Annotated in this window: 60 protein-coding genes (1 of these 60 only partly in view); 15 read left to right on the plus strand and 45 right to left on the minus strand. The window is 69.1% G+C overall.

Going from position 1 to position 54,039, the window contains the following annotated elements; translation table 11 throughout:
- Together EV683_RS14385 and corA are read left to right on the plus strand one after the other, a co-directional pair.
- Positions 1-262, plus strand: a 262-nt coding sequence (locus tag EV683_RS14385) for a hypothetical protein (RefSeq protein ID WP_207910403.1), incomplete at its 5' end; no start/stop codon positions are given.
- Positions 263-321: 59 nt separating this feature from the next.
- Positions 322-1,293: a magnesium/cobalt transporter CorA gene (gene corA, locus EV683_RS05170; RefSeq protein WP_131862077.1), complete on the plus strand. Its 972-nt coding sequence runs from the start codon at positions 322-324 to the stop codon at positions 1,291-1,293.
- Positions 1,294-1,390: 97 nt separating this feature from the next.
- Here corA and argJ read toward each other — a convergent pair whose 3' ends face one another.
- Positions 1,391-2,605, minus strand: a complete 1,215-nt coding sequence (gene argJ, locus EV683_RS05175; protein WP_131862078.1) for a bifunctional glutamate N-acetyltransferase/amino-acid acetyltransferase ArgJ — start codon at positions 2,603-2,605, stop codon at positions 1,391-1,393.
- Between the two features lie 51 nt (positions 2,606-2,656).
- Entirely contained in the window at positions 2,657-4,465 is a 1,809-nt protein-coding gene (gene recQ / locus EV683_RS05180) for a DNA helicase RecQ (RefSeq protein ID WP_131862079.1), read from the minus strand.
- A gap of 124 nt (positions 4,466-4,589) precedes the next feature.
- On the opposite strand from recQ, the gene EV683_RS05185 reads away from it, so the two are divergent.
- Together EV683_RS05185 and EV683_RS05190 are read left to right on the plus strand one after the other, a co-directional pair.
- Positions 4,590-5,045, plus strand: a complete 456-nt coding sequence (locus EV683_RS05185; protein WP_131862080.1) for a surface-adhesin E family protein — start codon at positions 4,590-4,592, stop codon at positions 5,043-5,045.
- A 32-nt stretch (positions 5,046-5,077) separates the two neighbouring features.
- Positions 5,078-5,851, plus strand: a complete 774-nt coding sequence (locus tag EV683_RS05190) for a ParA family protein (RefSeq protein ID WP_066609380.1) — start codon at positions 5,078-5,080, stop codon at positions 5,849-5,851.
- Between the two features lie 76 nt (positions 5,852-5,927).
- On the opposite strand, the gene EV683_RS05195 is transcribed toward EV683_RS05190, so the two are convergent.
- The 8 genes from EV683_RS05195 to dapC form a co-directional block, all read right to left on the minus strand.
- Positions 5,928-6,752 carry an MlaA family lipoprotein gene (locus tag EV683_RS05195; protein WP_243694719.1) on the minus strand — a complete coding sequence of 275 codons (825 nt, stop codon included), beginning with the start codon at positions 6,750-6,752 and terminating at the stop codon, positions 5,928-5,930.
- Positions 6,749-7,036, minus strand: a complete 288-nt coding sequence (locus tag EV683_RS05200; protein ID WP_131862081.1) for an STAS domain-containing protein — start codon at positions 7,034-7,036, stop codon at positions 6,749-6,751. The genes EV683_RS05195 and EV683_RS05200 overlap by 4 nt, the downstream gene beginning before the upstream one ends.
- Entirely contained in the window at positions 7,036-7,665 is a 630-nt protein-coding gene (locus EV683_RS05205; protein WP_066611254.1) for an MlaC/ttg2D family ABC transporter substrate-binding protein, read from the minus strand. Before EV683_RS05205 ends, EV683_RS05200 begins: the two co-directional genes overlap by 1 nt.
- 29 nt (positions 7,666-7,694) lie before the next feature.
- On the minus strand, positions 7,695-8,177 hold the full coding sequence (gene mlaD, locus EV683_RS05210; protein ID WP_066611251.1) for an outer membrane lipid asymmetry maintenance protein MlaD: 483 nt from the start codon (positions 8,175-8,177) through the stop codon (positions 7,695-7,697).
- A 10-nt stretch (positions 8,178-8,187) separates the two neighbouring features.
- The gene (mlaE, locus tag EV683_RS05215; RefSeq protein WP_066611249.1) at positions 8,188-8,973 is read right to left on the minus strand and encodes a lipid asymmetry maintenance ABC transporter permease subunit MlaE; all 786 of its coding nucleotides are present in this window, start codon (positions 8,971-8,973) and stop codon (positions 8,188-8,190) included.
- Positions 8,966-9,778, minus strand: a complete 813-nt coding sequence (locus tag EV683_RS05220; protein WP_066611247.1) for an ABC transporter ATP-binding protein — start codon at positions 9,776-9,778, stop codon at positions 8,966-8,968. Before EV683_RS05220 ends, mlaE begins: the two co-directional genes overlap by 8 nt.
- A 161-nt stretch (positions 9,779-9,939) precedes the next feature.
- Entirely contained in the window at positions 9,940-10,761 is an 822-nt protein-coding gene (dapD, locus tag EV683_RS05225; RefSeq protein ID WP_066611296.1) for a 2,3,4,5-tetrahydropyridine-2,6-dicarboxylate N-succinyltransferase, read from the minus strand.
- Between the two features lie 63 nt (positions 10,762-10,824).
- Entirely contained in the window at positions 10,825-12,009 is a 1,185-nt protein-coding gene (dapC, locus tag EV683_RS05230) for a succinyldiaminopimelate transaminase (protein WP_066611245.1), read from the minus strand.
- A gap of 164 nt (positions 12,010-12,173) precedes the next feature.
- Between dapC and EV683_RS05235 the strand changes: the two genes are divergently transcribed.
- Positions 12,174-13,226 carry a DMT family transporter gene (locus EV683_RS05235; RefSeq protein ID WP_243694720.1) on the plus strand — a complete coding sequence of 351 codons (1,053 nt, stop codon included), beginning with the start codon at positions 12,174-12,176 and terminating at the stop codon, positions 13,224-13,226.
- An 82-nt stretch (positions 13,227-13,308) separates the two neighbouring features.
- Here EV683_RS05235 and EV683_RS05240 read toward each other — a convergent pair whose 3' ends face one another.
- From EV683_RS05240 to EV683_RS05250, 3 genes are all read right to left on the minus strand, one after another.
- Positions 13,309-13,512, minus strand: a complete 204-nt coding sequence (locus EV683_RS05240; RefSeq protein ID WP_066611243.1) for a SlyX family protein — start codon at positions 13,510-13,512, stop codon at positions 13,309-13,311.
- Between the two features lie 51 nt (positions 13,513-13,563).
- Positions 13,564-14,877, minus strand: coding sequence for a Na+/H+ antiporter family protein (locus EV683_RS05245; protein ID WP_131862083.1), 1,314 nt, complete (start codon positions 14,875-14,877; stop codon positions 13,564-13,566).
- Between the two features lie 107 nt (positions 14,878-14,984).
- Positions 14,985-15,764 (minus strand): class I SAM-dependent methyltransferase, encoded by a 780-nt coding sequence (locus EV683_RS05250; protein WP_131862084.1) that lies wholly within the window; start codon positions 15,762-15,764, stop codon positions 14,985-14,987.
- A gap of 99 nt (positions 15,765-15,863) precedes the next feature.
- Here EV683_RS05250 and EV683_RS05255 point away from each other — a divergent pair, with 99 nt between their 5' ends.
- The gene (locus tag EV683_RS05255; protein WP_131862085.1) at positions 15,864-18,131 is read left to right on the plus strand and encodes a DNA internalization-related competence protein ComEC/Rec2; all 2,268 of its coding nucleotides are present in this window, start codon (positions 15,864-15,866) and stop codon (positions 18,129-18,131) included.
- Between the two features lie 81 nt (positions 18,132-18,212).
- Here the strand turns inward: EV683_RS05255 and EV683_RS05260 are convergent, their stop codons facing one another.
- The 3 genes from EV683_RS05260 to EV683_RS05270 are packed head-to-tail and all read right to left on the minus strand — an operon-like array spanning position 18,213 to position 23,983.
- The gene (locus EV683_RS05260) at positions 18,213-19,640 is read right to left on the minus strand and encodes an efflux transporter outer membrane subunit (RefSeq protein WP_131862086.1); all 1,428 of its coding nucleotides are present in this window, start codon (positions 19,638-19,640) and stop codon (positions 18,213-18,215) included.
- Positions 19,637-22,780: an efflux RND transporter permease subunit gene (locus tag EV683_RS05265; RefSeq protein ID WP_066611231.1), complete on the minus strand. Its 3,144-nt coding sequence runs from the start codon at positions 22,778-22,780 to the stop codon at positions 19,637-19,639. Before EV683_RS05265 ends, EV683_RS05260 begins: the two co-directional genes overlap by 4 nt.
- A gap of 21 nt (positions 22,781-22,801) precedes the next feature.
- Positions 22,802-23,983 carry an efflux RND transporter periplasmic adaptor subunit gene (locus EV683_RS05270; protein ID WP_243694721.1) on the minus strand — a complete coding sequence of 394 codons (1,182 nt, stop codon included), beginning with the start codon at positions 23,981-23,983 and terminating at the stop codon, positions 22,802-22,804.
- A 211-nt stretch (positions 23,984-24,194) separates the two neighbouring features.
- On the opposite strand from EV683_RS05270, the gene EV683_RS05275 reads away from it, so the two are divergent.
- From EV683_RS05275 to murA, 5 genes are read left to right on the plus strand one after another with little or no spacing between them, the layout of a single operon-like run.
- On the plus strand, positions 24,195-24,857 hold the full coding sequence (locus tag EV683_RS05275; RefSeq protein WP_131862088.1) for a TetR family transcriptional regulator: 663 nt from the start codon (positions 24,195-24,197) through the stop codon (positions 24,855-24,857).
- 36 nt (positions 24,858-24,893) lie between these two features.
- A complete protein-coding gene (locus EV683_RS05280; protein WP_131862089.1) occupies positions 24,894-25,799 on the plus strand; it encodes an ABC transporter ATP-binding protein in 906 nt (301 codons plus the stop codon).
- Positions 25,796-26,560, plus strand: a complete 765-nt coding sequence (locus tag EV683_RS05285; RefSeq protein WP_131862090.1) for an ABC transporter permease — start codon at positions 25,796-25,798, stop codon at positions 26,558-26,560. The genes EV683_RS05280 and EV683_RS05285 overlap by 4 nt, the downstream gene beginning before the upstream one ends.
- 38 nt (positions 26,561-26,598) lie before the next feature.
- The gene (locus EV683_RS05290; RefSeq protein ID WP_066611218.1) at positions 26,599-26,841 is read left to right on the plus strand and encodes a BolA family protein; all 243 of its coding nucleotides are present in this window, start codon (positions 26,599-26,601) and stop codon (positions 26,839-26,841) included.
- Between the two features lie 7 nt (positions 26,842-26,848).
- Entirely contained in the window at positions 26,849-28,099 is a 1,251-nt protein-coding gene (gene murA / locus EV683_RS05295) for a UDP-N-acetylglucosamine 1-carboxyvinyltransferase (RefSeq protein ID WP_066611216.1), read from the plus strand.
- A gap of 83 nt (positions 28,100-28,182) precedes the next feature.
- On the opposite strand, the gene EV683_RS05300 is transcribed toward murA, so the two are convergent.
- The gene (locus EV683_RS05300) at positions 28,183-29,682 is read right to left on the minus strand and encodes a sensor domain-containing diguanylate cyclase (RefSeq protein WP_165916790.1); all 1,500 of its coding nucleotides are present in this window, start codon (positions 29,680-29,682) and stop codon (positions 28,183-28,185) included.
- A 74-nt stretch (positions 29,683-29,756) separates the two neighbouring features.
- On the opposite strand from EV683_RS05300, the gene EV683_RS05305 reads away from it, so the two are divergent.
- A complete protein-coding gene (locus EV683_RS05305) occupies positions 29,757-30,545 on the plus strand; it encodes a TatD family hydrolase (RefSeq protein ID WP_066611212.1) in 789 nt (262 codons plus the stop codon).
- Between the two features lie 119 nt (positions 30,546-30,664).
- On the plus strand, positions 30,665-32,296 hold the full coding sequence (locus tag EV683_RS05310) for a methyl-accepting chemotaxis protein (RefSeq protein WP_131862091.1): 1,632 nt from the start codon (positions 30,665-30,667) through the stop codon (positions 32,294-32,296).
- A 67-nt stretch (positions 32,297-32,363) separates the two neighbouring features.
- Here EV683_RS05310 and EV683_RS05315 read toward each other — a convergent pair whose 3' ends face one another.
- From EV683_RS05315 to EV683_RS05410, 20 genes are all read right to left on the minus strand, one after another.
- Positions 32,364-32,732, minus strand: coding sequence for a DUF2069 domain-containing protein (locus EV683_RS05315; RefSeq protein ID WP_131862092.1), 369 nt, complete (start codon positions 32,730-32,732; stop codon positions 32,364-32,366).
- The gene (gene tatC / locus EV683_RS05320; protein ID WP_066611209.1) at positions 32,729-33,457 is read right to left on the minus strand and encodes a twin-arginine translocase subunit TatC; all 729 of its coding nucleotides are present in this window, start codon (positions 33,455-33,457) and stop codon (positions 32,729-32,731) included. Before tatC ends, EV683_RS05315 begins: the two co-directional genes overlap by 4 nt.
- Positions 33,454-33,927 carry a Sec-independent protein translocase protein TatB gene (gene tatB / locus EV683_RS14390; protein WP_207910404.1) on the minus strand — a complete coding sequence of 158 codons (474 nt, stop codon included), beginning with the start codon at positions 33,925-33,927 and terminating at the stop codon, positions 33,454-33,456. Before tatB ends, tatC begins: the two co-directional genes overlap by 4 nt.
- A 12-nt stretch (positions 33,928-33,939) precedes the next feature.
- A complete protein-coding gene (gene tatA, locus EV683_RS05330; RefSeq protein WP_066611204.1) occupies positions 33,940-34,131 on the minus strand; it encodes a Sec-independent protein translocase subunit TatA in 192 nt (63 codons plus the stop codon).
- Between the two features lie 98 nt (positions 34,132-34,229).
- Complete coding sequence (locus EV683_RS05335) at positions 34,230-34,553, minus strand: histidine triad nucleotide-binding protein (protein ID WP_066611202.1); 324 nt, start codon at positions 34,551-34,553, stop codon at positions 34,230-34,232.
- Positions 34,554-34,568: 15 nt separating this feature from the next.
- A complete protein-coding gene (locus EV683_RS05340; protein ID WP_131862093.1) occupies positions 34,569-34,895 on the minus strand; it encodes a phosphoribosyl-ATP diphosphatase in 327 nt (108 codons plus the stop codon).
- A 109-nt stretch (positions 34,896-35,004) separates the two neighbouring features.
- A complete protein-coding gene (hisI, locus tag EV683_RS05345; protein WP_131862094.1) occupies positions 35,005-35,409 on the minus strand; it encodes a phosphoribosyl-AMP cyclohydrolase in 405 nt (134 codons plus the stop codon).
- Positions 35,410-35,426: 17 nt separating this feature from the next.
- On the minus strand, positions 35,427-36,194 hold the full coding sequence (hisF, locus tag EV683_RS05350) for an imidazole glycerol phosphate synthase subunit HisF (protein ID WP_066611199.1): 768 nt from the start codon (positions 36,192-36,194) through the stop codon (positions 35,427-35,429).
- 72 nt (positions 36,195-36,266) lie between these two features.
- Positions 36,267-37,010: a 1-(5-phosphoribosyl)-5-[(5-phosphoribosylamino)methylideneamino]imidazole-4-carboxamide isomerase gene (hisA, locus tag EV683_RS05355; RefSeq protein WP_066611198.1), complete on the minus strand. Its 744-nt coding sequence runs from the start codon at positions 37,008-37,010 to the stop codon at positions 36,267-36,269.
- A gap of 21 nt (positions 37,011-37,031) precedes the next feature.
- Positions 37,032-37,673, minus strand: a complete 642-nt coding sequence (gene hisH, locus EV683_RS05360) for an imidazole glycerol phosphate synthase subunit HisH (RefSeq protein WP_131862095.1) — start codon at positions 37,671-37,673, stop codon at positions 37,032-37,034.
- On the minus strand, positions 37,670-38,263 hold the full coding sequence (gene hisB / locus EV683_RS05365) for an imidazoleglycerol-phosphate dehydratase HisB (protein WP_131862096.1): 594 nt from the start codon (positions 38,261-38,263) through the stop codon (positions 37,670-37,672). The genes hisH and hisB overlap by 4 nt, the downstream gene beginning before the upstream one ends.
- 4 nt (positions 38,264-38,267) lie before the next feature.
- On the minus strand, positions 38,268-39,335 hold the full coding sequence (hisC, locus tag EV683_RS05370; protein WP_131862097.1) for a histidinol-phosphate transaminase: 1,068 nt from the start codon (positions 39,333-39,335) through the stop codon (positions 38,268-38,270).
- A 134-nt stretch (positions 39,336-39,469) separates the two neighbouring features.
- Complete coding sequence (gene hisD / locus EV683_RS05375; protein WP_131862098.1) at positions 39,470-40,762, minus strand: histidinol dehydrogenase; 1,293 nt, start codon at positions 40,760-40,762, stop codon at positions 39,470-39,472.
- Between the two features lie 30 nt (positions 40,763-40,792).
- Entirely contained in the window at positions 40,793-41,434 is a 642-nt protein-coding gene (gene hisG, locus EV683_RS05380; protein ID WP_131862099.1) for an ATP phosphoribosyltransferase, read from the minus strand.
- A gap of 25 nt (positions 41,435-41,459) precedes the next feature.
- The gene (locus EV683_RS05385; protein WP_243694722.1) at positions 41,460-42,212 is read right to left on the minus strand and encodes a flagellar brake protein; all 753 of its coding nucleotides are present in this window, start codon (positions 42,210-42,212) and stop codon (positions 41,460-41,462) included.
- A gap of 62 nt (positions 42,213-42,274) precedes the next feature.
- A complete protein-coding gene (locus EV683_RS05390; protein ID WP_131862101.1) occupies positions 42,275-42,859 on the minus strand; it encodes an SCO family protein in 585 nt (194 codons plus the stop codon).
- Positions 42,859-43,764, minus strand: a complete 906-nt coding sequence (locus EV683_RS05395; RefSeq protein WP_066611186.1) for a heme o synthase — start codon at positions 43,762-43,764, stop codon at positions 42,859-42,861. The genes EV683_RS05390 and EV683_RS05395 overlap by 1 nt, the downstream gene beginning before the upstream one ends.
- Positions 43,761-44,762, minus strand: a complete 1,002-nt coding sequence (locus EV683_RS05400; RefSeq protein WP_131862102.1) for a COX15/CtaA family protein — start codon at positions 44,760-44,762, stop codon at positions 43,761-43,763. The genes EV683_RS05395 and EV683_RS05400 overlap by 4 nt, the downstream gene beginning before the upstream one ends.
- 27 nt (positions 44,763-44,789) lie before the next feature.
- Positions 44,790-45,290 carry a hypothetical protein gene (locus EV683_RS05405; RefSeq protein WP_131862103.1) on the minus strand — a complete coding sequence of 167 codons (501 nt, stop codon included), beginning with the start codon at positions 45,288-45,290 and terminating at the stop codon, positions 44,790-44,792.
- Entirely contained in the window at positions 45,277-45,909 is a 633-nt protein-coding gene (locus EV683_RS05410; protein ID WP_165916791.1) for an SURF1 family protein, read from the minus strand. The genes EV683_RS05405 and EV683_RS05410 overlap by 14 nt, the downstream gene beginning before the upstream one ends.
- 172 nt (positions 45,910-46,081) lie before the next feature.
- On the opposite strand from EV683_RS05410, the gene EV683_RS05415 reads away from it, so the two are divergent.
- Positions 46,082-46,279, plus strand: a complete 198-nt coding sequence (locus EV683_RS05415) for a DUF2909 family protein (RefSeq protein ID WP_066611180.1) — start codon at positions 46,082-46,084, stop codon at positions 46,277-46,279.
- Here the strand turns inward: EV683_RS05415 and EV683_RS05420 are convergent.
- The 5 genes from EV683_RS05420 to coxB are packed head-to-tail and all read right to left on the minus strand — an operon-like array spanning position 46,274 to position 50,698.
- Positions 46,274-47,128 carry a cytochrome c oxidase subunit 3 gene (locus tag EV683_RS05420; protein WP_066611178.1) on the minus strand — a complete coding sequence of 285 codons (855 nt, stop codon included), beginning with the start codon at positions 47,126-47,128 and terminating at the stop codon, positions 46,274-46,276. The two genes, EV683_RS05415 and EV683_RS05420, sit on opposite strands and share 6 nt — an antisense overlap.
- A gap of 51 nt (positions 47,129-47,179) precedes the next feature.
- Positions 47,180-47,362 (minus strand): DUF2970 domain-containing protein, encoded by a 183-nt coding sequence (locus EV683_RS05425; protein ID WP_066611175.1) that lies wholly within the window; start codon positions 47,360-47,362, stop codon positions 47,180-47,182.
- Between the two features lies 1 nt (position 47,363).
- Positions 47,364-47,903 carry a cytochrome c oxidase assembly protein gene (locus tag EV683_RS05430; RefSeq protein WP_066611173.1) on the minus strand — a complete coding sequence of 180 codons (540 nt, stop codon included), beginning with the start codon at positions 47,901-47,903 and terminating at the stop codon, positions 47,364-47,366.
- Between the two features lie 10 nt (positions 47,904-47,913).
- The gene (ctaD, locus tag EV683_RS05435) at positions 47,914-49,536 is read right to left on the minus strand and encodes a cytochrome c oxidase subunit I (protein WP_066611171.1); all 1,623 of its coding nucleotides are present in this window, start codon (positions 49,534-49,536) and stop codon (positions 47,914-47,916) included.
- A gap of 43 nt (positions 49,537-49,579) precedes the next feature.
- Positions 49,580-50,698 (minus strand): cytochrome c oxidase subunit II, encoded by a 1,119-nt coding sequence (gene coxB, locus EV683_RS05440; protein ID WP_131862105.1) that lies wholly within the window; start codon positions 50,696-50,698, stop codon positions 49,580-49,582.
- 175 nt (positions 50,699-50,873) lie between these two features.
- On the opposite strand from coxB, the gene EV683_RS05445 reads away from it, so the two are divergent.
- Positions 50,874-51,194 carry a hypothetical protein gene (locus EV683_RS05445; protein ID WP_131862106.1) on the plus strand — a complete coding sequence of 107 codons (321 nt, stop codon included), beginning with the start codon at positions 50,874-50,876 and terminating at the stop codon, positions 51,192-51,194.
- A gap of 104 nt (positions 51,195-51,298) precedes the next feature.
- On the opposite strand, the gene EV683_RS05450 is transcribed toward EV683_RS05445, so the two are convergent.
- The 3 genes from EV683_RS05450 to EV683_RS05460 all read right to left on the minus strand — a co-directional run.
- Entirely contained in the window at positions 51,299-51,871 is a 573-nt protein-coding gene (locus EV683_RS05450; RefSeq protein ID WP_131862107.1) for a xanthine phosphoribosyltransferase, read from the minus strand.
- Positions 51,872-52,226: 355 nt separating this feature from the next.
- Positions 52,227-52,853 (minus strand): dethiobiotin synthase, encoded by a 627-nt coding sequence (gene bioD, locus EV683_RS05455; protein ID WP_131862108.1) that lies wholly within the window; start codon positions 52,851-52,853, stop codon positions 52,227-52,229.
- Between the two features lie 377 nt (positions 52,854-53,230).
- Positions 53,231-54,039: the 3' portion of a 2-isopropylmalate synthase gene (locus EV683_RS05460; RefSeq protein WP_066611164.1), read on the minus strand. The gene runs 985 nt beyond the window's last position; 809 of the gene's 1,794 nt are visible here — the last part of the coding sequence; the start codon falls outside the window, past its right edge; it ends in the stop codon at positions 53,231-53,233.

Genomic DNA, 54,039 nt, shown 5'->3' on the forward strand with positions numbered 1-54,039 from the left:
GTCGCGTTGTTTCGTTTGCGCTGCAGCGAGGAGGCGAACTATACCCACCCCCTCCCGCGACGTCAACACCTTTGGCGCGAAAAATATTGAAATAATCACCACGATCAAAAACAACGCCAACAAGTCGCTGATTCAACAAGACTTATCCATATCAACTATTTTGTCGCCCCGCCTGCGCCACCCTCCTCCCCCAGGGTTGGCCGAGCCTGCGGCTCGGCCAACCTTGACGCCAACTCTGCTTTTGCCGGAAAACCCGTTCTAACAGACAACGCGCCCGTGGGCATTCAAACGCCGCTGGGGCGGGCAGAAGGAGGAAGCCGCATGCTGATCAATTGCGCCGCCTACCAGGACGGCAGGAAACTGGCGGATATTCCGCAAACCGCGATCCGCGACTACGTGCGACGGCCCGATTGTTTCGTCTGGGTGGCGCTGCGCGACCCGGAGGTCGTCGAGCTGGAGGCGATGCGCGAGGAATTCGGCCTGCACGAACTGGCGGTCGAGGATGCGCATAACGGCCATCAGCGTCCGAAGATGGAGGAGTACGGCGACATGCTGTTCGTCGTCGTCCATCTGCTCGAGATCGGCGCCGCCGGCCAGGTCCGGGTCGGCGAGGTCGACATTTTCGTCGGCGCCAACTACGTGCTGTCGGTACGCAACCGCTCGAACGTCGGCTTCCTGAACGTGCGCGACCGCTGCGAGCGCGAACCGCATCTATTGAAGTTCGGCTCGGGCTTCGTGCTGTACGCGCTGATGGACGCGGCGGTCGACCGCTACTTCCCGGTGATCAACGCGCTCGAGCAGGAGCTGGAGCAGATCGAGGACGGCATGTTCACCAAGGAGAACTCGGCGCGCGACAACATCGAGGCGCTGTACGCGCTCAAGCGCAAGCTGACCCTGGTGCAACACAGCACGACGCCGCTGCTGGAGACGGTGCACAAGCTGTTCGGCGGCCGCGTGCCGCAGGTGTGCGTCGGCATGCACGAGTACTACCGCGACATCTACGACCACCTGGAGCGGATCGTGAAGCAGGTTGAAGCGCTGCGCGACATGCTGAATACCGCGATCCAGGTGAATCTGTCGCTGATCTCGCTCGATGATTCGGCGATCACCAAGAAGTTCGCCGCCTACGGCGCGCTGTTCGCGATGCCGACCATGGTCGCCGGCATCTACGGGATGAACTTCGAGGCGATGCCGGAATTGCGCTGGACCTACGGCTACCCGCTGGCGCTGGCGGCGATGCTCGGGCTGGACGTGTTGCTGTGGCGACGCTTCAGGCGCGCCGGCTGGATCTAGCCCGGCCGCACAACGCAACAGGCCGGGCATGCGCCCGGCCTGTTGTGGTTTCGATCGACGGCTTGGCCGAGCCTCGGCCCAGCCTTTGCCGAACGGATCAGCTGCGGTAGTCGGCGTTGATGCGCACGTAGTCGTAGGAGAAGTCGCAGGTCCATACGGTGGCGGCCGCTTCGCCGCGGCCGAGCACGACGCGCACGGTGATCTCGGCCTCGTTCATCACGCGCTGGCCGTCTTCCTCTTTATATTCCGGGTTGCGGCCGCCGTCGCGGGCGACCAGCACGTCGCCCAGGTAGAGCTCGAGGCGGTCGACGTCGAGGTCGGTGACGCCGGCGTAGCCGATCGCCGCCAGGATGCGGCCGAGGTTGGGGTCGGACGCAAAGAAGGCGGTCTTGACCAGCGGCGACTTGGCGATCGCGTAGGCGACGGCCTTGCACTCGTCGCGCGACCGGCCACCCTCGACGGTGACGGTGATGAACTTGGTCGCGCCCTCGCCGTCGCGCGCCATCGCCTGCGCCAGCTCGACGGCCACCTCCAGCAACGCCGCCTTGACCGCCTGGTAGGCGTCGTTCGCTTCGCTGATCAGCGGCAGCTCGCTCTTGCCGGTCGAGATCAGCATGAAGCTGTCGTTGGTCGAGGTGTCGCCGTCGACGGTGACGCAGTTGAACGACTGGTCGGCGACTTCCTTCACCAGCTGCTGCAGCAGCGGGCGGGTGATCGCCGCGTCGGTGGCCAGGTAGCCGAGCATGGTCGCCATGTTCGGGTGGATCATGCCCGAGCCCTTGGCGATGCCGGTGACGGTGACGGTGTGGCCGTCGATCTCGATCCGGCGGCTCGCCGCCTTCGGCAGCGTGTCGGTGGTCATGATCGCCTCGGCGGCGTCGGCCCAGCCCGCCGCGCGGCGGGTCGGCAGCGCGGCGACGATCTTGTCGGCCGGCAGCGGCTCGAGGATCACGCCGGTCGAGAACGGCAGCACCTGTTCGACCTCGCAGCCGATCTCGTCGGCCACCGCCTGGCACACCGCCAGCGCGCGCGCGCGGCCGTCTTCGCCGGTGCCGGCGTTGGCGTTGCCGGTGTTGACCACCAGCGCGCGGATCTGCACGCCGGCGTCGAGGTGGCGCTTGGCGATCTGCACCGGCGCGGCGCAGAAGCGGTTCTGGGTGAACACGCCGGCGACGGTGTTGCCCTTGTCGAGGCGGATCACCAGCACGTCCTTGCGGTTCGGCTTCTTGACGCCGGCCTCGGCGACGGACAGCTCGACGCCGGCGACCGGGAACAGTTTGGCGGGGTCGAGGGCGGGAAGGTTGACGGCCATGACGGGACTCCTGTCGTTGTTATCTTTAAGCAGCGTTCGATGGTAGCAGAATCAGCCGGCCGCTTCGCGCGCCTCGGCCAACAGCGCCAGCAGGGCGTCGCCGTAGCGGGCGAGCTTGAGTTCGCCGAGGCCGTAGATGCGCGCCAGCGCCGGCAGAGAGTCCGGGCACTGTTCGACCAGCTCGCGCAAGGTGCGGTCGTTGAACACCGCGTAGGCCGGCACGTTGTGCGCGTCGGCGGTCTCCTTGCGCCACGCGCGCAGCGCCTGCCACAGCCGCTCCTCGCGCTCGGTGCGCAGCCAGCGCTCGGCCGCGTGCACGGTCTTGGCGCGCGCGTCGTCGACCGGCGGGCGCAGGAAGACCTTCTCCTCGCCCTTGAGCACCGGCCGGCAGGCGTCGGTCAGCAGCAGCCGCTGGCCGCGGCTCATGTCGACCTCCAAGAGCTTCTTGCCGACCAGCTGACGGATGAAGCCGCGCCAGGCGCGCTTGTTGTAGTCGCGGCCGACGCCGTAGGTCGGCAGCTTGTCGTGGCCGGTCTGGCGGATCAGCTCGGTGTCGGCGCCGGTCAGGATGTCGACCACGTGGCCGGCGGCGAAGCGCTGGCCGCTGCGGTAGACCGCCGACAACAGCTTCTGCACCGGCACGGTCGCGTCGAAGGTGATCGGCGGGCTGACGCAGTTGTCGCAATGGCCGCACGGTTCGCGGCTCTCGCCGAAGAAGGCGAGGATGTGCTGGCGGCGGCAGGCGGCGGTTTCGCAGAAGCCGAGCATCGCGTCGAGCTTGGCCAGCTCGACCTGCTTTTGCGCGGCGGACATTTCGCCGCCCTCGATCATCTGCGCCAGCTGCACCAGGTCGTTGAGGCCGTAGCACAGCCAGCTGGCCGCCGGCAGGCCGTCGCGGCCGGCGCGGCCCGACTCCTGGTAGAAGTTCTCCGGGCTTTTCGGCAGGTCGAGGTGGGCGACGAAGCGCACGTCCGGCTTGTCGATGCCCATGCCGAAGGCGACGGTGGCGACCATCACGATGCCGTCCTCGCGCAGAAAGCGGCGCTGGTGGGTGTCGCGAATCTCGTGCGACAGGCCGGCGTGGTAGGGCAAGGCGTTGATGCCCTGCTCGGCCAACCATTCGGCGGTGTCTTCGACCTTTTTGCGCGACAGGCAGTAGACGATGCCGGACGCGCCGGCGTATTCGCGACAGATGAAGTCGAGCAGCTGCTTCTTCGCGTTGTGCTTTTCCACCACCTGGTAGAACAGGTTCGGGCGGTCGAAACTGGACAGGAAGGTCTTGCCCGCGTCGAGCTTCAGGTAGTGCAGGATGTCGGCGCGCGTCTGCTGGTCGGCGGTCGCGGTCAGCGCGATGCGCGGCACCTCGGGAAAGCGCTCGGCCAACAGGCCGAGCTGCTGGTATTCGGGGCGGAAGTCGTGCCCCCAGTGGCTGACGCAGTGCGCCTCGTCGATCGCGAACAGCGCGATCCGCGGCAGGCCGTCGAGGAAGTCGAGCATGCGCGGCGTGACGAGGCGCTCGGGCGCGACGTACAGCAGTTTCAGCACGCCGGCCTTGGCGTCGAAAGCGATGCGGCGCGCCTCGTCCGGCGGCGTGGCCGAATTGAGGCAGGCGGCGGCGACGCCGAGCTCCTGCAAGGTGGCGACCTGGTCCTGCATCAGCGCGATCAAGGGCGAGACGACGATGGCGACGCCGTCGCGCAGCAGCGCCGGAATCTGGAAGCACAGGCTCTTGCCGCCGCCGGTCGGCATCAGCACCAGCGCGTGGCCGCCGTCGGCGACCTGGGCGACGATGTCGGCCTGCTGGCCGCGGAAGGCCGGGTAGCCGAAGACCTGATTCAGTAGGGTAAGGGCGTCTTGCATGGGAAGGCTTTACGGGCGAGGCCACGATTGTACGCCAAGCGCGCGCGCGCCGCCCTCCCCGCGCCGCCGGGTTCATCTGCGGCGCCAATCGTGCGACACTGGCGCCAGTTCAAGGAGACCGTCCATGCTGTACCGAATCCTGCTGTCGGCTGCCGCCGCCGCCCTCGTCGCCGGCTGCGCCAGCACCCCTGCGTCCAAGCCGGCCCCCGGCAAGCCGGAAGCCAACGCCAACTGGCACAACCTCGGCGTATCGCCGAACGGCAACATCCTCAACGAGCTCGACGAGCGCTCGATCCAGCGTCGCGGCGGCCTCGTCACCTTCCGCGACCGCAAGACCATCTTCAACCCGAAGAAGGAAAACTTCCTGTCGACGCCGCCGCACAAGTATTCGATCAACAGCTGGCAGATCGACTGCAACGCGCGCACCTTCCGCCTGCTGTCGGTCGCGCTGTTCGACGAAAACGGCCGCCAGACCGCCAGCTACACATATAATGACGCACAGATAAAAGCGATGCCGGTGGTGCAAAACTCGGCCAGCTTCCAGCAGATGCAGTTCGTCTGCGGCAACCCGGCGCTGTGACCGGACCCGCCCTCCCTCAGACAGGACGTGCGATGAAACGAGTGGTGTTCAATCAGAAAGGCGGGGTCGGCAAGTCGACCATCGCCGTCAACCTCGCGGCGGCGGCCGCCAAGACCGGCCGCCGCGTGCTGGTGGTCGACCTCGACCCGCAAGGCAACGCCAGCGGCTACCTGCTCGGCGCAAGCGACGGCGACGCGACCTCCGGCGTCGCCGGTTTCTTCGCCGACCAGCTGACCATCAGCCTGTACCAGAAGGCGCCGCGCGACTTCGTCGTCGCGACGCCGTTCGAGAACCTGTTCCTGATGCCGTCGCACGCCGAACTCGACGAGCTGATGGGCAAGCTCGAGGCGCGCTACAAGATGTTCAAGCTCAAGGAAGCGCTCGACGCGCTCGCGGCCGAGTTCGACGAGATCTGGATCGACACCCCGCCGTCGCTGAACTTCTACACCCGCTCGGCGCTGATCGCCGCCGACCGCTGCCTGATCCCGTTCGACTGCGACAGCTTCTCGCGCCAGGCGCTGTACAAGCTGCTCGACAACGCCGGCGAGATCCGCGCCGACCACAACCCGCGCCTCGCGATCGAGGGCATCGTCGTCAACCAGTTCCAGCCGCGCGCCAGCCTGCCGGCGCAACTGGTCGCCGAGCTCGAGGACGAGGGCCTGCCGGTGCTGCCGGTCCGGCTGTCGAGCTCGGTAAAGATCCGCGAATCGCACCAGCTCGCGCGTCCGATGGTGTTCCTCGACGCCCGCCACAAACTGGCCGAGGAGTACGCCGCGCTCTACCAGCACCTGCACGGCGCGGCCTGAGTCGGCGCGACGCGAAAAAACGGCTCGGCCAACCTTCAGGGTTGGCCGAGCCGTTTTCGCTTGGGCAGGACGACGTCTAGCGCGATGCGGCGGCGCCCGCGTCGGACACCGACACGACGCCGGCGCGACCCGGCGTCTGCGCGCCGTCGCTCGCGCCGGCCGGCGGCGTCGATTCCTCCATCAGCTGGTCGAGGTCGAGGTCGTCGTCGCGGCTGGCCGGCGGCGCGACGCCGATCTCGCGCGCCCTGAGCTGCAGGTAGCCGTCGCGCACGAAGGAGTACGGGTCGAGCGCCGCCTCGTCGACCGTTTCCTCGAGTCCGAGGTAGCGTTCGCGGGTGCTGACGCCGTTGAGCACGCCGGCGACGGTGGCGCGCGTTTCGGTGCCGAAGGCGTGGCGGTAGGGATCGGCGGCGAAATAGGCGGCGGCGCCGAGGCCGTCGCGCACCGTCGACGGGCCGAGGATGGGCAGCACCAGATAGCTGCTGTGCTTCCAGCCCCAGCTGGCGAAGGTGTCGCCGAGCGTGTTCTTGTTGCTGACGAGCCCGGCCGGCGTCGCGACGTCGAGCAAACCCGCCAGGCCGAAGGTCGTGTTGAGGCTGACGCGCATGATGTCGTTCAGCGCCTTCTGGACGTCGACGCGCAGCAGGTTGCTGATCGCGCTGTAGGCGTCGAGCCAGTTGTTGAAGAAGTTGCCGACGCCGGTGCGCACCGGCTGCGGCGCGATCGCGCGGTAACCCTCGGCCACCGGCTTGACCACCGCCCGGTCGGCGGTGTCGTTGAAGCGGTAGACCGCGCGGTTGAACGGCTCGAACGGATCGTGCGGGTTGGCCGGCGCGCTCGCGCAGCCGCCCAGCAGCAGGACGGCGAGCCCGGCGACGGCCAGCAGTCGGCGCGCGCTCACCGGGCGCTCCTTTCGAGCAGCGCCTCGACGCCGTAAAGGCGGGCCAGCGTCAGCATGCCCGACGGCACGCCGCTGAACGCCAGGTCGTGCCCGGCCTCGCGCGCCGCGCGGCGCGCCTCGAGCAGCAGCGCGAGCGCGGCCGAGTCGGCAGCGGTCACGCCGGCCAGGTCGACCTCGCCGCCGCGGCGCGCGGCGGCCGCCAGCGGCGCGGACAGGGCGGCGCACTGCCGCATCGTCAATTCGCCCCGAAGGCGCCAGCGCCCCTCGCCTGCTGCTTCCAGCATCACGCCCCCTTGGCCACCAGCGCGGCGTTCTTGTCCTGCAGCGACTTGATCAGCCCGTCGACGCCGCCCTTGCGGATCTCGTCGTTGAACTGGTTGCGGTAGGTGGTGATCAGGCTCAGGCCCTCGACCGACACGTTGTAGACCTTCCAGCCCTGCGGGCTCTTGTAGAAGGTGTAGTCGATCGCCACCGGCTTCTTGTCGCCGCTGTTGGGCAGGCTGACCTCGGACTTCACCGTGGTTTCGCGGCCGTCCGGGCTGACCACCGCGTTCGGCTTGACGTCAACCTGCGCGTTCTTGAAGCGGTTCATCGTGCTCGAATACGAGCGCACCAGCAGCGACTGGAACTGACGGGTCAGCTCGGCCTGCTGCTCGGCGTCGGCCTGGCGCCAGCCCTGGCCGATCGCGTAGGCGGTCATGCGCTTGAAGTCGAAGTTCGGCAGCACCAGCGCCTCGACCTGCGCGCGCACCTGGCGGGTATTCTTGCCGTCGTCCTTCTTGAGCAGGTCGAGCACCTGGCGCGAGGTTTCGCGCACCATCTCGACCGGGCTGTCGTTGGCGGCCAGCGCCGGGGCGGACAGGCCGGCCAGCAGGGCCAGCTTGAGGATCAGCGAATTCAGGGTCTTCAGCATATTGTCACCTTGGCGGATACGAATCGGGTTTACTGGGCGGCGGCGGGTTTGCCGTCGCCCTTTTCGGCGAAGCTCGTCATGAACTTGCCGATCAATTGTTCGAGCACCACCGCCGACGAGGTCAGCGTGATGCGGCCACCGGCGGCGAGATTGTCCGGGTCGCCGCCCTGGGTCAGGCCGATGTACTGCTCGCCCAGCAGGCCGGAGGTCAGGATCTCGGCGCTGACGTCGCGACTGAACTGGAATTGCTTGTCGATCTGCAGCGTGACCTTGGCGCGGTAGCTCTGCGCGTCCAGTTCGATCGCGGCGACGCGGCCGACGACGACGCCGGCCGACTTCACCGGCGCCTTCGCCTTCAGGCCGCCGATGTTGTCGAATTCGGCGACCAGCGGGTAGGTCTGCTCGGCCGAAGCCGGCACCAGGTTGGCGACCTTGAGCGACAGGAAGACGACGGCGGCGATGCCCAGCGCGACGAAAACGCCGACCCACAAGTCGATGGTAGTTCTTTTCATTCTCTCGTTCCTAGAACATGAAGGCGGTGAGCACGAAGTCGAGCGCGAGGATGACCAGCGCCGAGGTGACCACGGTGCGGGTGGTGGCGCCGGACACGCCGGCGGCGGTCGGCGTCGCGTCGTAGCCCTCGAACACGGCGATCAGCGTCACCGCGACGCCGAACACCAGGCTCTTGATCAGGCCGTTGACGACGTCGCTGTGCAGGTCGACCGCGTTCTGCATCTGCGACCAGAAGGTGCCGTCGTCCAGCCCTATCATCACCACGCCGACCAGATAGCCGCCGAAAATGCCCATCACGTTGAAGATCGCCGCGAGCACCGGCATCGAGATCACGCCGGCCCAGAAGCGCGGCGCGACGACGCGCGCGATCGGGTTGACCGCCATCACGTTCATCGCCTCGAGCTGTTCGGTCGCCTTCATCAGGCCTATCTCGGCGGTCATCGCGCTGCCGGCCCGACTGGCGAACAACAGCGCGGCCAGCACCGGGCCGAGCTCGCGCAGCAGCGACAGCGCGACCAGCGCGCCGAGCGCGTCGGCCGAGCCGAAGCGCGACAGCGTGTTGTAGCCCTGCAGACCGAGCACCATGCCGACGAACAGGCCGGACACGACGATGATGATCAGCGACAGCACGCCGGCGAAGTAGACCTCGCGTATCGTCAGCTGGAAGCGCGCGAGGCTCTGGCCGGAAAAGCGCAGGATGGCGAGCAGGAAGCGCGAGGCGAAGCCGAGGCGCCACACCGCGTTGACCGACAGGTGGCCGAGGTGGCGCAGCGGCGCGAGCAGGGTATCAAGCATGGCCCGCCTCCAGTCCGAGGTCGGCGGCCAGCGAGGTCGGCGCCGGGTAGGCGAAGTGGACCGGCCCCTCGGGCGCGCCGTCGACGAACTGCCGCAGCCACGGCGAATCGGACGCGCGCACCTCGGCGGGCGTGCCCTCGGCGATGATCTTGCCCTGCGCGACGAAGAACACGTAGTCGACGATGTCGAGCGACTTGTGCACGTCGTGCGTCACCATCACCGCGGTGGTACCGAGCGCGTCGTTCAGTTTCTTGATCAGGTGCGCGATCACGCCGAGCGAGATCGGGTCGAGGCCGGTGAACGGCTCGTCGTACAGCATCAGCGCCGGGTCGAGCGCGATCGCGCGCGCCAGCGCGACGCGGCGCGCCATGCCGCCGGACAGCTCGGACGGCATCAGCTTCTCGGTTCCCCGGAGGCCGACCGCGTTGAGCTTCAGCGTGACGAGGTCGTCGATCAGGCGCGGCGGCAGGTCGGTGTGCTCCTTGAGCGGAAAGGCGACGTTCTCGCCGACGGTCAGGTCGGTGAACAGCGCGCCGAACTGGAACAAAAAGCCCATGCGGCGGCGATGTTCGTACAATTCGGCGTGGCTCATGCGGGCGAGATCGCGCCCGTCGACCAGCACCTGCCCCTGCTGCGGGCGGACCTGGCCGGAGATCAGCCGCAGGAGCGTCGTCTTGCCGCTGCCGCTGCCGCCCATGATGGCGACCAGCTGGCCGCGCTCGACCCGGAAGGAGAGGTCCTTCAGGATGGGACGATCGTTGTAGGCGAAGCTGACGCCGCGGAATTCGATGAAGGGTTCGGTCACGTTCTATCGTGTTGGAATCGGCGCAAGGGCCGGAAAATACGAAGATTTTACCGTTTTTGCGCTCGCCGCGCCAATCCGGCCGCCCGGAAAAATGACAAACGGCTCGACCGGCCCCGCGTGCGGGGTCGGCCGAGCCGCGACAGGCTGCCCGGAAGGCCGGCTTACACGCCGCGCAGCAGCTCGTTGATGCTGGTCTTGGCGCGGGTCTTGGCGTCGACCTTCTTGACGATCACCGCGCAGTACAGGCTGTACTTGCCGTCGGCCGACGGCAGGTTGCCCGACACCACCACCGAGCCCGGCGGGATACGGCCGTAGCTGACTTCGCCGGTTTCGCGGTCGTAGATCTTGGTCGACTGACCGATGTAGACGCCCATCGAGATCACCGAGCCTTCGCCGACGATCACGCCTTCGACCACTTCCGAGCGCGCGCCGATGAAGCAGTTGTCTTCGATGATGGTCGGGTTGGCCTGCAGCGGCTCGAGCACGCCGCCGATGCCGACGCCGCCGGACAGGTGCACGTTCTTGCCGATCTGCGCGCACGAACCGACGGTGGCCCAGGTGTCGACCATGGTGCCTTCGTCGACGTAGGCGCCGATGTTCACGTAGGACGGCATCAGCACGGTGTTCTTGGCGACGAAGGAGCCCTTGCGCGCGACGGCGCCCGGCACGACGCGGAAGCCGGCTTCCTGGAAGCGCTTCTCGTTCCAGTCGTGGAACTTGGTGTCGACCTTGTCGAAGTAGCGCGACACGCCGTCGTCCAGCAGGCCGTTGTCGCGGATGCGGAACGACAGCAGCACGGCCTTCTTCACCCACTGGTGGGTGGTCCACTCGCCGTCGATCTTCTCGGCCACGCGCAGGCGGCCGGCGTCGAGCTCGTCGATGACCTGGCCGATGGCGGCCTTCAGTTCCGGCGACACGGTGGCCGGGGTGATGTCGGCGCGCTTTTCGAACGCTTCTTCGATCAGGGCTTGGATCGGGTGCATTTTGTTGAGTCCTTTGGCGAGGTGATGTTCGGGAATGGTCATGATTATAGTTTTGCCTGGCGATTAACGGGCCGCGTAGCGGGCGATACGGTGGGCTGCCTCGACGCAGTCGGCCAAAGGCGCGACCAGCGCGATGCGGATATAGCCGGCGCCCGGGTTGACGCCGTGCGCGTCGCGCGCGAGAAAGCGCCCCGGCAGCACGGTCACGTGCTCGGCTTCGAACAGGCCGCGCGCGAAGGCGGCGTCGTCGCCGCCCGGGACGCGCGCCCACAGGTAGAAGCCGGCGTCGGGCGCGGCGAAGTCTAGCACGGGCGCGAGAATCGGCATGACCGCCGCGAACTTGGCCGCGTACAGCGCGCGGTTCTCGGCGACGTGCGCCTCGTCGTTCCACGCGGCGACGCTGGCGGCCTGGAACAGCGGGCTCATCGCGCAGCCGTGGTAGGTGCGGTAGCGCAGGAAGGCGGCGAGGATGTTCGCGTCGCCGGCGACGAAGCCCGAGCGCATGCCCGGCACGTTCGAGCGCTTCGAGAGGCTGGTGAACATCACCAGGCGCGTAAAATCGCGGCCGAGCTTCGCGGCGGCCTCGAGGCCGCCCAAGGGCGCCGCGTCGAAGTAGATCTCCGAGTAGCACTCGTCGGACGCGATGGTGAAGCCGTAGCGGTCCGACAGCGCGAACAGCGCCTGCCAGTCCTCGAGCGACATCACCGCGCCGGTCGGGTTGCCCGGGCTGCAGACGAACACCAGCTGGGTGCGGCGCCACACCGCCTCGGGCACCGACGCCCAGTCGGGCTGAAAGCGCCCCTCGGCCAGCGTGTTGACGTAGTAGGGTTCGGCGCCGGAGAGCAGCGCCGCGCCTTCGTAGATCTGGTAGAACGGGTTCGGCGAGATCACCACCGGCTTTTCAATGCCCGACGCGTCGATCAGCGCCTGCGCGAACGCGAACAGCGCCTCGCGACTGCCGTTGACCGGCAGCACCTCGCGCGCGGCGTCGACCGCGACGCCGTAGCGGCGCTGCAGCCACGCGGCGCACGCGGCGCGCAGCGCGTCGCCGCCCTGGGTGGCCGGGTAGCCGGACAGGCCGGACAGGTTGGCCGATACCGCGTCCTTCACGCAGGCGGGCGCCGGGTGCTTGGGCTCGCCGATCGACAGGTTGACGGGGGAGCGCTCCGCGTTCGGCACCGCGCCGGCGAACAGTTCGCGCAGGCGCTGGAAGGGATAGGGTTGCAATGCGTCCAGATGGGGGTTCACGGGCGGCTCCGGCGGTTGAGGCAAAACGGCCATCTTAAGAAATTGCGACGCGTCCTGACAAACTTGAACGTTTGTCCCAGCCGCGCGCGGCGCGCCGTCGGCCGGGCGACGCGCTTCCGCTACAATGGGCGACTCGTCCGACCTTTACCCCTTCTTGAATGTCTTTGCCAGCCACTTTGTCGCAGACCCGCTTCGCCGCGCTGGGCGTGCTGTCGGTCGCCCTCGTCTGGGGGCTGATGTGGGCGCCGTTCCGCTTCCTCGCCGAGGCCGGCGTCTCGCCGCAGCTGTCGTCCTTCCTCGTCTACAGCATGGTGTCGCTGCTCGGCGCGGCGCTGTTCTGGCGCGTGTTCCGCGCGCACTGGCGGCTAACGCCGCATCTGGCGATCCTCTTGCTGGCCTTCGGCTGGACCAACTTCGGCTACACCAAGGCGATGACCGACGGCGAGGTGATGCGCGCGCTGTTGCTGTTCTACGCTTCGCCCTTGTGGGGCGCGCTGTTCTCGTGGTGGCTGCTGAAGGAGACGCTGACGCGGATCGGCTGGGCGGTGATCGCGGTGTCGCTGGCCGGCGTCGTCGCCATCCTGTGGCAGCCCGGAGCCGGCGGCGGCGCCTGGCTGTCCGAGCCGTACGAATGGATGGCGCTGACCTCGGGCATGGCCTTCGCGTTCGGCCAGGTGGTCAGCCGCCACGCGCGCGCGCTGCCGCCGCCGGTCAAGTCGTCGACGATCTGGCTCGGCACCGCGGCGCTGGGCCTGGCGCTATCGGGGGCCAACGGCGAGCTCGCGCGCGTCGCGACCATCGACGCCTGGCACTGGGCGGTGCTCGTCCTGCTGGCGGTGTCGCTGTTCTGCACCAGCGTGGTGTCGCAAGCCAGCCTCGCGATCCTGCCGGCCAACCAGGTGATCACGCTGATGCTGACCGAGCTGGTGTTCGCCGCCTTGTCGGCCTACGCGATGGCCGGCGAGACGATGAGCGCCAACGAATGGCTCGGCGGCGCGCTGATCGTCGGCGCCAGCCTGTTCTCGGGCCGGATGAGCAGCAAGCCGGCGCCGCTCGAAGTCGCGCCGCCGGCCGAGCTGGCGCGCTGCGGCGAGGCGGACCCCGCCGACGCGCCCGAGCCCGAGCCGGTCGCGCCGGCCACCGAGCCGCCGCCGGTGATCCGCCGCCGCAACATCGAAGGCGAGTCGACCCGACCGCGCGGCCTGCGCCGGCGCTGACGCGCCGCCCGCCCCCGGCTCCGGACGATAAAAGGCTCGGCCAACCTCGCCAGGTTGGCCGAGCCTTGTTGCGACGCCGCGCTCAGTAGTGCGGCGGGATCTCGTGCTGCGGCGCATTGCCTGCCGCGTCCGGGCTCTGGTTCTGCAGCATCCGGTAGAGGATGCGCATCTGGTCCTGCAGCAGCGACAACTCCTGCTGCTGGCGCGCGACCGTCTGGTTGAGCGCGTCCAAGAGCTCGTCCTGGAAGGCGAGCCTGACCTCGAGCTCGTCGATGCGCGATTCCATGTTCCGACTCCCCAGTCTGTGCGATGCGCGGATTCTACGCGCGCGCGCCGCTCAGAGCACCATCGCCGCGACCCAACCGGCCGCCATCAAGGGCAGGTTGTAGTGCAGGAAGGTCGGCACCACCGTGTCCCACATATGGTCGTGCTGGCCGTCGACGTTCAGGCCCGAGCTCGGGCCGAGCGTCGAGTCGGACGCCGGCGAGCCGGCGTCGCCCAGCGCGCCGGCGGTGCCGACGATCGCCACCGTCGCCAGCGGCGAAAAGCCCATCGCGACGCACAAGGGCACGTAGATCGCCGCGATGATCGGCACGGTCGAGAACGACGAGCCGATGCCCATCGTGATCAGCAGCCCGACCGCCAGCATCGCGAACGCCGCCAGCGCGCGGCTGCCGGCGAACCACGCGGCCGACGTCTTCACCAGCGACGCGACCTCGCCGGTCGCCTTGAGCACCTCGGCGAAGCCGGCGGCGGCGATCATGATGAAGCCTATCGTCGCCATCATCTTCACGCCCTCGGAGAACAGCCCGTCGGCGTCCTGCCACTTGACCGCGCCGGTCGCGATGAAGAGCAAAAAGCCCACCAGCGCGCCCAGCGCCATCGAGCCGCTGTAAAGCTGCACCGCGAAGGCGGCGGCGATCGCCGCCAGCGCGGTCGCCAGCGACTTGCGGCTCGCCTTCGCCTTCTGCCGCTCGGCCGCCTCGATGCGGCCGAGGTCGTAATGGCGCGGCCTGCGGTAGCTGAACAGCAGCGCGATCAGCAGCCCGGCGACCATGCCGGCGGCCGGGATCGCCATCGCGTGCATCACGTTCACGCCGGCGACCGGCATGCCGGCCTTCTCGACGTTGGCGAGCAAAATCTGGCGGAGAAAGATCTCGCCGAAGCCGACCGGGAAAAACATGTACGGCGTGACGAGGCCGAAGGTCATCACGCAGGCGACGAGCCGGCGGTCGAGCCTCAGGCGCGCCATCACGTACAAGAGCGGCGGCACGATCAGCGGGATGAAGGCGATGTGGATCGGGATCAGGTTCTGCGAGGCGACGCTGAGCAAGAGCAGCACGACGACCAGCCCCCACTTCAGGCGCGTCTTGCCCGAATCGGACGACAGGCGCGCGACGGCGAGGTCGGCCAGCGCGTGCGGCAGGCCGGACTTGGCGATCGCGACGGCGAAGGCGCCCAGCAGCGCGTAGGACAGCGCGACGCTCGCGCCGCCGGTGATGCCGCTATTGAAGGCGGCCAGCGTCTTGGCGAGGTCGAGCCCGCCGGCGAGGCCGCCGACCAGCGAGGCGACGATCAGGCTGATCACGACGTGGGTGCGCGCGAGCGACAGCATCAGCATCACCAACACGGCCAGCAATACGGCGTTCAAAACGGAGCCTTTCGGAAAAAAAGGCCGCAGGGTAGCGCGCGCGGGGCGGGGAAAGGACCTGGGGTTTTCCCGCACGACCCGTCGTAAACGGCTGTTTTTACAGACCGTTACCCGCCCGGCCCCGCAAGGGGCACCGGGCGCGGCGCGTACAGGTCGAAGCGCGTGCTCTTGCCCGGCAGCTCGCCGCTGCGCGCGACGCCCGCCAGCGGCGCGCCCAACCGCGGGCGCTTGACCACCACGCGCTTCTTCGCCGCCGCGACCGCGGCGACCAGCAGCCTGTCGGCGTCGAGGTCGTCGCCGATCACGCTCTGAAAAGCCTGCATATCCTTCTTGGCCGCCGCGCTCTTGCCGGTGTCGGGGAACATCGGGTCCAGATACACCACGTCGGGGCGTGCGTCCTCGGCCAAGGTGGACAGCCACTCGGCGGCGTCCGCGTGCACCAGCGTCATCCGCGCGGCGATCGGCGCGGTCGTGTCGTCGCGCGACGCGCGCTCGAGCGCGTCGTCGAGCAAGGCGGCGGCGACCGGCGAGCGCTCGATCAGCGTCACCGCGCAGCCGAGGCTGGCCAGCACGAAGGCGTCGCGGCCGAGGCCGGCGGTCGCGTCGACCACGCTCGGCGTCGCCGCGCCCTTGAGGCCGACCGCGCGCGCGACCGGCTGGCCGCGCCCGCCGCCGAACTCGCGCCGGTGGCGCGCCGCGCCGTCGACGAAGTCGGCGAACACCGCGCCGTGGCCCGCGGCGGCGGCGAGTTCCAGCCGCGCGGCGGTCAGCTCCAGCCAGTAGCCGGTCGCCGGCGGCGCCGCGACGACGTGCAGGCCGTAGCGGCGCGCCAGCTCCTCGGCGCGCTCGCGCCGCTCGGGATCGGACAGGAAAAGGGGAAAGGCCATCGCGCGCTCCATCGTTCGAGCCGGCACGATAAGCGATGCGCGCCGGCGCGGCAACGCCGTGCCGCTGGCGGCGCGTCATTCCATATTCATAATACGGACATGCGCCTCACGCCCCTGCCGCTGGCCGCGCTGATCGCCGGCCTGCTGATCGTCGCCTTCCTGCCGGCGCTGCCCGACTGGCGGCTCGCCGTCGGCGCCGCCGTGGCGGCGGCCGCGGCGGCGAAGCGCTGGCAAACGACCGCCACGGCGCTGGCGCTGTTCGCGCTCGGCGTCGGCTGGGCGGCGTGGCGCGCCGAGACGAGGTTGGCCGAGGCGCTGCCCGCCGCGCTCGAGGGCGTGCCGCTGGGCGTCGCCGGGACGGTGCGTGGCTTCGCGCAAGCGCGGGACTGGGGCAGCCGCCTGGTGTTCGACGTCGAGACGGCCGAGGCGCCGTTGCCGTCGCGGCTTTTGCTGTCCGACTACCACGGCGGCGACTGGCCGCCGGGCAGCCGCTGGCGGCTCACCGTCAAGCTCCGGCGCGCGCACGGCACGCTGAACGACGCCGGCTTCGACGCCGAGGCGTGGCTGTGGTCGGAGGGGCTGCTGGCGACCGGCACCGTCGGCCGGGGCCGGCAGCGGCTGGCCGACGCCCGCGACCCGCTCGCGCGCGTCGACCGCGTGCGCGACGCGCTGTGGCAACGCATCCGCGCGACGCTCGGCGACACGCCGGCCGCCGCGCTCGTCGGCGCGCTGACGGTCGGCCAGCAGCAGGCGATCGCGCCCGCGCAGTGGCGGCAGTTCGCCGCGACCGGCCTCACCCATCTGGTGTCGATCTCGGGCCTGCACGTGACGCTGCTGGCGGCGCTGGTCGGCGCGCTCGCCTACCGGTTCGGCTGCCTGCGTCCGTCGCCGCGTGCGCCGCCGCGCGTGCTCGCGACGCTGGCGGGCCTCGCGGCGGCCTGCGGCTACGCGCTCCTGGCCGGCTGGTCGGTGCCGACGCAGCGCAGCCTCTACATGCTCGCCGCCTTCGGCCTCGCCCTGGTCGCCGCGCGCGGCCTGTCGGCGTGGTCGGCGTGGAGCCTCGCGCTCGCGGCGGTGCTCGCGATCGACCCCTTCGCCGCGCTCGCACCCGGCCTGTGGCTGTCGTTCGGCCTCGTCGGCGCGCTGCTCGCGCGCAACGTCGGACGGCGCGCGCCGCGCGGCAAGGCAAGGGGCTTCGCCGACGCGCAGTGGGCCGCCTCGCTGGCGTCGGTCGCGCCGCTGGCGGCCTTTTTCGGCAGCCTGCCGTGGGTCTCGCCGCTGGCCAACGCGGTCGCGATCCCGCTGGTCTCCGGCCTGTTGACGCCGCTGGCGCTCGCGGCGCTCGCGCTGCCCTTCGACGCGCCGCTCGTGGCGGCCGGTATGTTGGCCGAGGGCTTTCTCGCCGCCGTCGACGCGGCCTCCCGGCTGCCGGCCGTCACGCTCGCCGCCGCGCCGTGGCCGCTCGTCGCGCTCGCGCTGGCCGGCACCGCCTGGGCGCTCGCGCCGCCCGCGGTGCCGGGCCGCGTCTTCGGCCTCGCCTGCGTCGTGCCGCTGCTCGCCTACCGTCCGGCGGCGCCGGACGATGGCCACTTCCGCGCGCGCCTCGTCGACGTCGGCCAGGGGCTGGCGCTGCTGGTCGAGACGCGCCGCCACGCGCTGCTGTACGACACCGGTGCGGGCGAGGCCGCTCGGACGCTCGCGCCGGCGCTCGCCGGCTGGGGCGTGGACGCGCTCGACGCGCTGGTGCTGTCGCACCACGACGCCGACCACGACGGCGCGGCGGCGAGCCTCGTCGCACAACTGCCGGTCGCGCGGCTCTACGCCGGCCAGCCGGAGACGACGCGGGCGCTGCCGCTCGCGGCCGCACACTGCGCCGACGGGCTCGCATGGGACTGGGACGGCGTGCGCTTCGCCTTCCTGACCCCCGGCGCGCCGCCTGACGCCGGCGACAACGCGAAAAGCTGCGTGCTGCGCGTCGCCGCGCGCGACGGCGCCGCGCTGCTCGTCGCCGGCGACCTGCCGGCCGAGCGCGAGGCGGCGCTGGTCGAGAAGCACGGCGGCGCGCTCGACAGCACGGTGCTGGTCGTGCCGCACCACGGCAGCCGCACCTCGGGCAGCGCGGCGCTGCTGACGGCCGTCGCGCCGCGCTGGGCGTGGATAGGCGTCGGCTACCGCAACCGCTACCGCCATCCGCATCCGGGCGTGCTCGCGCGGCTGGACGGGCTCGGCGTCCGCGTCGCGCGCAGCGACCGCGACGGCTCCCTCGAATGGCACAGCGACGCGCCGGACGCGCTCGGGCGCGCCGCCGAGCGGCACGCGCGCTACTGGCGGCTGACGCGCCGCGACGACGCCACGGCGGCGCGCTGATCCTCGGCCAACGTTGGCCGAGCCGGAACGCAAAAAGGGCCGCCCCTCGCGGGACGGCCCTCTGTCGTTGACGCCGCCGGCTCAGCCCGGCGTCGCGTCGCCGTTCTGCCAGCCGCCGCCCATCGCCTTGTACAGCGCCAGCACCGCGCGCAGCCGCGTCAGCCGCGCGTCGATCAGCGCCTGCTCGGCGCGGTAGACGCCGCGCTCGGCGTCGAGCACTTCGAGGTAGTTCGAATAGCCGTTGTCGTAGCGCAGCCGCGCCAGACGCAGCGTGTCGCGCAGCGCGCGCGCCTGCGTCGCCAGCGCCGCCTCGGCGTCGGCGCTGGTGCCCTGCGCCTGCAGCGCGTCGAAGGTCTCGCGGAAGGCGTCCTGCACCGCTTTCTCGTAGCCGGCCAGCGCCTGGCGCTGGCGCGCGTTCGCGGCGTCGACGCGGGCCGCCGTCGCGCCGAAGTCGAAGACCGGCATCGCGAGGTTGGCGACGAAGGCCCAGGTGCGCGCCGGCCCGCTGAACAGGCTGGCGAGCGCGAGGCTCTCCGAGCCGGTCTGCGCGGTCAGCTTGATCGACGGGAAGTAGGCGGCGCGCGCCTCGCCGATGCGCGCGTTGGCGGCGACCAGGCGCGCCTCGGCGGCGGCTAGGTCAGGCCTGCGCGCCAGCAGCTCGGACGGCAGGCCGGCCGGCACCGCCGGCGGGATCGCCAGCGCCGCCAGCGTCTTGCCGCGCGCCGGCGGCGTCGCCAGCGTGCGCGGGCTCTTGCCGACCAGCACCGACAGCGCGCGCTCGGTCTGGCCGACCGACTGCTCGAGCGTCGGTACCGCGGCGCGCGCCGCCGCGGCCTCGGCCTCGGCCTGCCGCAGGTCGAGCGCCGAGGTCACGCCGCCCTTGAAGCGGCGCTCCTGCAGCTTCAGCGTCTGCTCGCGCGTGTTGAGCGTGTCGCGCGCGATTTGCAACTGAGCGTCGAAGGCGCGCAGCTGGAAGTAGCTGTCGGCGACCTGGGCGGCGATCGCCAGCCGCGACGCCTCGCGGCTGTAGCGGCTGGCGGCGAACTCGGCGCGCGCCGCCTCGTTGCCGCGGCGCAGGCCGCCCCACAGGTCGGCCTCCCACGACAGCACCGCATTGGCGCTGCGCACGTCGGACACCAGCGGCGAGCCCGGCGTGCTGGTCTCGGCCGAGCGACGGCCGCGGCTGTAGCCGGCGTTGGCGTCCAGCCGCGGCAACAGCGCCGCGCGCGCCTGGCTCGACAGCGCGGCCGCCTCGTCGACGCGCGCGGCGGCGGCGACGAGGTCGCGGTTGTGCGCCAGCGCCTCGTCGATCAGCCGCGACAGCTCGGCGTCGCCGAAGCGCTCCCACCAGCGCGCGTCGAGCGCGGCGGCCTCGGCGGCGCCGGGTCCGGCGGCGGGCGCGCTCGTCCAGCTATCGGGCAGCTCGACGCCGGGGCGCTGGTAATCGGGGCCGACCGCGCACGCGCTCAGCGCGACCGCCGCCGCGAGCGGCAGCAAGCGTTTCATCATGGGGCACTCCCTTCTTCGGCGCTCGCCTCGTGCGTCTTGCGCTCGGCGCCGCCGGTCCATTTCATGATCAGCAAGAAGAACAGCGGGATCAGGAAGGTGGCGATGAAGGTCGCCGCCAGCATGCCGCCGATCACGCCGGTGCCGATCGAGTGCCGGCTGGCCGCGCCGGCGCCGGTCGAGATCGCCAGCGGCACGCAGCCGAGCACGAAGGCCAGCGAGGTCATCACGATAGGGCGGAAACGCAGCCGCGCCGCGGCGATCGCCGCCTCGGCCAACTCCAGCCCCTCTTCCATCTTCAGCACGGCGAATTCGACGATCAGGATCGCGTTCTTCGCCGCCAGCCCGATCAGCGTCACCAGCGCGACCTGGAAGTACACGTCGTTGGCGAGCCCGCGCAGCCAGTTGGCGGCGAGCGCGCCGAACACCGCGAACGGCACCGCCATCAGCACCGCGACCGGCAGCGTCCAGCGCTCGTACTGCGCGGCGAGGATCAGGAACACCATGATCATGCCGAACACGAACACCACCGCCGACGAGCCCGAGGTCGACTTCTCCTGGAAGGCCGAACCGCTCCACGCGAGGCTGTAGTCGTCGGACAGCACCTCGCGCGCGACCGCTTCCATCGCGGCGAGCGCCTCGCCCGAGCTGTAGCCGGGCGCCGGGCCGCCGACCAGCTTGGCCGCCGGGAACACGTTGAAGCGCTCCAGCGTCTCCGGGCCGGTGCTCTGCTCGATGTTGACCAGCGCCGACAGCGGGATCATGTCGCCGCTCTTCGAGCGCACGTAGATGAAGCGGATGTCGTCGGCCTTGGCGCGGAAGTCGGCGTCGGCCTGCAGTTGCACGCGGAAGATGCGCCCGAACTTGTTGAAGTCGTTCACGTACAGCGCGCCGAAGGTGCTCTGCAGCGTGTCGAACACCTCGTTGACCGGCACGCCGAGCGCCTTGGCCTTCTCGCGGTCGAGCGACACGTAAAGCTGCGGCACGTTCGGGCTGAAGGTGGTCTGCACGCCGGCCAGTTCGGGGCGCTTGGCGGCGGCTGCCACCAGCTTCTGCGTCATCTCGCCGAGCGCGTGCACGTCGCCGCCGGCGCGGCTTTGCAGATAGCCCTCGAAGCCGCCGGTGTTCGACATGCCCGAGATCGGCGGCGGGTTGAACGCCAGCACGAAGGCGTCCTTGATCTGCGCGCCCATGGCGAACACCTGGCCGACCAGCGACTGCGCGCTCTGCTCCGGCGCGGTGCGCTCGTCCCACGGCTTGAGCGTGATGAAGGTCGCGCCGGCGTTGGTCTTGTTCGCGCCCGACAGGATGTCGAAGCCGGCGAAACTCATCACGTCCTTGACCGCCGGGTTCTTCAGCACCATCGCGTCCATCTGGTCCATCGCCGCCTCGGTGCGCTTGATCGACGAGGCGTCGGGCAGGATAGTCGCGCTGATGATGTAGCCCTGGTCCTCGTCCGGCGCGAGGCTGGTCGGGATCAGCCTGAACAGGCCGACGCAGACGACGATCAGACCGGCGAACAGCAGCATGCCCAGCGCCGAGCGCCTGATGAAGAAGCGCACGCCGGCGGTGTAGCGGGCGGTCTGGCGGTCGAACCAGTCGTTGAACTTGTCGAAGAAGGCGTGCGAGGCCTGGTGGCCGGGCTTGAGGATCAGCGCGCACAAGGCCGGCGTCAGCGTCAGCGCGACCAGGCCCGAAATGCTGACCGACACCGCGATGGTGATCGCGAACTGCTTGTACATCTGGCCGGCGATGCCGCCGAGGAAGGCGACCGGGATGAACACCGAGCACAGCACCAGCACGATGGCGACCACCGGCCCGCTGACCTCGCGCATCGCCTGGAAGGTCGCGTCGACCGGCGACTTGCCCTCCTGGCTCATGATGCGCTCGACGTTCTCGAGCACGACGATCGCGTCGTCGACCACGATGCCGATCGACAGCACCATGCCGAACAGCGTCAGCGTGTTGATCGAGAAGCCCAACAGGTACATGCCGGCGAAGGTGCCGACGATGGACACCGGCACCGCGAGCGACGGGATCAGCGTCGCACGCCAGTTCTGCAGGAACAGGTAGACGACGAGGAACACCAGCACCATGGCCTCGGCCAAGGTCTTGATCACCTCGTGGATCGACACCTCGACGAAGCGCGTCGTGTTGTACGGGATGTCGTACGACAGGCCCTGCGGGAAGCTCTTCGACAGCCGCGCCATCGTCTCCTCGACCGCCTTCGCGGTGTCGAGCTGGTTGGCGCCCGGCGCGAGGTAGATGCCGATCGGGATGGTCGGCCGGCCGTTGTGCTTGCCGTAGAAGGTATAGTTCAGCGCCCCGAGTTCGACGCGCGCGACGTCCTTGACGCGCACGGTCGAGCCGTCAGGGTTCGAGCGCACGATGATGTTCTCGAACTCCTTGGCGTCAGTCAGGCGGCCCTGGGTGGTCACCGTGTAGGTGAACTCCTGCGTCTTGGCGAGCGGCTCGGCGCCGACCTTGCCGGCGGCGAACTGCGAGTTCTGCTCGCGGATCGCCGCGGCGACGTCGCCCGGCGTCAGCTTCAGCTGCGCGAGCTTGTCCGGCCGCAGCCACACGCGCATCGAGTAGTCCTGGCCGGCGAAGTTGACCACCTCGCCGACGCCCGGCGTGCGCGCCAGCTCGTCGATCACGTTCAAGGCCGCGTAGTTGCTGATGAACAGCGTGTCGTAGGCCTTGTCGGGCGAGTAGATCGAGATCACCTGCAGGAAGGACGTCGAACGCTTCTTGACCGTCACGCCCTGACGGCGCACTTCCTCGGGCAGCTTGGCGAGCGCCGACTGCACGCGGTTGTTGACGTTGATGGTCGCCTGGTCGGCGTCGGTGCCGACCTTGAACGTCACCGACAGGTTCAGCGTGCCGTTGCTCGAACTCGACGACTGGATGTACAGCATGTCGTCGACGCCGTTGATCGCCTGCTCGAGCGGCGCGGCGACGGTGTCGGCGATCACCTCGGCCGACGCGCCGGGGTAGTTGGCCGCGACCGACACGGTCGGCGGGACGATCTGCGGGTACTGCTCGATCGGCAACGCGCGGATGGCCGCCAGGCCCGCCAGCATGATGACGATCGACAGCACCGACGCGAAGATCGGCCGCCGGATGAAAAATGCGGAAAACATGGGCTCTCCTTGGCGACGCGATCAGGACTGCGCCGCGGGCTGGGCGGCGGGCTTGGCCGGCGACGCCGCGACCTTGGCGCCCGGCCGCAGCTTGATGATGTTGTCGACCACCACCTTGTCGCCGGGCTTGAGGCCGGCCTCGACCAGCACCTGGTCGCCAATCTCGGTGCCGAGCGTGACCGGTCGCGGCGCGACGGTGCTGTCGGCGCCGACCACCCATACCAGCTTGCCCTGCTGCGCGGTCAGCACCGCGCGCTGCGGGATCAGGATCGCGTTGACGCGACGCGCGCCGTTGAGGAAGACGCGCACGAACTGGCCCGGCAGCAGCTCGCCGCCGGGGTTGGCGAACTCGGCGCGCGCGCGCACGCTGCCGGTCGAAGAATCGACCAGGTTGTCGGTGAAGTTCAGCCGGCCGCTCTTGGCGTAGCTCGAACCGTCGGCCAGCTTGAGGCTGACTTCGAAGTTCTTGCCCTCGGGCAGCTTCAACTTGCCCGACTGCTCGTCACGGCGGAAGGCCAGCAGGTCGTTGTCCGAAAACGAGAAGTTCACGTACATCGGGTCGATCTGCGAGATCGTGGTCAGCAGGCTGTCGCCGCCGGTGCTGACCAGGCTGCCCTCGGAGCGCACCTCCTTGCTGGTCATGCCCGAGATCGGCGCGGTGACGCGGGTGTAACCGAGGTTGATCTGCGCCTCCTTCAGCCGCGCGCGCGCGGCGGCGACCGAGGCCTGCGCCGACTGGTAGGCCGCTTGCGCGTCGTCGCGGTCCTTCTGGCTGACGGCGTTCTCCTTGAACAGCGGCAGGATGCGGTCGTAGTCCTGGCGCGTGCGCGCCAGCTGCGCCTCCTCGACCTTGAGCGCGCCCTGCGCCTGGTCGAGCGCGGCCTGGAACGGCGCCGGGTCGATCTGGAACAACAGGTCGCCGGCCCTGACCGGCTTGCCCTCGGTATAGGCGCGCTTGACGAGAATGCCGCCGACGCGCGCGCGCACCTCGACCTCGCGCGAGCCGGCCGTCTGGCCGACGAACTCGAAGGCGACCGGCACATCGCGCGCCGCGGCGGTGATCACCGCGACCGGCACCGGCGGCGGATTGCCCTGGGCGGCGGGGCTGCCCTCCTTGCCGCAGGCGGCCAGGCCCACCGCCAGCGCCACCAGCGCGGCGAGGCGCCCCCCTGATTTCACGACTTTGAACGCTTCGCTTCGCACGACCCGCTCTCCTTTATCTATTTGATCCGAATATGTCATTTCACTACAACAGGCCGCGCGGGCCAATACGATTGCTTACCCTGGACGGGGTGATTTTACATACATTCTCGTATGTATGTAAGATTGCATCGAAGATACGGCGCGCCGGGCGACACAAGCGCCCCCCGGCTCGCTACACTTCGCCCCCGTTGCAACACAGATCGAGACCGCCATGGTTCGCCGCACCCGTGAAGAAGCCGAACAGACCCGCAGCCTTTTGCTCGATACCGCCGAGACGCTGTTCTGGGAAAAGGGCGTCAGCCGCACCTCGCTCGCCGACATCGCGCAGGCAGCCGGCCTCACGCGCGGCGCGATCTACTGGCACTTCCAGAACAAGGTCGACCTGTTCACCGCGATGTGCCAGCGCATCGAGCCGTCGTTCTTCGCGCTGTTCGATGCGCTCGAGGCCGAGGCGGCCGTCAACCCGGCGCGCGCGCTGTGGCGCCACGTGAACCGCGTGCTGGCGACGATCACCGGCGACGCGCGGATCACCCGCGTGATCGGCATCATCAACCTGCGCTGCGAGCTGGTCGGCGAGATGGACGCGATCCAGGTCGAAAACGAGCGCGGGCAGGAACGCTGCCACGGCCACCTGACGCGCGCCTTCGAGGCAGCGCAAAGGCTCGGCCAACTCTCCGCCGGCACCACGCCCTGCCACGCCGCGGCCGGTCTGCAGGCCCTGGTCAAGGGCATCGTCCACATCTGGCTGCTGACGCCGCGGAACCTGCCGCTGCCCGACTGCGGCACCGCCTGTCTAAGCCCTTATTTTCAAGGGGTTTTCGTGGGCGACTGCTGGCTCGACGCGGATGACGGCGCACCGCACGACGCGCTATAATCCGCCTCTTTTTCCGCCACCCCGGCCTATTCCCGCATGAGCACTGCGATCGACATCGTCGGCGTCTCCAAGCGCTACGGCACGCTGACCGCGCTGGACGACGTGAGCTTTTCCGTCCGGCAGGGCGAGTTCTTCGCCCTCCTCGGCCCGAACGGCGCCGGCAAGACCACGCTGATCTCGGCGCTGGCCGGCCTGGCGCGCCAGGACGAGGGCACCATCCGCGTCATGGGCCACGATACGGTGCACGACTTCCGTGACGCGCGCATGGCGCTCGGCGTCGTGCCGCAGGAGCTGGTGTTCGACCCCTTCTTCACCGTGCGCGAAACGCTGGTGTTCCAGTCCGGCTACTTCGGCATCAAGCGCAACGACGCGTGGATCGACGAGCTCTTGTTCAAGCTCGGCCTGACCGAGAAGGCCAACGCCAATATGCGCGCGCTGTCGGGCGGCATGAAACGCCGCGTGATGGTCGCGCAGGCGCTGGTGCACCGGCCGCCGGTCATCGTGCTCGACGAGCCGACCGCCGGCGTCGACGTCGAACTGCGCCAGAGCCTGTGGGACTTCGTGCAGGAACTGAACGACGCCGGCCACACCATCGTGCTGACCACGCACTACCTCGAGGAGGCCGAGACGCTGTGCGGCCGCATCGCGATGCTCAAGCGCGGCCGCCTGATCGCGCTCGAGCCGAAGGAAAAGCTGTTGGCGCAGAGCGCCGGCCGCGAGGTCGCGCTCAAGCTGTCCGGCCCGCTGCCCGCCGCGCTTGAGGCCTTGAAAACGCGCGAGGAGGACGGTCGTCAGGTGCTCGCCTTGGCCGAGCCGGCCGCGCTCGAGACCGTGCTCGCCGCGGTGCGCGAGGCGGGACTCGAGGTGCGCGACCTGACGCTGGTCGAGACCGACCTCGAGACGGTGTTCGTCAACATGATGCGGGGGAGCCGGACGGCATGATCAACTTCACCGGTTTTTACACGCTGTTCCGGAAGGAGCTGCTGCGTTTCTGGAAGGTCGCCTTCCAGACCGTCGCCGCGCCGGTGCTGACCGCGCTGCTCTACCAGCTGATCTTCGCGCATGTGCTGGAAAACCACGTCGAGGCCTACCCGGGCGTCAGCTATACCGCCTTCCTGATCCCGGGCCTGGCGATGATGTCGATGGCGCAGAACGCGTTCGCCAACGGCTCGTCGAGCCTGATCCAGTCCAAGGTCACCGGCAACATCGTCTTCATCCTCTTGCCGCCCTTGACCGCGCTCGAATTCACCGCCGCCTACCTGCTGGCGGCGGTCTGCCGCGGGCTGCTGGTCGGCGCCGGCGTGCTCGCCGTCACCGCCGCCTTCGGCCTGCCGTGGCCGACGCACCCGCTGTGGGCGCTGGTGTTCGCCGCGCTCGGCTGCGGCGTGCTCGGTTCGCTCGGCATCATCGCCGGCATCTGGGCGGAGAAGTTCGACCAGCTGGCGGCGTTCCAGAACTTCATCATCATGCCGCTGACCTTCCTGTCCGGCGTGTTCTACTCGATCGCCAGCCTGCCGCCGCTGTGGCGCGCGGTGTCGCACGCGAACCCGGTGTTCTACATGATCGACGGCTTCCGCTACGGCTTCTTCGGCCAGGCCGACGTGTCGCCGTGGCTGTCGCTCGCGGTCGTCGGCGCCAGCTTCGTCGCGCTGGCCTCGCTCGCCTTGCGCATGATCGGCTCCGGCTACAAACTCCGACACTAAAAAAAACCGTTATCCACCATTCCCCTAGGACCTTTGCCATGGTGACCCCCGAACTCGTCAAGCAATACATCGAGGCTGGCCTCGTCTGCACCCACCTGACCGTAACCGGCGACGGCGCCCACTTCGACGCGGTGATCGTCAGCCCGCTGTTCTCGGGCAAGCGGCTGGTCGAACGCCACCGCCTGGTGAACCAGGCGCTGGCCGGCCGCCTCGGCGACGAAATCCACGCGCTGTCGATGAAAACCCTGAGCCCGGAAGAGTGGGCCGAGCAGCAAGGCTGACCCCGACATGGACAAACTGCTGATCCGCGGCAACGGTCCGCTCAACGGCGAGATCCGCGTCTCCGGCGCCAAGAACGCGGCGCTGCCCATCCTGTGCGCCGCGCTGTTGACCGGCGACGCGATGCGCTTCACCAACGTGCCGATGCTGCGCGACGTGGCGACCACGCAGGAGCTGCTCGCGGGCATGGGCGCGGCCGTGTCGTGCGACGGCGTCAGCGTGGTCGACATCCACGCGGCCGGCATCGACAAGCTGTTCGCGCCGTACGAACTGGTGAAAACCATGCGCGCGTCGATCCTGGTGCTCGGGCCGATGCTCGCGCGCTTCGGCGAGGCGACCGTCAGCTTGCCCGGCGGCTGCGCGATCGGCAGCCGCCCGGTCGACATCCATATCAAGGGCCTGGTCGCGATGGGCGCCGAGGTCGAGATCGAGCACGGCTACGTGAAGGCGCGCGGCAAGCTGCGTGGCGCGCGCGTGGTGATGGACATGGTGTCGGTCGGCGCGACCGAGAACCTGTTGATGGCCGCCACGTTGGCCGAGGGCACCACCGTGCTCGAAAACGCCGCGCGCGAGCCCGAGGTGACCGACCTGGCGCACTGTCTCGTCAAGATGGGCGCCAGGATCTCCGGCATCGGCAGCGACCGTCTCGTGATCGAGGGCGTCGATGCGCTGCACGGCTGCGAACACGCGATCATGCCCGACCGCATCGAGGCGGGGACTTTCCTCGTCGCCGCCGCCGCGACGCGCGGCCACCTCGTGCTGCGCGACGCCGACGCGGGCAGCATGGACGCCATCCTCGACAAGCTGGTCGAGGCCGGCGCGGTGGTCGAGGCCGGCGACAGCTGGATTTCGCTCGACATGAAGCGCCGCGCGCGCGCGGTCAACCTGCGCACGCTGCCCTACCCGGCCTTCCCGACCGACATGCAGGCGCAGTTCATGACGCTGAACGCGATCGCCGAGGGCACCGGCGTGGTCACCGAGACCATCTTCGAGAACCGCTTCATGCACGTGCCGGAGCTGAACCGCATGGGCGCGCGCATCGAGGTCGAGGGCAACACCGCGATCTGTCACGGCGTCGAGCGCCTGTCCGGCGCCAACGTGATGGCGACCGACCTGCGCGCGTCGGCGTCCCTGGTGATCGCCGGCCTGGTCGCCGACGGCGAGACGGTGGTCGACCGCATCTACCACCTCGACCGCGGCTACGAACACATCGAGAAGAAGCTCGGCGCGGTCGGCGCGCACATCGAGCGCATCAGCTGAGCCGACGCGCACGCGCCATCGCACAAAAAACGGCCCCGCGCGGGCCGTTTCGCTTTGCCGGGAAGGGCTCGCCCACCGCGCCGTCAGCGCGCGGCCGCCGCCCTGCCCTTGCTGCCGTACATCTTGCGGTCGGCGGCGGCGAGCAGCTCGTCGATCAGCAGGCCGTCCTCCGGGTAGTAGGCCACGCCGACGCTGACGCCGAGCACCACGCTGCGGCCGTCGACCTCGATGGGCTGGCCGACCACGTTTTTCAGCCGCACGACCAGCGTATCGACGTCGTCGTTGCCGCCGACGCGCTCGAGCAGCACGACGAACTCGTCGCCGCCCAGCCGCGCGACGGTGTCCTCGGCGCGCAGCGCGCCGGTCAGCCGCTGCGCCAGCACCTTGAGCACCGCGTCGCCGGCCGCGTGGCCGTAGGTGTCGTTGACCGGCTTGAAACGGTTCAGGTCGAGAAAGAGCACCGCCAGCCGCCGGCCGCTGCGCGGCTGGCCGCTGATCGCATGCTGCAGGCGGTCGTAGAACAGCAGACGGTTCGGCAGACCGGTCAGCGTGTCGTAGTTGGCGAGGCGGAACAGGTGGTCCTCGCGCGCACGCCGCCGCTCGTGACGGCGCAGCGCGCCGGACAGGCCCAAGCCCGTCGCCGCCAGAAGGCCCGCCGACAGCAGCGCCATCAGCCCCCACTCGAAGGCCCCCAGCTGCGACCAGCCCAGCTGCCAGCTCGCGTCGAGCATGAAGGGCTGGCTGTCGCTGCCGACGCGGCGCGTCGCCGTCAGGCGCGGGAACAACAGCGTCTCGAGCGGGCTGCGCGCGGCGCTGGCAGCCTTGTCGAAGAAGCGGCCGTGGCGGTCGTCCGGGCCGTAACGCGAATGCCACAGTCTGACGCGCATGCCGTCGGGCAGTTCGGCCCGTTGCGGCGCGAACAACTCGCTGTTGACCACCATGCCGACGAAGCGGCGCGGCGCGCCGGCCGTATCGGCCGGCCGCATCAGCAGGTAGCCGGTCTGGCCCTCGATCAGCGGATAGGGCCGCGAGGCGACCGCGTGGCCGGCGTCGACCGACGCCAGCAGCGTCTCGCGCTGGAAGTCGGCGTAGCCGACGTCGAGCCCGATCACACGCGCGCCGCCGACCGTCATCGGCTCGACGAACAGCACCGGGAAATATTCGTCGCGCGGCGGCAGCGGCTCGACGACGCGGCGGGTCTGGTGGTCGAAGCCGAACAGCGTCACGGCCGGGCCGTAGCGCTCGGCCAGATAGCGCTCGACGCGGCCGCGCTCGGCGCCGGGCACGCGCTCGACGCGCTCCATCGCGACGATCTGCGGGTAGCGGCGCATCATCTGGCGGGTGTACAGCCGCTCCTCCTCGCCCGGCGACGGGCCGTCGACCAGCGTGTAGGCGGCGTAGGCGTCGAGCACCGCCTCGTTGGCGAGCACACGCTGGCCGACGCCGTCGGCGATCTGCTGCACGTGGCGCTCGAACATCTGCTCGGCGTGCCGCACGGCACGACTGACGAAGGCGGCGGCGATCAGCGCCGTCATCGCCAGCCACAGCACGCCGCCCAGCAGCAGCAGAGGTCGCAAACGCATTATCATCGGGGTTCGGGAAAGGGTTCGGCTTGTACGGATTCCCCATTTTCCCCTTTTTTTGACTTGACAATGACATGTTTTTGCCTGCCAGCCCCGATTGCGGCCTGATCGACAGCCACTGCCACCTCGACGCGCCCGAACTGGACGCGATCCGCGACGCGGCGGTGGACGAGGCGCGCGCCGCCGGCGTCGGTCAGATCGTCGTGCCGGCGGTCGCGGTCGCCAACTTCGCGAGCACGCTGGCGATGCGCGCGCGCTACGGCTGTCTGGTCGCCCTCGGCCTGCACCCGATCTACGTCGACCGCCACCTCGACGACCACCTCGGCCAACTCGAGGCGGCGATCGTCGCGCACCGGCCGGTCGCCGTCGGCGAGATCGGGCTCGACTTCTACCTGCCCGGCCTCGACGCGGCGCGGCAGGAGGCGCTGTTCGTCGAACAGCTCAGACTGGCGCGCCGCCACGGCCTGCCGGTGATCGTGCACCTGCGGCGCAGCCAGGACCGCGTGCTCAAATACCTGCGCCAGGAACGGGTCGAGTCGGGCATCGCGCACGCCTTCAACGGCAGCGCGCAGCAGGCCGACGCCTTCCTGCGCCAGGGGCTCAGGCTCGGCTTCGGCGGCGCGATGAGCTACGCCGGCTCCCGGCGCATCCGCGCGCTGGCGGCGACGCTGCCGGCCTCGGCCATCGTGCTCGAGACCGACTCGCCCGACATCCGCCCGCAATGGGCGCAGGCCTGGCCGAACCGGCCGGCCAACGTCGCCGCCTTCGCCGCGCTGCTGGCGACGCTGCGCGGCGTGCCGGTCGAGACCGTCGCGCGCGACACCACCGCCAACACACTTTCGGCGCTCGGCTTGTCACATTGACGTCATGAAGTTGTGCTAGCTTCTCGCGCGGGCCGGGACCGCGCGCCGCGCGGCACCCTACGGGCGTCAGACCCGCACAGCACAAGGCCCTCCCGACCACCCATACCGGACTCCCTCACATGCGCAATCTCTCGATTGCCTCGCGCATCGTCGCGGGCTTCGCCCTGCTGCTGGCCATCCTGGCGGCCTCGGGCCTCGTCAACCATCTGCAACTGGGCCGCATCGAAAGCACCGTCGACGCGGTCGTCGGGCGCGACCTCGCCTTCTACCGCGCGGTCCAGGACACCCGCCAGCGCGTCGGCGACCTGCGCCGCTTCGAGAAGGACGCGCTGATCAACCTGGCCGACGAGCGCCGGCGCGCCGACTACTACCGCCGCTGGCAGGAGACGGTCGGCCAGACCCGCGCCAGCCTCGCCGCCGCCGCCGCGCATCCGATCGGCGGCGACAGCGCCCGGCGCATCGCCGAGCTGGGCGAGCGGGTCGACGCCTACGAGCAGGGCTTCGCCGCGATCTACCGCCGCATCGAGGGCGGCGAGCTCGCCGACACCGCCTCGGCCAACGTCGCGTTCGAAGCGCACAAGGGCGCGGTGCGCAGCATGGAGGGCACGCTGTCGGCGCTGGCCGACGACGCCGGCGCCGCCGTCGGCCGCCTGCGCGACGAGATCGACGCCGCGACCGCCTCGGCGCGGCGCACCCAGCAGCTCTTGGTCGGCCTGGCGGTGCTGTTCGGCGGCGCCTTCGCCTGGGCGGTGGTCGCGTCGATCCGCCGTCCGCTGTCGGCGATCGCCGCCGCCAGCGCGACGCTGGCCCAGACGCGCGACCTGAACACCGCGCTGCCCGACTGCGGTCGCAACGAGATCGGCCGCCTGTCCGGCTCGCTCGCGTCGCTGATCGCGACCATGCGCGAGCTGATCCGCGAATCGCACCGCCACGCCGACCACCTGGTCGACGGCGCGCGCCAGCTGTCCGACATCAGCCGCCGGGTCGCCGACGGCTCGGCACGCCAGACCGAGGCGACGCAGGCGAGCGCCGCCGCGATCGAGGAAATGACCGTCAGCCTGCAGGTGATGGCGCAGGGCGCCGCCGGCGTCGAGGCGCAGGCGCGCCAGGCCAGCGACGAGGCGCACGAGGGCGGCCGGCTGGCCGGGCGCACCGCCGAGGACATCCGCCGCATCGCCGCCGAGATCGGCGAAGCGAACGCGCTGATCGAGCGGCTGAACCTGCGCTCGAACGAAATCGGCGACATCGTGCAAGTGATCCGCGACATCGCCGAGCAGACCAACCTGCTGGCGCTGAACGCCGCGATCGAGGCGGCGCGCGCCGGCGAGTCGGGCCGCGGCTTCGCCGTGGTCGCCGACGAGGTACGCAAGTTGGCCGAGCGCACCAGCCAGGCGACCGGCGAGATCTCGTCGCGCATCGCCGCGGTGCAGGACGACACCCGCGCGGCGGTCGACAGCATGCACGCGGCCGGCGAGCGCATCGACTCGGGCGTCGCCGGCGCCGGCGCGGTCTCCGCCTCGCTGACGCGCATCCACGCGCTGTGCGCGCAGTCGCTCGACAAGGCGGCCGAGATGGCGCGCGCGGTCGGCGAGCAGGGGCAGGCCAGTCAGGACATCGCGCAGAACGTCGAGCGCATCGCACACATGAACGACAGCACGCACCAGGCGGTCGAGGCGGCGCGCGCGCTGGCCGCCGAGCTGACCGCGCTGTCGGACGAACTGAACGCCGGCCTGAACCGCTTCGCGGTCTGAGCGCGGCGGCGACGAAAAAACCCCGGTCGCAGGACCGGGGTTTTTCACGCCTAGGCCTCGGCCGACCCTAGCGGCGCGCGGCGGCGCGGGTGTTCTCGATCCGCACGCTGCGCACGAACAGCACCACGCAGGCGAAGAAGGCCACCGTCAGCGCGACCTCGAGCCAGGCCAGCCGCTGCGACAGGCCGGAATCGCCCCAGCCGCGCATCACGCCCTCGGTGAAAAAGGCGAGGATGAACATGCTCGACCACTGGTAGGTGTAGACACGGCCCTTGAGGATGCCCATCAGCGGCAGCAGCAGGACCACCGCCTTGAGCGCGAGGAAGGAGCCGCCGGGGCGCAGCGGCGCGAGCACCAACTCCCAGGCCAGCGACAGGAGGATCAGCGCGATCAGGCTGGCGATCGCGCCGTAATGGAACAGCGAACGGGAAGTCATGCGGTCTTTTCTGCGGAAGGACGGTTGATGACGGCCGACATCACAATGCCGAACTCGTACAGCAGCCACAGCGGCACGGCGAGCATGATCTGCGACAGCACGTCGGGCGGCGTGACGATGGCGGCGATCACGAAGGCGCCGACGATCACGTAGGAGCGCGCGCGACGCAGCTGCTCGAGGCTGACCACGCCCATGCGGTTGAGCACGATCACCACCACCGGCACCTCGAAGGTCACGCCGAAGGCGACGAACATGCCGAGCACGAAGGACAGGTATTTGTCGATGTCGGTCGCCATGGCGACGCCCTCGGGCGTCACCGCCGACAGGAAGCCGAACACCACCGGGAAGACCAGGAAGTAGGCGAAGGCCATACCGGCGAGGAACAGCACCACGCTGGAAAACAGCAGCGGCAGGATCAGCCGCTTCTCGTGCGCGTACAGGCCGGGCGCGACGAAGGCCCAGACCTGGTACAGCGTATTCGGCAACGAGACCAGGAAGGCGACCAAGAGCGTGACCTTGATCGGCACGAAGAAGGGCGCGGTGACGTCGGTCGCGATCATGCTCGCGCCGGCGGGCAGCACGTCGAGCAGCGGCCTGGCCAGCAGGTGGTAGATGTCGCCCGACCAGTGGAACAGCGCCGCGAACACGAGGAGCACGCCGGCGACGACGCGCACCAGCCGCGTCCTGAGTTCGATCAGGTGGACCAGCAAGGGTTGTTCGTTCATGCGCGGGACGACTTGGCGGGCGGATCGGAATCGCCGAAGAGGTCGAGCTGGTTCTCGTCGACCTCGGCGGCGGGGTGGGGGGCCGGCGCGTCGGGCGCGGCGGCGAACAGCGCGGCCTGCCGGGCCTCTTCGGCGGCCTCGACGACGGCGAGGTCGGCCGCGTCCGGCGCGCCGCGCGCGGCGGCGATCTCGCGCTCGACCTGCGCGCTCGCTTCGCGCACCTCGCGCATCTCGGCCTCGAGGCGCTGCTGGAAGACCTGCGCGGCGTCCTGAAGCTCGCCCTTGAGCCCGATCAGACCGGCGGCCTCGGTTTCGCGGTGGATGTCCGACTTCACGCTGGCGACGAAGCGCTGCAGGCGGCCGAGCAGCGCGCCGGCGGTGCGGGCGACCGCGGGCAGCCGCTCGGGGCCGAGCACGACCAGCGCGACGACGCCGATCAGCAGCAGTTCACCGAAACTGATCTCGAACACGTCGCGGCGGTCTTACTTCTTGTCCGACTCGGCGTCGATCACGCGCGGGTCGGCGGGCTTCTCGTCGTCGCCCTTCATGCCTTCCTTGAAGCCCTTGACCGCGCCGCCCAGGTCCTGACCGATGTTGCGCAGCTTCTTGGTGCCGAAGATCAGCACCACCACCAGCAAGACGATCAGCCAGTGCGTCAGGCTGAAACTACCCATGATTCATTCCTCATCTCGTCGGGCGGGCGCGTCGCGCCCGTCCCGGTTTGCAGTCTTTTGACCAGGCCCGACGCGCGAAAGTGCGCCGGGGCGGCGCGTCACGGACGGTTGCCGAGCACGTGCAGGTGCAGGTGGAACACTTCCTGGCCGCCGGCGACGCCGGTGTGGATGCGGGTCTGGAAGCCGGCGCCGATGCCCTGCTCGCGCGCGAGTCTGGGCGCCAGCGCCAGCAGCCGGCCGAGCATCGCCTCGTGCTCGGGGCCGCAGTCGGCCAGCGAGGCGACGTGCGCCTTCGGGATGATCAGGAAGTGCACCTCGGCCTTGGGGCGGATGTCGTGGAAGGCGAGGAAGTCGTCGTCCTCGTACACCTTGTTCGCCGGGATCTCGCCCGCCGCGATCTTGCAGAACAGACAGTCGCTCATCGTCGTCTCCTTGCGTCAGCCCTGCGGCCGCGCGTTCTTCTCGTCGATGCCGGAGATGCCCTCGCGGCGCTTGAGCTCGGCCAGCACGTCCTCGGCGCGCAGGCCGTGCCAGGTCAGCAGCACCATGCTGTGGAACCACAGGTCGGCCACCTCGCGCACCAGGGGCAGCTTGTCGCCGTCCTTGGACGCCATCAGCACCTCGCCGGCCTCCTCGATCACCTTCTTGAGGATGGCGTCCTCGCCCTTGTTGAGCAGCGAGGCGACGTAGGAACTCTCCGGCGCCGCCTGGCGGCGGGCCTCGAGCGTGTCGCCCAGCGTCTTGATCAGAAGATCCGCGTCCATTTCGCTCCCTTTCGGCGGCGCCGGCCCCGCTTGTCGGGCTCGGCCAACGCCGTATTGTATGTCAGCAAATTTACCGCTTCGTAACGGCGTGCGACCGGCCGCGGCGCGCTCAGTGCCGGTGGCCGTGCGCGTAGATCGCGTCCGGGTCCTTGAGCACCGCGTCGGTGACCACCCAGCCGCCGTTCTCGAAGCGGCGGTAGAAGCAGCTCTCGCGGCCGGTGTGGCAGGCGATGCCACCGGCCTGCTCGATCTGCATCACGATCACGTCGCCGTCGCAGTCGAGGCGCAACTCCTTGACCGTCTGCAGGTGGCCGGACTCCTCGCCCTTCTTCCACAGCCTGTTGCGCGAGCGGCTCCAGTAATGGGCGACGCCGGTGTCGGCGGTCAGTCGCAGGCTCTCGCGGTTCATCCACGCGACCATCAGCACGCGCTGCGTGGCGGCGTCCTGCGCGATCGCGGTGACGAGGCCCTTGTCGTCCCACTTCACCTCGTCAAGCCAGTCGTTGTCGCTCATCTCGGCCAACCTTTCCGTCACAGTCTCACCTCGATGCCGGCGGCGCGCATCGCCTCCTTGGCCTCGCGCACGGTGTGCTCGCCGAAGTGGAAGATGCTGGCGGCCAGCACCGCGTCGGCGTGGCCCTCCTTGACGCCGTCGACCAGGTGCTGCAGCTTGCCGACGCCGCCCGAGGCGATCACCGGGATGTCGACCGCGTCGGACACCGCGCGCGTCAAGGGCAGGTTGAAGCCGATCTTGGTGCCGTCGCGGTCCATGCTGGTCAGCAGAATCTCGCCGGCGCCCAGCTCCTGCATCTTCTTGGCCCACTCGACCGCGTCGAGCCCGGTCGGCTTGCGGCCGCCGTGGGTGAAGATCTCCCAGCGGTCGTTCTCGGGCGTCACCGCCTTGGCGTCGATCGCGACGACGATGCACTGGCTGCCGAAGCGGTCGGCCGCGTCCTTGACCAGCTGCGGGTTGCTCACCGCGGCGGTGTTGATCGACACCTTGTCGGCGCCGGCGTTGAGCAAGCGGCGGATGTCGTCCACCTTGCGCACGCCGCCGCCGACGGTCAGCGGGATGAACACTTGCGAGGCGACCGATTCGATCACGGAGAGGATCAGGTCGCGGTCGTCGGAGCTGGCGGTGATGTCGAGGAAGGTCAGCTCGTCGGCGCCTTCGTCGTTGTAGCGGCGCGCGATGTCGACCGGGTCGCCGGCGTCGCGCAGCCCTTCGAAATTGACGCCCTTGACGACGCGACCGGCGGTCACGTCGAGACAGGGGATGATGCGTTTGGCCAGTGCCATAGACTTCTCTTCCTCAATAAGGCGCGGCTTGGCCGAGCCGCCACGGGCTCGGCCAAGCTCGCCCTCGCCGGCTCAGTCGGCCGACAGTTCGTCGGCCAGCGACTGCGCCTCGGCGAACTGGATGCTGCCTTCGTAGATCGCGCGGCCGGTGATCGCGCCCTCGATGCCCTCGTCCTCGACCGCGCACAGCGCGCGCACGTCGTCGAGGTTGCTCAGGCCGCCCGACGCGATCACCGGGATGGTCAGCGCCTGCGCCAGCTTGACGGTGGCGTCGATGTTGACGCCGTTCATCATGCCGTCGCGACCGATGTCGGTGTAGATCACCGACACGACGCCGTAGTCCTGGAAACGGCGGGCCATCTCGATCACGTTGTGGTTGGTGACCTTGGCCCAGCCGTCGATCGCGACCATGCCGTCCTTGGCGTCGAGGCCGACGATGACCTGGCCCGGAAACGCGTCGCACGCGTCGTGCAGGAAGCCGGGGTTCTTCACCGCGGCGGTGCCGATGATCACGTGCTTGAGACCCATGTCGAGGTATTTCTCGATCGTGTCCAGGTCGCGGATGCCGCCGCCGAGCTGCACCGGCATGTCGTCGCCGACCTCGGCGAGGATGTCGCGGATCACGGGCAGGTTCTTCGGCTTGCCGGCGAACGCGCCGTTCAGGTCGACCAGATGCAGGCGGCGCGCGCCCTGCTCGCGCCAGTGCAGCGCGACCTTGACCGGGTCGTCGGAGAATACGGTGGCGTCGTCCATCACGCCTTGCTTGAGGCGGACACATTGACCGTCTTTGAGGTCGATAGCGGGGATCAGCAGCATGGTGCGTTGCGTCGTAGAAGGTTAAACAGCGCCGTCCCAGGCGAGGAAGTTCTTCATCATCTGAAGACCCGCCAGGTGGCTCTTTTCGGTGTGGAACTGCGTGGCGAACACATTGTCGCGCCCGACGATGCAGGCGAAACGGTCCGGGTATTCGCTCTCGGCCAACGTCAGACTGGGGTCGGCCGGCGCGAAGCGGTAGCTGTGCACGAAGTAGAAGCGCTCGCCGTCTTCGATGCCGGCGAACAGCGGGTGCGGCCGGGTCTGGAACACGCGGTTCCAGCCCATGTGCGGCACCTTCAGGCGCTCGCCGTGCGCGTCGACGAGGCCACTCTGGAAACGGACGACGTTGCCGGCGAACAGGCCGAGGCCGGGCGTGTCGCCCTCCTCGCTGTGCTCGAACAAAAGCTGCGCGCCGACGCAGATGCCAAAGAAAGGCTTGGTCCGGGTCGCCTCGCGCACCGCGTCGCCGAGGCCGTAGCCGTTCAGCTCGCGCATGCAGTCGGGCATCGCGCCCTGACCGGGAAACACCACCTTGTCGGCCTTGACGATGGCGTCCGGGTCGCGCGACAGGAAAATGTCCGCGCCGACCTCGTTCACCGCCTCGATGGACTTGAGCACCGAGTGCAGGTTGCCCATGCCGTAGTCGATCACCGCGACTTTCATGCTGTCAGCGTCCCCTTGGTGGACGGCGTGACGCCGGCCATCCGTTCGTCGAACTCGACCGCCATCCTGAGCGCGCGGCCGAAGGCCTTGAACACCGTCTCGGCCTGGTGGTGGCTGTTCACGCCGCGCAGGTTGTCGATGTGCAGCGTCACCATGCTGTGGTTGACGAAGCCGTGGAAAAATTCGGAGAACAGGTCGACGTCGAAGCCGCCGATCGCCGCGCGGGTGAAGTCGATGTGGTACTGCAGCCCGGGGCGACCGGACAGGTCGATCACCACGCGCGACAGCGCCTCGTCGAGCGGCACGTAGGCGTGGCCGTAGCGGCGGATGCCCTTCTTGTCGCCGATCGCCTTGGCGAAGGCCTGGCCGAGCGTGATGCCGATATCCTCGACGGTGTGGTGCGCGTCGATGTGCAGGTCGCCACGGGCGACGATGTCGATGTCGATCAGGCCGTGGCGGGCGATCTGGTCGATCATGTGGTCGAGGAAGGGCACGCCGGTGTCGAAGTGGCTCTTGCCGGTGCCGTCGAGGTCGATCGACACGGTGATCTGGGTTTCCAGCGTGTTGCGGGTAACGGTAGCGGTGCGCATGGCTTCAGCTCAGTTGGGCGAGCGCGGCGAGGACCGCGTCGTTCTCTGCGGGGCTGCCGACGGTGAAGCGCAGGCAGTGCGAGAGCAGCGGGTGCGCGCCGTGCAGGTTCTTGATCAGGATGCCGGCGGCCTTGAGGCCGGCGAACAGCGCCGGCGCATCGGGTACGCGCACGGTGACGAAGTTCGCTTCCGACGGGAAGACGGTGAAGCCGGGGCGCGCGGCGAGCGCCTCGGCCAACCTGGCGCGCTCGGCGCGCAGGATGGTGGCCTGTTCGTCGAACACCGCGCGGTGTTCGAGCGCGAAGCGCGCCACCGCCTGGGTCAGCACGTTGACGTTGTACGGCGGGCGCACCTTGTCGAGCTCGCGCGCCCACGCCGGGGTCGTCGCCGCGTAGCCGAGGCGGATGCCGGCCAGGCCGATCTTCGACAGCGTGCGCATCACCAAGAGGTTGTCGCGGCGGCCGGCGTCGCTCATGAAGCTGTCGTCGGCGAAGGCCTGGTAGGCCTCGTCGATCACCACGAGGCCGGGCGCGGCGTCGATCAGCGCCTCGACCGTCTCGCGCGGGTAGCGGTTGCCGGTCGGGTTGTTCGGGTAGGCGATGAACAGCACCGCCGGCCGGTGCGCGTTGATCGCGGCGAGCGTCGCCGGCAGGTCGATGCCGAAATCGGCGGTCAGCGGCACGCCGACGTATTCGAGCCCGGACAGCAGCGCGTTCATCCGGTACATGACGAACGACGGCTCGAGCGCCATCAGCTTGGCGCCGGGGCGCGCCAGCGCCTGCGTGATCAGCGTGATCAGCTCGTCCGAGCCGTTGCCGAGCAAGACCTCGGCGGCGTCGGGAATCGCGTACGCGGCGCGGAGCGCCTCCTTGACGCCGCCGCCGAACGGGTCCGGGTAGCGGTTGATCGCCACCTCGGCCAAGGTGGCGGCCAGTTCGGCGTTCAGTTCGGCCGGCAGGCGGTAGGGATTCTCCATCGCGTCCAGCTTGATCAAGCCGGTCGCGTCGGCGACGTGATAGGCGCCGATCGCCAGGATTTCCGGGCGAACCAGCTGTTCTACGGACTGTTTCATCGCATCATCGTTGTCGGCCGAATCGGGCGTCGGGCCATCGCCGGGCGCGCGCGACACGCCGCGCCCCTGTCTATTGTCGAACAAACATCGTACCGCGTCCGCGTCCGCCCGGGCTAGTCGAGCGGCGCTCGGCGTCAGTCCTTCAGCCGCAGCTCGGCGCTACGGGCGTGGGCGGTCAGGCCCTCGCCGTGCGCCAGGAGGCTGGCGACGCGGCCGAGCGTCTGCGCGCCGGCCTCGGACACGCGGATCAGGCTGGTGCGCTTCTGGAAGTCGTACACGCCCAAGGGGCTCGCAAAGCGCGCGGTACGGCTGGTCGGCAGCACGTGGTTCGGGCCGGCGCAGTAGTCGCCGAGGCTCTCCGACGTGAAGCGGCCCATGAAGATCGCGCCGGCGTGGCGCAGTTTCGGCAGCCACGCCTCCGGCTCGGCGACCGACAGTTCGAGGTGTTCGGGTGCGATGTAGTTGGCGATTTCGCACGCTTCGTCGAGGTCCTTCACCGCGATCAGCGCGCCGCGGTTGGTCAGCGATGCCTCGATGATGTCGCGGCGCGGCATGGTCGGCAGCAGCTTGGCTATGCTCGCCGCGACCGCGTCGAGGTAGGCCTCGGACGGCGCCAGCAGGATCGCCTGCGCGATCTCGTCGTGCTCGGCCTGGCTGAACAGGTCCATCGCGATCCAGTCCGGATCGGTCTGGCCGTCGCAGACGACCAGGATCTCGGACGGGCCGGCGACCATGTCGATGCCGACCACGCCGAACACGCGGCGCTTGGCGGCGGCGACGTAGGCGTTGCCCGGACCGGTGATCTTGTCGACCTGCGGCACGGTCTCGGTGCCGTAGGCGAGCGCGGCCACCGCCTGCGCGCCGCCAGCGGTGAAAACCTTGTCGACGCCGGCGATATACGCCGCGGCGAGCACCAGGTCGTTCTTCTCGCCGTCCGGCGTCGGCACCACCATGATGATCTCGGCCACGCCGGCGACCTTGGCCGGCATCGCGTTCATCAGCACCGAGCTCGGGTAGGCGGCCTTGCCGCCGGGCACGTAGATGCCGACGCGGTCGAGCGCGGTCACCTGTTGGCCGAGCAGCGTGCCGTCCTCTTCCTGGTAGCTCCACGAGGAGGCCAGCTGGCGCTCGTGGTAGCGGCGCACGCGGGCGGCGGCGACCTCGAGCGCGTCGCGCACGGCCGCATCGAGCCGCGCGTGGGCGGCGGCCAGCTCGTCGCGCGACAGCGTCAGCGCGGCCATGTCCGGCGCGTTCATGCGGTCGAAGCGGTTGGTGTACTCGACGACGGCCGCGTCGCCGCGGGCCTTGACGTCGTCGCAGATCGCCGCGACGGCGGCGTCGACCGCCGGGTCCTGCGCGGTCTCGAAGGCCAGGAGCGCCTTCAGGCGCGCGTCGAAGTCGGCTTGCGAAGTGGAGAGGCGTTGCATGGGCGCGTTCCGCTTAATGATGAAATCTTGTCAGGCCGGCACGGCGCCGGCGAAGGCGTCCAGCACCGGCTGGATCGCCTGGTATTTGAGCTTGAGCGCAGCCTGGTTGACGACGAGGCGCGAGCTGATGTCGAGGATGTGCTCGACCGCGACCAGCTTGTTCGCCTTCAGCGTGCCGCCGGTCGACACCAGGTCGACGATCGCATCGGCGAGGCCGACCAGCGGCGCCAGCTCCATCGAGCCGTACAGCTTGATGATGTCGACGTGCACGCCCTTGCCGGCGAAGTGCTCGCGCGCGATCTGCGGGTACTTGGTGGCGACCTTCAGCCGCGCGCCGTGGCGCACCGCGTCGTCGTAGTCGAAGCCCTCGGGTACCGCGACCATCATCCTGCACTTGGCGATGTTGAGGTCGAGCGGCTGGTAGAGGCCGACGCCGCCGTGCTCGATCAGCACGTCGCGGCCGGCGATGCCGAGGTCGGCGGCGCCGTACTGCACGTAGGTCGGCACGTCGGAGGCGCGCACGATAACGAGGCGCACGTCGGGACGGTTGGTGCCGATGATCAGCTTGCGCGACGATTCCGGCGCCTCGGCCGGCACGATGCCGGCGGCGGCGAGCAGCGGAACGGTTTCTTCGAAGATACGCCCCTTGGAGAGCGCGATGGTGATGGTCATGGCGTCTTTAATCGTTTTCTTGCGGTCAACGCGACAGCGCGCGGCGCTCGCGTTCGAGCTGCGCCACGTAGCGTTGCACCAGGGTTTCCATCGCCGGCCGCGGGTCAAGGAAGTAGCAGCCGACGCGCTTGGCCTCGTTGCCGTTGCGCTGTTGCACCGTCAGGTGGTGCCGCACCTCGAGCGCCACGTCGAGCACGCCGACCCCCGGCAGCGCGATCTGGCAACGCGCGTAACGTTGGCCGAGCTCGAAGCCGGGCGCGTCGGCGGTGGGCAGCCACAGGGCGACGCCGCCGAGGCTGATGTCGTACAGCGCCAGCTCGACCGCGCCACCGGGAAAGTCGTCGATCCGGCACACGAGCGGATGGGCGACCGGCGTCTGGATACGGAAGTATTCGCGCCGCTGCAACTTGACCACCTGCTCGGGCAGGTCGACCGCGAAGGCTTGCCGCTCCTCGTGACGGACTTCGCGCGCGGCGCCGGTGACGAACTGGGTCTTGACCCCTTCCGGCGAGCAGACGAACACGTTGCGCTCGCTCTCGAGCAACTGGCGGTTGGTCTCGGGATTGCTGCCCCAGTCGAAAACCAGCACGCCGGCCTTGGCATCGACCTCGAGCAGACGCGTCAGGATGAAGGTCCGCCCCCGGTTGGAAAACACGGTCACCATCGGCCCGGCCTGGGCGATGGTTTTCAGATGATGGGCGATTTCTACCGGCGCGTTCAGGGTGTACCTCGACAGGTCGAGGCTGCCCGGCGCGGCGGGGCGGCTCGCTTCATTCACGATGCTGGCTTTCAGGGGGATGGGTGGCTCAACCCCGCTAGTGTAGCGTAAGCGCTCTCCGTTTAGCGCAAGAGCTGCCTAAGATCGTGGGCGATCGCGTCGGCCGGCGTGCCGTAGGGCACGTAAACGCGCAAGCGTCCGTCGCGGTCGAACAGGTAGGAGCCGGCGCTGTGGTCGACGGTGTAGTCGGCCCCAGCCCCCTGTTTTTGCGCGACGACCTTGAAGCGCTCGGTCACCGCGCGCACCTCGGCCGGCGTCCCGGTCAGGCCCAGAAAGCCCGGGTCGAAGTGCGGCACGTAGCGCGCCAGCACCGCCGGCGTGTCGCGCTCGGGGTCGACGGTCACGAACAGCACCTGCACCGCCGCGCCATCCCCGCCCAGCGCCTTCTGCGCCGCGGCGTACTCGGCCATCGTCGTCGGACACACGTCGGGGCAGTGCGTATAGCCGAAGAACAGCGCGACCGCCTTGCCCTTGAAGTCGGACAACGCGCGCCTCTTGCCCTGCTGGTCGGTCAGCGCGAAGTCGCCGCCGAGCTCGGCGCCGGTGATGTCGGTGCCCTTCAGCTCGAGCGGCGGCGCGGACGGCGAGCAGGCCCCCAGCGCGAGGGCGAAAAAGGCGGCACAAAGGACAGCGGTCAGGACACGCATCAGGCAAGCGGCAAGGGCAGATAATGGTCGACGAGCAGGGCGGCGAACAACCAGGTCAGGTACCAGATCGACCAAACGAAGGTGCGCCGCGCGAGCGGATCAGCATACTGGCGATGCAGACGGGCGGCAAGCCAGAGGAAGCGGGCGTTCAGCAGCAGCGCGGCGGCCAGGTAGACGGCGCCGGCGTGCGCCAGCGCCACCGGCAACAGGCTGACGCCGGCCAAAAGCCAGCTGTAGAGCAGCACCGACAGCGTGGTGAAACGCTCGCCGTGCGTGACCGGCAACATAGGCAGGCCGGCGCGCGCGTAATCGGCGCGGCGGTAGAGCGCCAGCGCCCAGAAGTGCGGCGGCGTCCAGGTGTAGATGATCAGGAACAGCACCAGCGCCGGCGCGCCGACCTCGCCGCTCACCGCCGCCCAGCCGAGGATGGGCGGCATCGCGCCGCTCGCGCCGCCGATCACGATGTTCTGCGGCGTGTTCGGCTTGAGCAGCAACGTGTAGACCAGCGCGTAGCCGACGAAGGTCGCCAACGTCAGCCAGGCGGTCAGCGCGTTCACGAAAACGAAGAGCAGCGCCATGCCCGCGCTGCCGGCCACGAGCGCCACCGACAGCGTCAGCGCGGCGCCGACCTCGCCACGCGCGGTTGCCCGGTGGGCGGTACGGCGCATCAGCGCGTCGGCGGTACGCTCGACCAGACAGTTGACCATCGCCGCCGCGCCGGCGACGAGCGCGATGCCGGCCGTCGCCGGCAGCAACAGCGACAGCGGCGGCAGGCTGGGGCTCGCCAGGCACATCCCGATCACCGCACAGAACACGATCAGCAGCACCACCTTGGGCTTGGCCAGCGGCCACAAGGCACGCCAGGCCGGCGCCCGCCCCGTTGCGTCGACGGTCACCACACTCATATCGCCTCCCTCTTCCACTTCCAGCCGAACCGGACGGACGCCGGCACGCTCCGCGTCGCGGCGAGCAGATGCACCGACAAAAGCAGCAGCAGCATCGCTCCCGCGTTGTGCGCCACCGCCAGCGGCAGCGGCAGTTGCAAGAGCACGTTGGCGACGCCGAGCCCGACCTGCACCGCCCAGACCAGCGTCAGCGCGGCCAGCCTCGCGCGCAACGCCGGCCAGCGCCAGCCCAGCACGACGACAATGGATAGCGCGAGCGACACCAGCACGGCGCCCAACCTATGCGCCCAGTGGATCGCGACCAGTTGCCCGATCTCCAGCGGCACGCCGCCGGCCGGCTCGCCGAAGCCGCGCAAGCCATGGAAGGCGCCGTCGAAACGCATCGAGGCAGGAACCAGTTCGCCGTTGCAGCTCGGGAAACCCTGACAGGCCAACGCGGCGTAGTGCGTCGACACCCAGCCACCCAGCGCGATCTGTGCGCCCACCGCGGCGAGCGCCAGCACCAAGAGTCGCCGGTACCACGGCGCGACGGCGACGCCGTCATCACCGCGCGATACGCACCAGGCGAGCGCGGCGACCAGCGCCATGCCGCCGACGAGGTGGGCGGTGACGATCGCCGGCTTCAGCAGCAGCGTGACGGTCCACATGCCGAGCAGGCCCTGGAACACGACCAAGGCCAGCAGGACCGACGCCGGCAGCCGGTCGCGACGCGTCGCGAAGGCGAGCAGCGTCGCGCACAGGATGACGAAACCGAGGCCCGCCGCCAGATAGCGGTGGATCATTTCCTTCCAGGCCTTGGCGTGGCTGACCGGCCCGTCGGGGTCGAGCGCCATCGCGCGCGCGATCTCCGCGGCGGCGGCGAGCGGTGTCGGCTTGCCATAGCAGCCGGGCCAGTCCGGACAGCCGAGCCCGGCGTCGGACAGCCGCACGTAGGCGCCAAGCGGCACCACGATCAAGGCCAGCGCCAGCGCCAGCCACAAGACGCGTCTTGCCTGCATCGCTCCCCCTTACCGGCTCGGCCAAGCTCAACCGAGCCCGTTGTTGGTCTTCAACAAGCGCGCGACTTCGCGGATCGCCGCCGTCGGCGCGACGCCGTCGCGGTAGAACATCACCTGGTTGCCGAGCGGGTCGACCAGGTAGACGCCCCCTTCCAGCGCCGCCGCCGCAGCGCCGCCGGCGACCCTCCTCACGCCCTCCAGCGCCGGGCCGCCCGGCTCGCCGACCAGGACGCGCTGCATCCGCGCCGCGGCCTCGCCCTGTGCCCGGTGCCACTGGCGGGCGGCGAACAGCCTCTCCTCGCAGCGGGCATCGCACGACACGCCGGCGACGACGGCCAGCACCCACTGCCCCTTCGGCCACGCCGGCGCGCCGGCGACAGCGAAGGGTTGCGTCGGCAGCAGCAGGCCGACCGTTTTGCCCGGCGCCGGCAGGCGAGCCTGATAGGCGACCCAGGAGCCGAGCACCGGACTTGCGCAGAACAGCGCCAGCAGCAGCAGCTTCAGACGTGCGAGATTACGCAGACTCATGACGGCGCCTCCCCAAAACGGCACACCCTACTACCAGACATAGTCCAATCAGCAGCCACTGCAACGCATACGCATAATGGCGGTCCGGCGAGAACGGCGGTCTTGTCGGGCGCGGCCGGAGCGGTCCGGGCGGGTTTTCGAGCGTCACCATGCCCGCGCGCAACGGCTGGCCCAGGCGCTCGGCCAAGCCCACCGGGTCGATCGCGTCGGTCAACCCCTCGTACGCAAGTCGCGCCCCGGGCAAGGTCAAACGCGCCGGCAGAGGCAGCCAGCGCCCGGTCGCTCCGTCGGGCAAGCCGAGTGCGCGACGCGACGCATGCTGGGGCTGCCAGCCCAGCTCAACCAGCAACGTCGAGCCATCGGCCAGCCGGAAGGCCTGGAACTGCCGCAAACCCGGTTCGCGCCCGAGCCAGGCGTTCGTCAACCAGAGTGCAGGCCCGACAGCCTGCCCTGCGACGGCAACGCGCCGGTAGTCGGGCTCGGCCGCCGGATCGGCGGGCAGCGCGCCGGCGGGCGCGTGCGAGGCGGCCTCGTAACGCGCCAACACCTCGGCGCGCGACTCGGCGCGCTGCCACTGCCAGAACGCGAGCAGGAAGGGCAGTACGGCGAGCAGCCACAACCAGGCGAGCGGGCGGCGCGGCGCGGCGCGAGGCGAGGCGGCGCGAGCCGGCTGCGCCGGCCTCGCCGGGCGGGAGACGCCCCGGCGTCGGGGCCGGGCCATGCGCAAGGGCTGCACCGCACGGGCGGGCGCCCTACACTGAAGCGACACCAAGGACGCGAAAGGTTGAACGATGCAGGCTTTGACCGGGTTGTTGCTGTTAGCCATCGTCATTACCCTGTTCTGGGGGCTGGCCGGCGTGATACGCGGCCGGCCCGGTTCGACGCGCGCCGTCAGGACGCTGACGCTGCGCGTCGGCCTGTCGCTCGGCCTGTTCGTCCTGCTGCTGGTCGGCATGCTGTCCGGCTGGTGGGCGCCGCACGCGCTATAGCCAGTAAACGAATACGAACAGCAGCAACCACACCACGTCGACGAAGTGCCAGTACCACGCCGCCGCCTCGAAGGCGAAGTGGTGCTCGGCGTCGAAATGCCCCTTGAGCACGCGCATCCACACCACGAACAGGATGACCGTACCGAGCAGCACATGCAGGCCGTGGAAGCCGGTCAGCATGTAGAAGGTCATGCCGTAAGCGCCCGAGGCGAAGGTCAGGTTCAGCTCGTGCAGTGCGTGCGCGTACTCCCAGCCCTGCATGACGAGAAACAAGGTGCCGAGCAGCACCGTCCCGCCCAGCCCCCAGGCCAGTTGGCCCCGTTTCCCCTTCACCAGCCCCCAGTGCGCGACCGTCACCGTCACGCCCGACGACAACAGGATCAGCGTATTGATCGCCGGCAGCCCCCAGGCCGACATCGCCTCGTAAGGCGCGGTGATCCCCGGCCCGGTCGACAACGGCCAGGCGGCCTCGAAGTCCGGGTAAAGCAGCTTGTGGCTGAAGTTGCCCAGTTCGGGCACGGAAATCACTCGGACGTAGAACAGCACGCCGAAGAAGGCGGCGAAGAACATCACCTCGGAAAAGATGAACCAGCCCATCGCCCAGCGGAAGGAGTGGTCTTCCTTGCCGTGGTAGCGGCCGGCGAGGCTCTCGCGGATCACGTCGCCGAACCAGCCGAACAGCATGTAGACGAGAATGCTCGCGCCGGTGACCAGCAGGCCGCCGCCGAGCGCGACGCCGTTGATCGCCAGCGCCGCGCCGAGCCCCAGGCAGAACAGCGCGATCGCGCCGACCAGCGGCCAGTACGACGGATCGGGTACGAAGTAGTGGGTTTGCCGCGTGCCTTCCATACGTCCCTCCTTGGCGCGTCGCGTGCCCGGCGTCGGACCGGGCGGCGCGGCTCAACTGATCCAGTTCACCAACAGCAGCAGGATGCCGACGAAGATCGCGACGGCGAACAAGGCGGCCGCGACGATCGCCAGCGGGCTCAGCTTCGCGTCCTCGCGCACCGCGGCGCCGCGCCGCACGCCGAACGCCGCCGATAACACCGCCTTGAGCGCCGGCCAGAAACCGATCCCGCCCATCTCAGGCTCCCTTGCCCGGCACGTCGAACACCGTGTACGACAGGGTGATTTCCCGTACCGCCTCGGGCAGGGCCGGATCGACGAAGAACACCACCGGGAAGCGGCGCCGCTCGCCCGGGGCGAAGGCCTGCTGCTTGAAGCAGAAGCAGTCGAGCTTCTTCACGTACTCGCCGGCCGCCGCCGGCAGGTAGCGCGGAATCGCCTGGCCGACCACCTCGCGCGCGCCGGCGTTGACGATCTCATACTCGACCTTGACGAACTCGCCCGGCCGGGCGCGCAGCTGGCCGGTCAGCGGCCGCACCTGCCACGGCAGGCCGGCCTGCACCGTAGCGTCGAAGGTCAGCAGCACTTCGGCCGCCGCCGCACCCCGCGCCGCCTTTCCGACCGCGTCGGCGCGCTGCAACTGGTTGATCCCGGTCACCTCGCAGATCACGCGGTAGATCGGGATCAACCCCCAGGCGAAACCGAACATCAACAGCGCGATCAGCGCGAGCTTCTTCAGCAGCGCCAGGTTGGCCGAGCGTCTCGTATCGGCGCGCATATTTCCTCTCCTAGTGGTGCACCCCGCCCTTCATGCCGCGGATCGCGCCGTTTTCGCCAACTTCCAGCTCGGGTGCCTCGACGAAACTGTGATAAGGCGCCGGCGACGGCAGCTGCCACTCGAGCGTGTCGGCACCCTCCCACGGCTTGGCCGGCGCCGGGTCGCCGCGCCGGAGGCTCCACAGGATGTTGTAGAGAAAGATCAGTTGGCCGAGGCCGAAGCAGAAGGCGCCGACGCTGGCGATCTCGTTGAACGAGGTGAACTGCAGCGCGTAGTCGGGAATGCGGCGCGGCATGCCGGCAAGACCGAGGAAATGCATCGGGAAGAAGGTGACGTTGAACCACACCAGCGACCACCAGAAGTGCAGCTTGCCGAGCCGCTCGCTGTACATGCGCCCGCTCATCTTCGGAAACCAGTAGTAAACGGCGGCGAACAGGCTGAACAGCGCGCCGGCGACCAGCACGTAGTGGAAATGGGCGACGACGTAGTAGCTGTCCTGCAGCTGGATGTCGACCGCCGCGACGCTCAGCGTCACGCCGGACAGGCCGCCGACGGTGAACAGGCAGACGAAGCCGATCGCGAACAGCATCGGCGTCTCGAAACTGATGCTGCCCTGCCACAGCGTCGCGATCCAGTTGAATACCTTCACGCCGGTCGGCACCGCGATCAGCATCGTCGCGTACATGAAGAACAACTGCGCGGTCGCCGGCATGCCGGTGGTGAACATGTGGTGGGCCCAGACCATGAACGACAAGAGCGCGATCGAGCTGGTCGCGTACACCATCGACGCGTAGCCGAACAGCGGCTTGCGCGCGAAGGTCGGCAGGATGTGGCTGACGATGCCGAAGGCCGGCAAGGCCATGATGTAGACCTCGGGATGGCCGAAGAACCAGAACACGTGCTGGTAGAGCACCGGATCGCCGCCGCCGGCGGCGTTGAAGAAGTGGGTGCCGAAGTGGCGGTCGGTCAGCACCATGGTCACCACGCCGGCGAGCACCGGCATCACCGCGATGATCAGGTAGGCGGTGATCAGGCTGGCCCACGCGAACATCGGCATCTTCATCAGCGTCATGCCCGGCGCGCGCAGGTTCAGGATGGTGACGATGATGTTGATCGAGCCCATGATCGAGCTGATGCCCATGATGTGGATCGCGAAGATGGTCAGGTCCATGCCCATGCCCATCTGGGTGGACAGGGGCGCGTACAGCGTCCAGCCCGCCGACGCCGCGCCGCCCGGCACCGCGAAGGAGACGATCAGCAGCAGCGCCGCCGGCGGCAGCAGCCAGAAGCTCCAGTTGTTCATCCGCGCGAACGCCATGTCCGGCGCGCCTATCATCAGCGGCAACAGCCAGTTCGCCATCCCGGTGAAGGCCGGCATGATCGCGCCGAACACCATGATCAGCCCGTGCAGCGTGGTCAGCTGGTTGAACAGGTCAGGCTGCCAGAACTGCAGGCCGGGCTGGAACAGCTCGGCGCGGATGCCCAGCGCCATTACGCCGCCGGTCAGGAACATGGTGAACGAGAACCACAGGTAGAGCGTGCCGATGTCCTTGTGGTTGGTCGCGGCCAGCCAGCGGGACCAGCCGCGCGGACGCGCGTGGTGGCCTTGTTCGGTATCGGTAACGACTGCCATAGACACTCCTCGAAACCGGGTTGCGTTTGGGTCGGGGCGCCGCCTAGCCCTTGCCGCCGCGCGCGGCGCGGATGTCCTTGGGCTGCACCAGCTGGCCGGTGTTGTTGCCCCAGGCGTTGCGCTCGTAGGTAATGATGGCGGCCAGGTCGGTGTCGGACAGTTGCGGCCCCCAGGCAGCCATCGCCGGATTCTTCTTGCTGCCATGCAGCACGATATCGATGTGCGCGGCGAGGTCGCCGGTCACCATAGGCGTGCCGACCAGACTCGGGAAGGCGCCGGGAATGCCCTTGCCGTTCGCCTGGTGACAGGCGACGCAATTCTGCAGGTAGGCCTTCTCGCCGCGCGCCATCAGGTCGGCCAAGCTCCAGACCTTGTCCGGATCGCCGGCGCCGGCCGCGGCGGCGGCCTTCTTCGCGGCCAGCCACTGCTCGTAGTCGGCCGGCGCGCGCGCGTCGACGACGATGGGCATGAAGCCGTGGTCCTTGCCGCACAGTTCGGCGCACTGGCCACGGTAGATGCCGGGCTGGTCGACCTTGAACCAGGTGTCGCGCACGAAGCCGGGGATCGCGTCCTGCTTGATGCCGAGCGCCGGCACCCACCAGGCGTGGATCACGTCGTTGGCGGTCAGCAGCAGCCTCACCTTCTTGCCGGTCGGCACGACGAGCGGCTCGTCTACTTCGAGCAGATAGTGGTCGCCCTTGGCCGAGCCGTTCTCGATCGCGGTTCTGGGCGTCGCCAGGTGGCTCATGAAGCCGACCTTCTCGTCGAGATAGTCGTAGCGCCACTTCCACTGGTAGCCGGTAACCTTGATGGTCATGTCCTCGCCGCGCGTGCTTTTCTGGTCGAGAATCACGCGGGTCGCCGGCCAGGCCATGCCGACCAGGATCAGGAAGGGAATCACCGTCCAGATCACTTCGACGGTGGTGTTCTCGTGAAACAGCCGCGCCTTGTGGCCCGCGGCCTTGCGGTGCCGGAACAGCGAATAGAACATGACCGCGAACACGACGACGAAGATCGCGGCGGTGATGACGAGGAGCAAGGTGTGCAGGTCGTAGACGTCGCGCGCGATCTCGGTGACCGGCGCAGGCAGGTTCAGCTGCACCGCGTGAGCGCCGGTCGACGCGACGGTCAGCCCCACCATGAATGCGCGTAGCAAAGACATGGACGTTCCCCGCTTTGTGACGGGCCCAGACGGGCCCAACCGGATCGACGGACTACCCGTTCATGACATCGTTAATGACGACGGGCTGTTCTGATACTAGGCTTTAAGCTCGATAAAACAAGCGCAGAACGATTTGCACCGCAGCATCGCCGACCGCCCCGCCATGGAGACCGCCATGCCACGCATCCCTTCCCTCGCCCTGTGCGGCAGCCTCGTCCTGCTGGGCGGCTGCGCCACGATGATGTCGTCGACCGTCGCCAAGAACGCCGGCGCCTACGGCGCGCAATGGTTCGAACAGGCAGGCTACCCGCTCGCCGGGCCGCTGCAGTGCCAGGTGCTCGAAGCGACGGCCGGGACCGTCAACTGCAGCGGCACCACGCGCAGCGGCGAAGCCGCGGTGATGAGCGGCGACGTCAACGCGCCGGCTGGCACCGGCAACCCGCTGCTCGGCTCGGTGGGCGGCCGCGAGGTCTTCCGGGTCCGCGCGCCGCAATAGCACGGACCGACGGCTCGGCCAACCCCGAGTTCAGCTTCATGCAACAGCGCGGAAACGAAAAACGGCACCCGTCGGGGTGCCGTTGCTGTGCGGGCGGGGCGCGCTCAGGCGAAGTTGACCTTGCCGCCGTCGAAGGACTCGAGAATGGCCAGCGACTCGATGCGCACGCCACATTCCTCGACCACCTTGCGACCGTCCTGGAAACCCTTCTCGATCACGATGCCCAGACCGACCGGCTCGGCGCCCGCCTGCCTGACGATGTCGATCAGGCCGCGCGCCGCGTGGCCGTTGGCGAGGAAGTCGTCGATGATCAGCACGCGCTCGCCGGCCGACAGGTAGCGGCGTGACACGCGCACCTTGTAGGTGGTTTGCTTGGTGTACGAGAACACGTCGACCTCGTAGGCGTCCGGGTCCATGTTCAGGCTCTGGGTCTTCTTGGCGAACACCACCGGCGGATAACCGAAGTGGCGCGCCGCCATACAGGCGACCGCGATGCCGGAAGCCTCGATGGTGAGGATCTTGTCCACCTTCACGCCGGCGAAGCGCTCGGCGAAAGCCGCGCCGACGCGCTCGAGCAGACCGACGTCCAGCTGATGGTTCAGGAAGTTGTCGACCTTGAGGATGTAACCGTCGAGCAGGCGGCCGTCGGTGAGAATTTTCTGCTTGAGTTCGTTCATGGCGGGGCGGGATAGCGCATTCGGTCAAAACCGAATTGTAACAAAGGCTTGGCCGACTGTCGGTCGCGCCCGCCTCCGCATTTCTTCATATCAAGCAATGCAAAGTTTTACCCGTACATTGCCGACGTCATGCCCTTCCGGCGCGCCATCACGCCTTTTTCATCATCTTGACAGGGCAGCGGGGTGATCGTTCGTCGTCAACAGCCACAAACGACGTCGGGTGCGCCGCGACAGCGGCGCCGAGCCGCCGCTGCGCAGCGCTAAAGTGCGGCATACCATTTGTCTTTTCAAAAAGACATTTATTCAAATAACCATTATAAATTTTTGAAAATACTATCCGGCGCCATGCCATACGCTAGCCGCCGTACGGGATCTCGAGTAGCAACGGCGCGGCGATATGACGCTTGAGCGTCGACAGGTTGTCGGCGTAGGCGGCCTGCTCGGGCACCACGCGGTTGGCGACCCAGCCGGCCAGCGTGAGGCCCGAGGTCTCGATCGCGCGCGCGGTCAACAGCGCGTGGTTGATGCAGCCCAGCCGCATGCCGACCACCAGGATCACCGGCAGGTCGAGCCGCGCGGCGAGGTCGGCCATGAACAGCGTGTCGGACAGCGGCGCGAGCCAGCCGCCGGCCCCCTCTACCAGCACCACGTCGGCGTGCTCGGCCAAGCTTTGATAATGCTCGGCGATCAGCTCGAGCGAGATCTTCACGCCGGCCTCGTGCGCGGCGATATGCGGCGACACCGGCGGCAGGAAGCGGTAGGGGTTCATCGCGTCGCGGTCGGTCTGGCCGGTGGCGGCGACCAGCCGCTCGACGTCGTCGTTGACCCAGCGCCCGTCGGGCAACACCTCGCAGCCGGAGGCGACCGGCTTCATCGCCGCGACGCGCCGTCCGTCGCGCCGCCACAGTTCGATCAGCTTGACCGCGCTGTGCGTCTTGCCGATCTCGGTATCGGTGCCGGTGATGAAATAGCCTTGGCTCATGAAACGCATCCCCTTCTTCGTTCTTGCCGTCCGGTCATCGCCCGGACGGTACAGACCATCTTTACGGACGGCAACGCCCGCATCCGCTGCATTTTACCCGCGCGGGAAGCCGGGCACGGCCGCGGCACGTCGCGCACGCGCGCCAGAGACGAACCGCCCGGCGCATACCGCATCTGCCCGAAACGGCCGGGCCAGTCCTGGCCAACACGCGTGCCCCCCCGGAAACGACAAGGCCCGCCGCCTGTGCGGTGGGCCTTGTCCTGAGGCGAAAGCGCCGGACGCACCGAAGGGCAGCGCCTTGTGGGTGCTGCCCTGGCCGGCCCGGCGGATCGCGCGCGGGGCGGCGGCTTTGTCAGATCGACCGCGCGGGTAAGCGCTTAAACCTGGGTTTGCGGATTGACCCGCGCCTCGCCCGCCAGTTTGTTGAGGGCGGAGAGGTAGGCCTTGGCCGACGCGACGATGATGTCGGTGTCGGCGCCCTGGCCGTTCACGATGCGGCCGTTCTTGGCCAGACGCACCGTGACTTCACCTTGCGATTCGGTGCCTTTGGTGATCGCGTTCACCGAATACAGTTCGAGTTCGGCGCCGCTGCCGACCACCGATTCGATCGCCTTGAACGCGGCGTCGACCGGGCCGGAACCCTCGGATTCGGCGCGCTTCTCGCTGCCGCTGTCGACGAACACGATCTGGGCGCGCGGCGGCTCGCCGGTTTCGGTCGCGACCTTCATCGACACGAACTTGTAGTGTTCCTGCTCGATGGTGATCATCTCGTCGGACACCAGCGCGTGCAGGTCCTCGTCGAAGATCTCGCGCTTCTTGTCGGCCAGTTCCTTGAAGCGCGCGAAGGCGGCGTTCAGCGCCTCTTCGCTGTCGAGGTGGATGCCGAGCTCGGCCAACTTGGAGCGGAAGGCGTTGCGACCCGAGAGCTTGCCGAGCGTCAGGCGGTTGGTCGACCAGCCGACCGATTCGGCGCTCATGATCTCGTAGGTCTCGCGGTGCTTGAGCACGCCGTCCTGGTGGATGCCCGATTCGTGCGCGAAGGCGTTCGCGCCGACGATGGCCTTGTTCGGCTGCACCGGGTAGCCGGTGATGGTCGACACCAGCTTCGAACTCGGCACGATCTGCGTCGTGTCGATGCGGGTGTCGACGTTGAAGATGTCGCGGCGCGTCTTGACCGCCATCACGA

It is taken from the genome of Crenobacter luteus, from assembly GCF_004345725.1.
Classification (GTDB): Bacteria; Pseudomonadota; Gammaproteobacteria; order Burkholderiales; family Chromobacteriaceae; genus Crenobacter; species Crenobacter luteus.

What these genes read in the sequence shown, in the direction of transcription:
- hisF (WP_066611199.1), bottom strand. Translation starts at nt 36,194, where the DNA reads ATGGCACTGGCCAAACGCATCATCCCCTGTCTCGACGTGACCGCCGGT.
- EV683_RS05305 (WP_066611212.1), top strand. Translation starts at nt 29,757, where the DNA reads ATGTTTTTGCCTGCCAGCCCCGATTGCGGCCTGATCGACAGCCACTGC.
- EV683_RS05240 (WP_066611243.1), bottom strand. Translation starts at nt 13,512, where the DNA reads ATGGAATCGCGCATCGACGAGCTCGAGGTCAGGCTCGCCTTCCAGGAC.
- EV683_RS05395 (WP_066611186.1), bottom strand. Translation starts at nt 43,764, where the DNA reads ATGAGTGTGGTGACCGTCGACGCAACGGGGCGGGCGCCGGCCTGGCGT.
- EV683_RS05205 (WP_066611254.1), bottom strand. Translation starts at nt 7,665, where the DNA reads ATGCTGAAGACCCTGAATTCGCTGATCCTCAAGCTGGCCCTGCTGGCC.
- EV683_RS05260 (WP_131862086.1), bottom strand. Translation starts at nt 19,640, where the DNA reads ATGATGAAACGCTTGCTGCCGCTCGCGGCGGCGGTCGCGCTGAGCGCG.
- murA (WP_066611216.1), top strand. Translation starts at nt 26,849, where the DNA reads ATGGACAAACTGCTGATCCGCGGCAACGGTCCGCTCAACGGCGAGATC.
- dapD (WP_066611296.1), bottom strand. Translation starts at nt 10,761, where the DNA reads ATGCACCCGATCCAAGCCCTGATCGAAGAAGCGTTCGAAAAGCGCGCC.
- EV683_RS05415 (WP_066611180.1), top strand. Translation starts at nt 46,082, where the DNA reads ATGCAGGCTTTGACCGGGTTGTTGCTGTTAGCCATCGTCATTACCCTG.
- EV683_RS05405 (WP_131862103.1), bottom strand. Translation starts at nt 45,290, where the DNA reads ATGAGTCTGCGTAATCTCGCACGTCTGAAGCTGCTGCTGCTGGCGCTG.
- mlaE (WP_066611249.1), bottom strand. Translation starts at nt 8,973, where the DNA reads ATGCTTGATACCCTGCTCGCGCCGCTGCGCCACCTCGGCCACCTGTCG.
- EV683_RS05315 (WP_131862092.1), bottom strand. Translation starts at nt 32,732, where the DNA reads ATGACTTCCCGTTCGCTGTTCCATTACGGCGCGATCGCCAGCCTGATC.
- EV683_RS05185 (WP_131862080.1), top strand. Translation starts at nt 4,590, where the DNA reads ATGCTGTACCGAATCCTGCTGTCGGCTGCCGCCGCCGCCCTCGTCGCC.
- EV683_RS05300 (WP_165916790.1), bottom strand. Translation starts at nt 29,682, where the DNA reads ATGCGTTTGCGACCTCTGCTGCTGCTGGGCGGCGTGCTGTGGCTGGCG.
- EV683_RS05445 (WP_131862106.1), top strand. Translation starts at nt 50,874, where the DNA reads ATGCCACGCATCCCTTCCCTCGCCCTGTGCGGCAGCCTCGTCCTGCTG.
- hisD (WP_131862098.1), bottom strand. Translation starts at nt 40,762, where the DNA reads ATGCAACGCCTCTCCACTTCGCAAGCCGACTTCGACGCGCGCCTGAAG.
- EV683_RS05255 (WP_131862085.1), top strand. Translation starts at nt 15,864, where the DNA reads ATGCGCCTCACGCCCCTGCCGCTGGCCGCGCTGATCGCCGGCCTGCTG.
- hisA (WP_066611198.1), bottom strand. Translation starts at nt 37,010, where the DNA reads ATGCTGCTGATCCCCGCTATCGACCTCAAAGACGGTCAATGTGTCCGC.
- EV683_RS05290 (WP_066611218.1), top strand. Translation starts at nt 26,599, where the DNA reads ATGGTGACCCCCGAACTCGTCAAGCAATACATCGAGGCTGGCCTCGTC.
- bioD (WP_131862108.1), bottom strand. Translation starts at nt 52,853, where the DNA reads ATGAGCCAAGGCTATTTCATCACCGGCACCGATACCGAGATCGGCAAG.
- EV683_RS05430 (WP_066611173.1), bottom strand. Translation starts at nt 47,903, where the DNA reads ATGCGCGCCGATACGAGACGCTCGGCCAACCTGGCGCTGCTGAAGAAG.
- coxB (WP_131862105.1), bottom strand. Translation starts at nt 50,698, where the DNA reads ATGTCTTTGCTACGCGCATTCATGGTGGGGCTGACCGTCGCGTCGACC.
- corA (WP_131862077.1), top strand. Translation starts at nt 322, where the DNA reads ATGCTGATCAATTGCGCCGCCTACCAGGACGGCAGGAAACTGGCGGAT.
- hisB (WP_131862096.1), bottom strand. Translation starts at nt 38,263, where the DNA reads ATGCGCACCGCTACCGTTACCCGCAACACGCTGGAAACCCAGATCACC.
- EV683_RS05310 (WP_131862091.1), top strand. Translation starts at nt 30,665, where the DNA reads ATGCGCAATCTCTCGATTGCCTCGCGCATCGTCGCGGGCTTCGCCCTG.
- EV683_RS05450 (WP_131862107.1), bottom strand. Translation starts at nt 51,871, where the DNA reads ATGAACGAACTCAAGCAGAAAATTCTCACCGACGGCCGCCTGCTCGAC.
- EV683_RS05285 (WP_131862090.1), top strand. Translation starts at nt 25,796, where the DNA reads ATGATCAACTTCACCGGTTTTTACACGCTGTTCCGGAAGGAGCTGCTG.
- EV683_RS05265 (WP_066611231.1), bottom strand. Translation starts at nt 22,780, where the DNA reads ATGTTTTCCGCATTTTTCATCCGGCGGCCGATCTTCGCGTCGGTGCTG.
- EV683_RS05390 (WP_131862101.1), bottom strand. Translation starts at nt 42,859, where the DNA reads ATGCGTGTCCTGACCGCTGTCCTTTGTGCCGCCTTTTTCGCCCTCGCG.
- hisG (WP_131862099.1), bottom strand. Translation starts at nt 41,434, where the DNA reads ATGACCATCACCATCGCGCTCTCCAAGGGGCGTATCTTCGAAGAAACC.
- mlaD (WP_066611251.1), bottom strand. Translation starts at nt 8,177, where the DNA reads ATGAAAAGAACTACCATCGACTTGTGGGTCGGCGTTTTCGTCGCGCTG.
- EV683_RS05190 (WP_066609380.1), top strand. Translation starts at nt 5,078, where the DNA reads ATGAAACGAGTGGTGTTCAATCAGAAAGGCGGGGTCGGCAAGTCGACC.
- EV683_RS05200 (WP_131862081.1), bottom strand. Translation starts at nt 7,036, where the DNA reads ATGCTGGAAGCAGCAGGCGAGGGGCGCTGGCGCCTTCGGGGCGAATTG.
- argJ (WP_131862078.1), bottom strand. Translation starts at nt 2,605, where the DNA reads ATGGCCGTCAACCTTCCCGCCCTCGACCCCGCCAAACTGTTCCCGGTC.
- EV683_RS05400 (WP_131862102.1), bottom strand. Translation starts at nt 44,762, where the DNA reads ATGCAGGCAAGACGCGTCTTGTGGCTGGCGCTGGCGCTGGCCTTGATC.
- ctaD (WP_066611171.1), bottom strand. Translation starts at nt 49,536, where the DNA reads ATGGCAGTCGTTACCGATACCGAACAAGGCCACCACGCGCGTCCGCGC.
- EV683_RS05250 (WP_131862084.1), bottom strand. Translation starts at nt 15,764, where the DNA reads ATGGCCTTTCCCCTTTTCCTGTCCGATCCCGAGCGGCGCGAGCGCGCC.
- hisH (WP_131862095.1), bottom strand. Translation starts at nt 37,673, where the DNA reads ATGAAAGTCGCGGTGATCGACTACGGCATGGGCAACCTGCACTCGGTG.
- EV683_RS05335 (WP_066611202.1), bottom strand. Translation starts at nt 34,553, where the DNA reads ATGAGCGACTGTCTGTTCTGCAAGATCGCGGCGGGCGAGATCCCGGCG.
- tatA (WP_066611204.1), bottom strand. Translation starts at nt 34,131, where the DNA reads ATGGGTAGTTTCAGCCTGACGCACTGGCTGATCGTCTTGCTGGTGGTG.
- hisC (WP_131862097.1), bottom strand. Translation starts at nt 39,335, where the DNA reads ATGAAACAGTCCGTAGAACAGCTGGTTCGCCCGGAAATCCTGGCGATC.
- recQ (WP_131862079.1), bottom strand. Translation starts at nt 4,465, where the DNA reads ATGCAAGACGCCCTTACCCTACTGAATCAGGTCTTCGGCTACCCGGCC.
- EV683_RS05420 (WP_066611178.1), bottom strand. Translation starts at nt 47,128, where the DNA reads ATGGAAGGCACGCGGCAAACCCACTACTTCGTACCCGATCCGTCGTAC.
- tatC (WP_066611209.1), bottom strand. Translation starts at nt 33,457, where the DNA reads ATGAACGAACAACCCTTGCTGGTCCACCTGATCGAACTCAGGACGCGG.
- EV683_RS05425 (WP_066611175.1), bottom strand. Translation starts at nt 47,362, where the DNA reads ATGGGCGGGATCGGTTTCTGGCCGGCGCTCAAGGCGGTGTTATCGGCG.
- EV683_RS05275 (WP_131862088.1), top strand. Translation starts at nt 24,195, where the DNA reads ATGGTTCGCCGCACCCGTGAAGAAGCCGAACAGACCCGCAGCCTTTTG.
- EV683_RS05340 (WP_131862093.1), bottom strand. Translation starts at nt 34,895, where the DNA reads ATGGACGCGGATCTTCTGATCAAGACGCTGGGCGACACGCTCGAGGCC.
- hisI (WP_131862094.1), bottom strand. Translation starts at nt 35,409, where the DNA reads ATGAGCGACAACGACTGGCTTGACGAGGTGAAGTGGGACGACAAGGGC.
- EV683_RS05280 (WP_131862089.1), top strand. Translation starts at nt 24,894, where the DNA reads ATGAGCACTGCGATCGACATCGTCGGCGTCTCCAAGCGCTACGGCACG.